The following is a 57671-nucleotide window of genomic DNA, read 5'->3' as shown; positions in this document are numbered from 1 at the left end:
GGGGGGCCGTGGCGGTTAGGCTCCCCGGCGGCCCACCCGTCCGCTGCACTCCCGCGGGCTCCGCCCGGACGCAGGACCGCACCGCCCGAGAGGACCTCCGATGACCACGCCCTCCGTGCTCGGCGAGCGCTACGAGATCGGCGGGGTGCTCGGCCGTGGCGGCATGGCCGAGGTGCACCGTGGTCGCGACCTGCGCCTGGGCCGCGAGGTCGCCGTCAAGGTGCTGCGCAGCGACCTCGCCCGGGACCCCTCCTTCCAGGTCCGCTTCCGCCGTGAGGCGCAGGCCGCGGCCTCGCTCAACCACCCGGCGATCGTGGCGGTGTACGACACCGGCGAGGACCGCACGTCCAGCGGCGCCACCCCGTACATCGTCATGGAGTACGTGGAGGGCGAGACGCTGCGCGACGTGCTCCGCCGGGAGGGCGTGCTCCCCCCGGACCGGGCCATGACGCTGGCCGCCGACATCTGCGCCGCCCTGGACTTCAGCCACCGCAACGGCATCGTGCACCGCGACGTGAAGCCCGGGAACGTGATGATCACGCCCCAGGGCACCGTCAAGGTGATGGACTTCGGCATCGCCCGCGCGGTGTCCGACTCGGCCGCCACGATGACCTCCACGGCCGCGGTGATAGGGACCGCCCAGTACCTGTCCCCCGAGCAGGCCCGCGGCGAGAGCGTCGACGCCCGCTCGGACGTCTACTCCCTCGGCTGCCTGCTCTACGAGCTGGTCACCGGGGCGCCGCCGTTCACCGGTGACTCCCCCGTCTCGGTGGCCTACCAGCACGTGCGCGAGGACCCGAGGCTGCCGTCGTCGGTCAACCCGGCGATCCCGGCCGACCTCGACGCCATCGTGCTCAAGGCGCTGAGCAAGAACCCGGCCAACCGCTACCAGTCGGCCGCCGAGATGCGCAACGACCTGCTCCGGTCGCTGGCCGGGCAGCGGGTCGAGGCGACGCCGGTGATGGGCGACGCCGAGAAGACCGCGATCATCGGCGCGCCCCCCGGCGGGTACGGCGACGCCGACTGGGACGACGAGGAGGCCGACCGCAAGCGCCGGCGCAACCGCATCATCGCCGCGGTCGTCGCCGGGCTGCTGCTCATCGGCGCCGTCGTCGGGGTGGCCCTGCTGGTCAACTCCGGCGACGAGGCGCCGACCGAGCCGGCGGTCGCCCAGGTCACCGTGCCCGCGCTCACCGGTGAGCAGCAGGCGGCGGCCGAGGCGCTGATCACCGAGGCCGGCCTGGTGGTCGGCGAGGTGACCACCCAGGTCACGAACGACGAGACCCAGCAGGGCGCCGTCCTGGAGAGCACCCCGGCCAGCGGGGCCCAGGTGGACGAGGGCACGGCGGTCGACCTCGTCGTCGGCGTCGGTCCGGACACCATCGAGGTGCCGGCGGTCATCGGCCTGGACGCCGACCGCGCCGAGACGACGCTGGAGAACGCCGGCTTCACCGACGTGCGGACCGAGGAGGTCGACTCCCTGGCGCCCGAGAACCAGGTCACCGGCGTCGAGCCCGGCGAGGGCGAGTCCGCCGACCCGGCCGACACCATCACGCTGCAGGTCTCCAGCGGCAGCGCCGAGGTGCCCGACGTGGTCGGCGACGAGCAGTCCGCGGCCACCGCGACGCTGCGCGACGCGGGCTTCACCAACGTCGTCCCCGAGGAGGTCGAATCCGACCAGCCGGAGGGCACCGTCATCGCGACCGACCCCGCCGCCGGCCAGCTGGCCTCCGCCGACGACCCGGTCACCCTGCAGGTCTCCAGCGGACCGGCCGAGCCGGAGACCGTCGCCGTCCCCAGGGTCGCCGGTCAGTCCGCGAATGCCGCGCTGGACGCTCTCGAGGCCGCCGGCTTCGTCGACGTCCGGGTCGTGGACGCCACCACCGGAGCGGAGGTCGACCCGGCGCAGGCCACCGCCGTGAGCACCAACCCGCCGGCCGGGTCCCAGGTCACCCCGGACACCCGGGTGACGCTGGCGGTCCAGGGCCCCACGCCCACCGAGGAGACGACCGGCGAGTGAGCCGCTGAGGCAGGCGCAGGGCCCCTCCCCCACTCGGGGAGGGGCCCTGCGTCGTCCTGGGGGCCGCCGGGGCCCCGCGTCAAGCGGTCGTGGCGACCGTGGTGAGCCGGGACGCCGCCGCGCTGGCCGCCTCGAGGGCGGCCGGGTCGGGGGCGAGGCCGCACGCCTCCAGCCAGGTGGCGAGCATCCGGTGGCCGCCCTCGGTGAGCACCGACTCCGGGTGGAACTGCACGCCCTCGATCGGCAGCTCGCGGTGGCGCAGCGCCATGACGATGCCCGAGGGCGTGGTCCCGGTGATCTCCAGCTCGGCGGGGACGGTGTCCCGGTCCACGGCGAGCGAGTGGTACCGGGTGGCCGTGAACGGGGAGGGCAGCCCGGCCAGCACGCCGGCGCCCTCGTGCACCACCTGGCTGGTCTTGCCGTGCAGCAGCTCCGGGGCCCGCACCACCTCGGCCCCGAAGGCCTCCCCGATCGCCTGGTGGCCGAGGCACACGCCCAGCACCGGCGTGCCGGCCTCCGCGGCGGCCCGCACCATCGGCACGGTCACGCCGGCGTCCGCCGGCGTCCCCGGCCCGGGGGACAGCAGCACCCCGGCCACGTCGAGGTCGGGCAGCTCGTCCACGGCCACGGCGTCGTTGCGCCGGACGACGCACTCCACACCCAGCTGGCCCAGGTACTGGACCAGGTTGTAGACGAAGCTGTCGAAGTTGTCGACGACGAGGACGGGACGGCTCACGGTCCCTGTGTACCAGGAGGACCCCGTGCCCCCCACTGCTCGAAGGCTGGCCTCGCCCGGAGGCTCAGCCCGAGCGTGCGAGGGCTGAGAGGGGCGAGGTCCTTCTACTCCCCGGGGCCTCAGCTGTCAGCGGCCGTGGCGTACTCCATGGCCGGCTGACCGTCGTAGCCCGGCAGGGTGAGCTCCTCGCGCTCCCGGACGGCGAAGCCCAGACCGTAGTCCTCGACCGCCTGCCGGAAGACCTGCACCTGCGGCGAGGCGGCCAGCTGGGCACGGATCGCCTCGGCGTCGCCGACGGCGGTGACCACGAACGGCGGGGAGTAGGTGCGGCCCTGCAGGAGCAGCACGTTGCCCACGCAGCGGACGGCGCTGGTCGCGATCAGCCGCTGGTCCATGATGGCCACGGCGTCGGCACCGGCGGCCCACACGGCGTTGACGACGCCCTGCACGTCGGACTGGTGGATCACCAGGTCGTCGGGCCGCGCACCGATCGGCAGCGAGCCGTCCGCCCGCCGCGGGGCGTCGTCCAGGGTGATCTCCACCCCCGGACCGGTGAGGGCCACCAGCCCGGCCGAGAGCGCCCCCGTGTCGGCCGCGTCGCGCGCGGCCGCGACGTCACCGTTGCGGGACGCCGCATGGTCGGTCAGCGCCTGCACCTGGGCCTCCAGGGCCGCGAGCTGCTCCTCCTGCGCGGCGACGACGTCCTGCCGGGCGGGGATGAGCGCGGAGAGCTCGGTGGCCTCGCCGCCGCGCAGGTCGGTGCCCTGCGCGGTCTGGCTGGAGGTGGCGAACAGCAACCCCGCCGCCAGCGCGACCACCGGCACCAGCGCGGCCCACGCCATGCCCCCGTGGGGCACGCGCGAGCTCAGGGTGCGGACTGCGGCCACCGGCTCAGCTTAGGCTGGGGAACGGTCTCGGCCGGTCGCGACGGACCGGCCCCGGAGGGAGTCGCACGGTGCCCAAGTCCAAGGTGCGCAAGAAGTCGGTCTACACGCCGCCGCAGGGCACCCTGCAGTCCGGGACGGCGGGCGCCCGGATCGCCCCGCCCAGCCCGCGCTGGTACGCGCCGCTGATGGTCGCCCTCATGCTGCTGGGCCTGCTGTGGATCGTCGTGTTCTACGTGGCCGGCGAGCAGATCCCGTTCATGTCCTCGCTCAACGCGTGGAACTTCGCCATCGGCTTCGGCCTCATGGTGGCCGGCCTGGTCATGTCGATGCGCTGGCGCTGAGGGAGGACCACCCTCCTCCGTTCCAGTACGTCACCAGGCTCGCGGCGGCACCTGCAGGAGGGCTGCCGGCAGCCGCTGAGGCCCTCGTCCCCACCGGGGACGGGGGCCTTCCGTTTGTCACCGTCCGAGTACGCACAGTGTTGTCCACAGCCGCCGCTGTGCACAGCCGGATCGTGCTGTCCACAGCTCGACAAGGCGCTGAACCCCCAGGGTTGTCCACCACGTGTGGAGAACGCCTGTTCGACGGCGAGCCCCTGACCTGCGGTTCCATGACGGGTGGGGCAGGTGTGACGTGGAGGGCACCCGAGTAACTACACCCGTGGAAGTCCGTCCCCAGCTGTGCACACAGCTGTGGACGAGTCGACATGGCGTCAGCCTCCACAGGGAGGGCCGTTCGTCGTCCTACCCGCCCTGTGGTAGCGCGACACGCGTCCTGACCACGGCAGACGCCCGGCGTCCGCACCGCCGTCCCCGGGACGACGACGGCCCCCGGTCCACTGGGGACCGGGGGCCGTCGGGGCAGGGCTGTGGATCAGTCGGCGACGAGTTCGAGCACCGTCGCGTTCGCCGTCCCGCCGCCCTCGCACATCGTCTGCAGGCCGTAGCGCGTGCCGGTGGCGAGCATGGTGTGGACCAGCGTGGTCATGATGCGAGCGCCCGACCCGCCCAGCGGGTGGCCCAGCGCGATGGCGCCGCCGCGGGGGTTGAGCCGGCCGGCGTCGGCCCCGGTCTCCACCTGCCAGGCCAGCGGCACCGGCGCGAACGCCTCGTTGACCTCGAAGACGCCGATGTCGTCGACGGACAGCCCCGAGCGCTGCAGCACCTTGTGGGTGGCCGGGATGGGCGCGGTCAGCATGATGACCGGGTCGTCGCCGGCCATGACCGTGGTGTGGATGCGCACCAGCGGGCGCAGGCCGAGCTCGCGGGCCTTCTCCGAGGTGGTGACCAGCAGCGCGGCCGACCCGTCGGAGATCTGGCTGGCGTTGCCGGCGCTGATGACGCCGTCGGGCTTGAACGGGGTCTTCAGCGAGCCGAGCTTCTCCAGCGTCCCACCGGCGCGGATGCCCTCGTCGGCCCGCACGACGGTGCCGTCGGGGGTGGTCACCGGGGCGATCTCCTCCTCGAAGGCGCCGTCGGCCTGGGCCTTGGCCGCCTTCTCGTGGGAGGCGAGGGAGTACTCGTCGAGCTGGGTGCGGGAGAAGCCCCAGCGCTCGGCGATCATCTCCGCGCCCACGCCCTGGTTGGGGAAGACGCCGTCGTACCGCTCCAGGAACCGCGGACCCAGCGGGGCGCCGGCGCCGACCGCCTCGTTGTACGTGGACCCCATCGGCACCCGGCTCATGACCTCGACGCCGCCCGCGACGACGACGTCGGCCTGGCCGCTGAGCACCGTGGCCGCGGCGAAGGCCACCGCCTGCTGCGAGGAGCCGCACTGCCGGTCGATCGTCGTCCCCGGCACCGACTCCGGCCAGCCCGCCGCCAGGACGGCGTTGCGGCCGATGTTGAAGGTCTGCTCCCCGACCTGGCTCACGCAGCCCCAGAAGACGTCGTCGACCACGACCGGGTCGATGCCGGTCCGCTCCACCAGGGCGTCGAGCACGTGGGCGGAGAGGTCGACGGCGTGCACGCCGGACAGCCCTCCACCGCGCTTGCCCACCGGGGTGCGCACCGCGGCGCAGATGACGGCATCTCGCATGACCACTCCTCGTCGACGTGGGCCGCGGTCGGCCCGCCCCGCCCAGATGGTAGGACGTCCACACATCCGCCCCCGGCCCCGTCCAGGGCGCGAACGGCCCCCTTGCAGGGTCCCGCCACGAGCCTGCGAGTGGCGGGGGCGAGCGGGTCCTTCCACTGGGAGGCTGGCCGGGTGGAGTGGTCACCGCGCGGCGGGGGGACGGCGGCCCTGGCGGCGCTGGGCGTCGTCCTCGGCGGGGCGGCCGTGCTGCTGGACCCGCTGGGCCGGGTGTTGGTCGGTGCGGCCGCCGTCCTGCTGCTCGCCCTGGCCGCCCGGGACCGCCTGCTGCGCCCGCGGCTGGCGGCCGGCCCGGCGGGGGTCGCCGTCCGCCGGCTGACCGGCACCACCGAGCTGCCCTGGGCGCGGCTGCAGGTGCGGGTGCGCGACACCCGCCGCCTCGGTGTGCGGTCGCGGCTGCTGGAGCTGGACACCGCGGCCGGGACGGACGACGGCGGCCGGCCCCGTCCAGAGGCTCGCCGCGAGCCCCGGTGGCCCCGTCCAGAGGCTCGCCCCGAGCTTGCGAGGGGTGAGAGGGACGGGGTCCTTCCAGAGGAGGACGGGGTCCTCGTACTGCTCGGCCGCCGGGACCTGGGCGCCGACCCGGATGAGGTGGCCCGGGCGCTGCGCGCCCTGCGTCCCTGGTGACGGACTGGAACGGCCACCCTCCAGGGCCCCTCCGCCTGAGCCTGCGAGGCGTGGGGGGTGGTCCTTACCCGAGGACCACGAGCGTCGACACGGTGAGGGCGACGACCACGAGCGTGGCGGTCAGCAGCATCAGGCCCAGCACCTGCAGCTCGGTGCGCCGCCGGGCCAGCACGACCACGCCGGTGGCGACGAAGCCGGCCACCAGCCCGCCCAGGTGCCCGAGCAGCGAGACGCCGGGGAGGAAGCTGACGAACACGTTGATCGCCAGCAGGGTGAGCAGGCCGCGGAGGTCCTCGCGGCGGGAGAGCATGACGACGGCCAGACCGCCGAGCAGGCCGTAGATGGCCGCGCTCGCGCCGGCGACCGGCCGGCCGGGCTCGCCGAACAGCTGGATCGCGACCGCGCCGCCGAGCAGCGAGACCAGGTAGACGGCCAGGTAGCGCCACCGGCCCAGCTGGCGCTCCAGCTCCGAGCCGAAGACCAGCAGGGCGAGCATGTTGAGCACCAGGTGCAGCGGTCCGATGTGCAGGAACGCCGCGGTGACCAGCCGCCAGTCCTCCCCGAGCTGGACCAGCACGGGGATCTGCGCGAGCTGGGCGAACAGCGGCGAGAAGGTGTTGTCCAGGGGGTTCGCGCCGGCCAGGCCCGCGGAGACCGCGGTGGCCACGAACACGGCCACGTTGAGCACGATGAGGCCGACCGTCACCACGCCGTAGCGGCGGCCGGCCCGCTTCAGCAGCGGCGTCTGCCGGACCCGCCGCACGCTCGCGTTGCCCTCGCGGACGTCGTCGGGGCACTGGAAGCCCACCGAGGCGGGCGTCATGCACTCCGGGCAGATCGGCCGCCCGCACCGCGTGCAGGAGATGCGGGTGGGCCGGTCCGGGTGCCGGTAGCACGTCGTCGTCGGGGGCGCCGGCTGCGGCTGGCCGGGGCCGGCGCCCCCGTCGTCCGGGGTGGTGGTCAGCTGCGCTGCACCTCGACCGACTGCAGGACGACGTCCTCCACCGGGCGGTCGCCACGGCCGGTCCGCACCTTGCCGATCCGGTCGACGACGTCCCGGCTGGCCTGGTCGGCCACCTCGCCGAAGATCGTGTGCTTGCCGGTCAGCCAGGTGGTCGACGCGACGGTGATGAAGAACTGGGAGCCGTTGGTGCCGGGTCCGGCGTTGGCCATGGCCAGCAGGTAGGGCTTGGTGAAGGCCAGGTCGGGGTGGATCTCGTCGCCGAACTGGTAGCCCGGGCCGCCGATCCCCTGACCCAGCGGGTCACCGCCCTGGATCATGAACCCGTCGATGATCCGGTGGAAGACGGTGCCGTCGTAGAGGCGGTCGGTGGTCTTCGCGCGGGTCTGCGGGTGGGTCCACTCCCGGCGGCCCTCGGCGAGGTCGGCGAAGTTCGCGACCGTCTTGGGGGCGTGGTCGGGGAACAGGTCGACGGTGATGTCGCCGTGGTTGGTGTGCAGGACAGCGCGGCGCGCAGGAGTCGCTTCGGTCACGACGTCCACTCTCCCACTGGTCCGCCCCCCGCGAGCACGGGGAGCGGACCACGGCCCCCGTGCACGGTCCCGCCGCCGGCCCCGTCCGGGCAGGCCCCGTCCGGAGGCTCGCCGCCGGCCCTCCTGCAGGGCCCCGCCATGAGCCTGCGACTGGAGGGGAGCAGGAGGGCCCTTCTCCGGCAAGGGGGACGGGGCCTTCCCCGAGGGGGGGAGGACGGGGTCCTTCCACGGCGGGGGCGAGGGGTCCGTCTACATGCGCAGCACGCGGACGACGTCGAGGTTGCGGAAGGAGGCCTCCCCCTCGGTGACCTCCTGCATCTGCTTGGCGAAGTCGGTGGTCACCGGGTGGTCGGAATTGCGCATCGCCGAGTCGTGGTCGGGGAAGGCGACGATCTCCACGTAGGTGCCGGACCGGTCGCGGTCGGCGGCGACCACGCCCCAGCGGGCGGTCGCCTCGCGGCCCATCCGCTCGCGCCAGTCCTCCACGATGCGGCCGAACCCGTCGAGGTCGCGGGCGTGGAACTCGATCAGCTGGAGGAAGGACCCGGGCTCGGCCAGCAGGCCCTCCTCGTCCCGCAGGCCGGCGCGCAGCCCCTCGCGCAGTTCCCGGCTGTCGGTGTGCCCGTGGGCGGCGACGGCGTGGGCGACGGCGAGCTCGAGGACCTCGTCCTCCTCGCCGGCGATCTGGACGGTGCAGTTGCGCTCGCTGGGCATCGTCCGGCAGTCCAGGCTCTTGCGGGCCATGGCTCCTCCTCGGTCGGGAGGCCCCGGCCCACCCGGCCGGTGGGCCAGTGGTCGGGTGCGACCGTGGCGCGATCGGGGAAGCGACGTCCAGGGCCGGAGGTCCTGGACGGAGAGCAGGGACGAGGGGTCGCGTGCTGCGACTGCCTCAGCCCTCGGTGCAGGCGGCCGAGAGCTCCCCGTGGTGGGCCAGGACGAGCGGGGCGCCGCTGCACACGGTGCTGCGGCCGGGCTCGAGCGCCGACGCGCGGGTGCCGTCCACGGGCGAGTTCGCGGCGAGGAAGGACTCGAGGAAGCCGGGCCCGACGATGCGGTCGACGCGGGTGTCGTCGGGGTCGGCGCCGTTCATCTCCGCGGCGTACCGGTAGGCCTCCTCGCGGCCCAGGACCCGGTCGACGAGGCCGCGGTCGACGGCGGTGTAGCCGTCGAAGACGAAGGCCCCCAGCTCGTCGACGATCGTCTGCGCCGGGATGCCCCGCGCCTGGGACACCCACGAGACGAACTCCCCGTACTCCCGGTCCAGGCCGGCGCCGAGGACCGCCCGCTCCTCCTCGGTGATGTCGCGGTAGGGGTTGCCGAAGTCCTTGCCGCGGCCCCGGGTGAAGTACTCCTCGGTGATGCCGCCCTCGGTGGTCACGCCCGGCTCCAGCACCGAGCCCGGGATGCCGGTGACGTCACGGAAGCGCTGGAACGGACCCATGACCACCCCGATGCTGCCGACGAGGCTGCCGTGGTCGGCCACGATCTGGTCGGCACCGGCCATGGCGTACACCCCACCGGAGGCGGACATGCCCTGCACGTGGGCCATCACCTGGTTGCCGGTCCGCTTCTGGTAGCGCTCCACGGCGTCGGCGATGGCGCGCGAGCCGTAGATGGTGCCGCCCGGGGTGTTGAGTTCCAGCACCAGGCCGTCGGCGTCCTCGGTCGTCAGCGAGTCGATGGTGTCGGCGACGTCGTAGCCGTAGGTGGCGCCGCCGAAGGTGGCGCCGTCGCTCGCCCCGCCGAGGATGACGCCGGTGACCGGGACGGCGATCAGCCGCGCCCCTGCCGTCGGCTCCCCCCAGACGGTCTCCGTCACCGGCCCGCTGGTCTCGCTCTCGCCGCCGCCCGAGGCCAGCCCGACCAGGGCCAGCACCATCACCACGACCAGCCCCAGGCCGACCGCGCCCAGCGCCAGGCCGGCGCCCAGGCTCGCGCCCAGACCGAGGCCCAAGCCGCGCCGGAAGGGACTCTGCTCCCGCGGCAGCGGTGCCGGCAGCGGGCGCCAGGTGGGCGGCGGCGGCGCGTCGGGTGCCGGCTGCTGGGTGCTCACGTCGGGTCCTCCAGTGTCTCGGGACAGCGAGGCGCGACAGTACCCATACGCATCTGCGCGGAGCCGTCACCGCGCCGCGCCGTCCCGGCACCGTGACCGAGCTGCGCCCGGGGCACCGATGGCAGTGCGGTGCGGACCGGGTGTCGAGGAGTGGAGACGAGGGGAATCGAACCCCTAACCCCCGCCTTGCAAAGGCGGTGCTCTGCCAATTGAGCTACGTCCCCGGGGTGGGAGGCGGGCCTCCCGGCGGGTCAGCGGGTGGTGGGCCGGCTGACCGCCTGTGGACCGCGGGTGGCCTCGGCCCACAGGTCGGCCTCGGCCTTGCCGGTCGACCGCTTGCGGACGGCGGCGAGGGCGCCGGCGGCGGCTGCCGCGAAGACCAGCTTCCTGAGCACGCGGGGTTCCTCCTCGAGGGGAGTCCCCCTCCTCGGGAGGGGGCCGGGGCCAGCCCCCGGACGGGGTGGCCGGTGGCGCCGGGACACACGGGTGGGCCTGGGAGGACTTGAACCTCCGGCCTCATCCTTATCAGGGATGCGCTCTAACCGCCTGAGCTACAGGCCCGTGGACCTCGATCAGCGTACCTGGCCCGACCGACCCGCCCGCAGGGGGGTGGTGCGGGGTCGACCTCCGCGCGTGGGCAGCGCAGCCGGGGCCGGAGCCGGGCACACGCCGCCGGGTGCGGGGAGGGCGCCCGGCTGGTGTGGACCGGCCACGGCGCCGTCCCTGGTCCCAGCGCGAGCCTGGTGACGTACTGGAACGGCCACCCTTCAGGGGCCCTCCGCCTGCGCGTGCGAGGCATGGGGGGAAGGGTGGCCCGCCCTCAGTCCCGTTCGGAGAGGGTGACCTCGAGGCCCCCGACCAGGTCGGAGCACATGTTGTAGATGAACGCCGCCACGGTGCACAGCGCGGTCATCAGCACGATGTTGATGGCCCCGATGACCGCGGCGCCGCCGAAGACGATGCCGGGGGTGATGACCTCGCTGCCGCCGTCGGCACCCGAGGCGGTGCCGAGCTGGCCGAACAGGTCGTTGAGGGTGTCGAAGACGCCGAGGCCGGAGAGCGCGCCGTAGAGGATCCCGACGGCGACCATCCAGATGAAGAACATCGCGATGGACAGGACCAGCGAGATCTTCAGCGCGGAGAACGTGTCGATGTGCCGCAGCTGCAGCCGCGCACGGCGGGGGCCCCGGGCGGCCTTGCCCGAAGAGGCCTTCGCCGGGCCGGTGGCCGCAGCGCTGCCCGTCGCCGCCGCGGCCCCGGTCGCCGCCTGGGCACCGGTGGCCGGCGGGACGACGGCCTGGGTCCCGGAGGCGGGCATCCCCGGGACCGGGGCCGTGGCCTCGGCCGGGACCGCACCGTCGGCGGCGGCCTGGGTCCGTGCGGTGTGCGCGCCGGGGATGGACTGGGTGGACCCCACGGACGGGGTGCCGTCGGCCGCGGGCTGCTGGCCGGTCGCCGTCCCCTGTGCCGGGGCGGTCTCCCCGGCCCGGGACCCGGTGCGCACCGAACCCTGTGTCCGGTCGCTCATGCGAGTCTCCCGTTCCCCAGCGGCCCTCGCCGCTGCCTCGCACCCGGGGTCCCCGCCGTGCGGCCGGGGGCACCCGGGCGCCGGTCAGATCCCTGGTGGCTGGGACGGAGGAGGCGGGGCGCCGGCACCGGGGGTGTGGGCCACGCCTCCTCCGTCATCACCCACAGACTAGGCGGCGGGCTCGTCGTTGTCCGTCGTACGGGCGATCGCCACGATCGACACGTCTTCCGGCAAGTTCATGAGCTTGACACCCATGGTGGCGCGGTCCTTGTTGTGCCGGACGCCGTTGACCGGGGTCCGGATCACCCCGCCGCCGGAGGTGATCGCGTACAGCTCGTCACCGAGCCGCACCGCCAGCGCCCCGACCAGGTTGCCCTTGCGCGCCTTGGGGTCCGCGGTGAGCACGCCCTTGCCGCCGCGGCCCTGCGCCGGGTAGTTCTCGATCCCGGTCCGCTTGGCGAAGCCGCGCTCGGTGGCCACCAGGACGTCGACGCCCTCCTCGACCACCATCATCGACAGCAGCGAGTCGTCGTCGGACAGCGAGATGCCGCGGACGCCCTCGGTGGCCCGGCCCATCGGCCGCAGCGTGGCGTCGTCGGCCTTGAACCGGATCGACATCGCCTTGCGGGTGACCAGCAGCAGGTCCTGCTCCGGGTCGATGAGCGCGGCGCCGACCAGCTCGTCGCCGTCCCGCAGGTTGATGGCGATGACGCCGCCGCTGCGCGGGGAGTCGAAGTCGGTCAGCCGGGTCTTCTTCACCTGGCCGTTCGCGGTGGCCAGGACCAGGTACGGGGCGACCCCGTAGTCCTTGATCTGCATGACCTGGGCGATCTTCTCGTCCGGCTGGAAGGCCAGGATGTTGGCCACGTGCGCGCCGCGGGCGGTGCGGTTGGCCTCGGGCAGCTCGTAGGCCTTGGCCCGGTAGACCCGGCCCTTGTTGGTGAAGAAGAGGATCCAGTCGTGGGTGGAGCCCACGAAGAAGTGGTCGACGATGTCGTCCTGCTTCAGCGCCGCACCCATCACGCCCTTGCCGCCGCGGCGCTGCGACCGGTAGAGGTCGCTCTTGGTGCGCTTGGCGTACCCGGTGCGGGTGATGGTGACGACGACCTCCTCCTCGGCGATGAGGTCCTCCATGGAGACGTCGCCGTCGTTGGCCACGAACTTCGTGCGCCGGTCGTCGCCGTACTTCTCCACGATCTCGGCGAGCTCGTCGTGGATGATCTGCCGCTGCCGCTGCGGGGAGTCGAGGATCGCCTGCAGGTCGGCGATGCGGGCCTCCAGCTCGCCGAGCTCGTCGAGGATGCGCTGCCGCTCCAGGGCGGCCAGCCGGCGCAGCTGCATGTCCAGGATCGCGGTCGCCTGGATCTCGTCGATGTCCAGCAGCTCCATCAGGCCGCTGCGCGCCGCGTCGGCGGACTCGCTGGACCGGATGAGGGCGATGACCGCGTCGAGCTGGTCGAGCGCCTTGGCCAGACCGCGCAGGATGTGCGCGCGCTCCTCTGCCTTGCGCAGCCGGTAGCGGGTCCGCCGCTGGATGACCTCGATCTGGTGCAGGACGAAGTAGCGGATCAGCTCGTCGAGGCGCAGCGTCCGCGGGACGCCGTCGACGATCGAGAGCATGTTGCAGCCGAACGTCGTCTGCAGCTGGGTGTGCTTGTAGAGGTTGTTCAGCACGACCTTGGCCACGGCGTCGCGGCGCAGCGTGATGACCAGCCGGCGGCCGACCCGGTCGCTGGACTCGTCGGCGATCTCGCTGATGCCCTGCAGCCGGCCGTCCTTGACCCCCTCGGCGATCGCCTCGGCCAGGTTGTCCGGGTTGACCTGGTAGGGCAGCTCGGTGACGACCAGCTGCACCCGGCCCCGGGCGTCCTCCTCGACGGTGACGACCGCCCGCATGCGCACCGAGCCGCGGCCGGTGCGGTAGGCGTCCTCGATGCCCTCGCGGCCGACGATGAGGCCCGCGGTCGGGAAGTCGGGGCCCTTCACCCGCTCCATGCAGGCGGTCAGCGCCTCCTCGGGCTCGGCGTCGGGGTGCTCGAGCACCCAGAAGACGGCGGCCGAGACCTCGCGCAGGTTGTGCGGGGGCATGTTGGTGGCCATGCCGACGGCGATGCCGGCCGAGCCGTTGACCAGCAGGTTCGGGATCCGCCCGGGCAGGACCAGGGGCTCCTGGTTCTTGCCGTCGTAGTTGGGCTGGAAGTCGACGGTGTCCTCGTCGATGTTGGCCAGCATCTCCATGGCCAGCGGGGTCAGCCGGGCCTCGGTGTAGCGCATGGCCGCCGCCGGGTCGTTGCCCGGGGAGCCGAAGTTGCCCTGGCCGTCGATGAGGGGGTAGCGCATCGCCCACGGCTGGGCCAGCCGCACGAGGGCGTCGTAGATCGCCGAGTCGCCGTGCGGGTGGTAGTTGCCCATGACCTCGCCGACGACGCGGGCGCACTTGACGTAGCTCCGGTCGGGGCGGAAGCCCTGGTCGTACATCGCGTACAGCACGCGCCGGTGCACCGGCTTGAGGCCGTCGCGGACCTCGGGGAGTGCGCGGCCGACGATGACCGACATCGCGTAGTCGATGTAGCTGCGCTGCATCTCCTGCTGGAGGTCGACCGGCTCGATGCGGTCGCGGGCGGGTGTCTCGGTCACGGTTCAGGTCCTCAAGATCGGTTCACGGGTGCTGCTTCAGAGGCCGGCCCCATCCGGAGGCTCACCGCGAGCGGTGAGCGGGATGGGGTCCTCCTCCTGCGAGGGGTGGGGAGGACGGGGGTCCTCCGACTCACACGTCGAGGAAGCGGACGTCCTTGGCGTTGCGGGTGATGAAGCTGCGGCGGGCGTCGACGTCCTCGCCCATGAGCACGCTGAACAGCTCGTCGGCGGTCGCGGCGTCCTCGAGGGTGACCTGGAGGAGGATCCGCGTCTCCGGGTTCATCGTGGTCTCCCACAGCTCGGTCGCGTTCATCTCGCCGAGACCCTTGAAGCGCTGGATCGCGTCGTCCTTCGGCAGCTTGCGCCCGTCGGCGGCCGCGGCCTTGAGGACGGCCTCCTTCTCCCTGTCGGTGTACACGTACTCGTCACCGACCTTGCCGCCCCACTTGATCTTGTACAGCGGCGGCTGGGCCAGGTACACGTGCCCGGCCTCGACCAGCGGCCGCATGAACCGGAACAGCAGCGTCAGCAGCAGCGTGCGGATGTGCTGGCCGTCGACGTCGGCGTCGGCCATCAGCACGATCTTGTGGTAGCGGAGCTTCGACAGGTCGAACTCGTCGTGGATGCCGGTGCCGAAGGCCGTGATCATCGACTGGACCTCGGTGTTCTTCAGCACCCGGTCGATGCGCGCCTTCTCGACGTTGATGATCTTGCCGCGGATCGGCAGGATCGCCTGGAACATCGAGTCGCGGCCGGACTTGGCCGAGCCGCCGGCCGAGTCGCCCTCGACGATGTAGACCTCGGAGTTGCGCGGGTCGGTCGAGCGGCAGTCGGCCAGCTTGCCGGGCAGGCCGGTCGAGTTCAGCGGGTTCTTCCGGGCCAGCTGGCGGGCCTGCTGCGCGGCCCGGCGGGCGCGCGCCGCCGAGCTCGCCTTGGTGATGATCTGCTTGGCCTCGGCCGGGTTGGCCTCGAACCAGTGCCCGATCTGCTCGTTGCAGACGCGCTGCACGAAGCCCTTGACCTCGGTGTTGCCCAGCTTGGTCTTGGTCTGCCCCTCGAACTGCGGGTCGCCGAGCTTGACCGAGACGATCGCGGCCAGGCCCTCGCGGATGTCCTCGCCGGTGAGCTTCTCGTCCTTGCTCTTGAAGAGCTTCTTGTCCTCCGCGTAGCGGTTGACGATCGAGGTCAGCGCCGCGCGGAAGCCCTCCTCGTGGGTGCCGCCCTCGTGGGTGTTGATGGTGTTGGCGAAGGTGTGCACCGACTCGGAGTAGGCCTCCGACCACTGCATGGCGATGTCGACGGACATGGCCATGTCGTTCTTGCCGGTGCCCTCGGCCGAGAAGCCGACGACCGAGCGGTGGATGGCGGTCTTGGTCCGGTTGATGTGAGCGACGAAGTCCCGCAGGCCGTCCTCGTAGAGGTAGGTGATCTCGGTCGGCTCGAAGGCCGGCGCCTCGGCGGTCGGGGCCGGGGCCTCCTCCGCCAGCGAGATCTCCTCGGCCATGCCCGTCTCGGCCTTGCCCTGGCCGGGGCGCTCGTCGCGCAGGACGATCCGCAGGCCCTGGTTGAGGAAGGCCATCTCCTGCAGCCGGCGGCTGATCGTGTCGAACGAGTAGGTCGTCGTCTCGAAGATGTCCGGGTCGGCCCAGAAGGTGATCTGGGTGCCGCGCTTGGTCGTCGGGCCGATCTTCTCCAGCGGGCCGGGCTCGCTGGCGGTGTAGTGCTGGTGCCACTCGGTGCCGTCGCGCCAGATGCGGACGTCGAGCTGCGTGGACAGCGCGTTGACGACGGTGACGCCGACGCCGTGCAGGCCGCCGGAGACCGCGTAGCTCTTGCCGTCGAACTTGCCGCCCGCGTGCAGGATGGTCATGACGACCTCGACGGTCGGCCGCTTCTCCACCGGGTGCATGTCGACCGGGATGCCGCGGCCGTTGTCCTCCACCCGGACACCGCCGTCGGGGAGCAGGGTGACCCGGACGGTGTCGCAGTGCCCGGCGAGGGCCTCGTCGACGGAGTTGTCGACGACCTCCCACACCATGTGGTGCAGGCCCCGCTCACCGGTGGAGCCGATGTACATGCCGGGGCGCTTGCGGACGGCCTCGAGACCCTCGAGGACGGTGATGGAGCTGCCGGAGTAGGCGTCAGCCTGGGCGTCGGTCTTCGGTCGAGCGACCACGTGGGGCCCTTCTGTCGCGCACCCGGCGACGCGCGCCCCGGACACGGACAGGGGCGCAGAACGGCTCTCAGCCGGATGCTGGCGGTTTCTGCTCTCCACGATACCGGGTGGTACGACAGGAATGCCGTCGTCCCGGCCCTCACGTCGTGTCTGCGCCACTCGCAGCACGCCTGCCACCACCTGTGTTGCCCCCGGGGCCGACACGCCGTCCGCGGGGCGCCTGGCGTCCCGGCCCCCCGGCCCCCGGTGAGGTGCTGGAACAGCTGCCCTCCGGGGACCCGCCGCGAGTTCCGGCGGCCCCTTGCAGGGTCCCGCTGCGAGCCTGCGAGTGGCGGGGGGCAAGGGGGTCCTTCGAGGGGGGAAGGGTGGTCCTCGTTCAGTTGTGCGGCCCCGTCGGGCCCTCCCCGGTCAGGTGGGCCGGGTCGAAGCGGGGTGTGGCGGCGCCGGTGCGCCTGTTGACGAGGACCGTCACACCCCAGAGGACGACGCCGATCGCCAGGAGGACCCCGGCGATCCGGTACTGCTCCGCCGGCCGGCCCGCCCAGGGCGTGGCGAGGTACGCGCACGCCAGCGCCCCGACGACGGGGAGCACCGTCGGCGTGCGGAAGTGGTCGGCGTCGACCCGGTCGGGACGCAGCACGAGGACGGCGACGTTGACGACGGTGAACACCATGAGCAGCAGCAGTGCCGTGGTGCCGCCGAGGGCCGGCACCGCCCCGACGAAGGTGATGAGGCCGAAGGCCAGCGCGGTGGTGAACAGGATGGCCGTCGTCGGCGTCCGGCGGCGGGGGTGCACCCGGCCGAGCAGCGGCGGCAGCACCCGCTCGCGGCTCAGCCCGTAGACCAGCCGGCTGGCCATCAGCATGTTGATCAGCGCGGAGTTGGCGACGGCGAACATCGTGATGACGCCGAACAGGCCCAGCGGGAAGCCCGGGGCGCCCGCCTCGACCACCTGCAGCAGCGGGGTGTCCCCCTCGCTGAGCCGGTCGGCCGGCACCAGGGCGATCGCCGAGATCGACACCAGCACGTAGATCAGGCCGGTGAGGCACAGCCCGGCCAGCAGCACCTTCGGGAAGATGCGCCGCGGCTCCTTGCACTCCTCGGCCATGTTCACCGAGTCCTCGAAGCCGACCATGGCGAAGAACGCCAGGCCGGTCGCGGCGATGACGCCGCCGACCACCGAGCGCTCCCCGGTCTCGAACTCGACCACGCGGGAGAAGTCGCCCCCACCGCCGCCGAGGGCCCAGACGCCGACCCCGATGACGATGAGCAGGCCGGTCAGCTCCACGCAGGTGAGCACGACGTTGGCCTTGACGCTCTCGCCGACCCCGCGGAGGTTGACCAGCGCGACCAGCGTCATGAAGCCCAGCCCGATGAGCGTGATGCCGATGCCCTCGCCCAGGCTGAGGTCGAAGACGCTGGCGAAGTTGGCGCTGAACGCCCGGGCGGCGGTGGACGCCGAGGTGATGCCCGAGCTCATCACCGCGAAGGCGACCAGGAACGTGACGAAGTGGATGCCGAAGGCCTTGTGCGTGTACAGCGCGGCGCCGGCGGCCTGCGGGTACTTGGTGACCAGCTCCAGGTAGCTGAACGCGGTGACCAGGGCGACGAGGAAGGCGACCAGGAACGGCAGCCACACGACACCGCCCACCTGTGCCGCCACCTGGCCGGTCAGCGCGTAGATCCCCGTGCCCAGGACGTCGCCGACGATGAACAGCAGCAGCAGGCCCGGTCCCATCACCCGCTTCAGGGCCGGCTGGCCGTCGGACGTGCGGTCGGGTGCAGCGGTGGTGTCGGCCACGAGGGACCCCCTGCTCGACTGGTGCCGGTGGACGCGACCGCCGTTGGTCGAGGGACCCTCCCGATGGTGGCGGGTGGAGCGACTCCACGCGACCCGTGCGCGCGCGGCGACCACGCCGGACACTCGGGACATGGCCGAGACCCACGGCACCACCCCCGCCCCGTCCCCGCGGACCTGCCTCGTCACCGGGGCGACCGGCTACATCGGCGGGCGGCTCGTCCCCGAGCTCCTCGCCGCCGGGCACAGGGTGCGGGTCATGACCCGCACGCCCGAGCGGCTGCGGGACCACCCGTGGGCCGGAGAGGTCGAGATCGCCCGGGCCGACGCCGGCGACGCCGAGGCGGTCGCCGCCGCCTGCGAGGGCGTCGACGTCGTCTACTACCTGATCCACGCGCTGAGCACCGGCGAGGAGTTCGAGCAGACCGACCGGCGGACGGCGCGGGTGATGGCCCATGCCGCGCGGGAGGCCGGGGTCGGCCGGCTGGTCTACCTCGGCGGGCTCGAGCCCGACGGCGAGGAGCTGTCCCCGCACCTGCGCTCGCGGGCGGAGGTCGCCGAGATCCTGCTGCACTCCGGCGTCCCGACCGCCGTCCTGCGGGCCGCGGTGGTGCTGGGCTCGGGGTCGGCGTCCTTCGAGATGCTGCGCTACCTGACCGAGCGGCTGCCGGTGATGGTCACGCCGCGCTGGGTGCACAGCCGGATCCAGCCGATCGCCATCCGCGACGTGCTGCGCTACCTGGTCGGCTGCGCGACGCTGCCGCGCGAGGTGCACCGCTGCTTCGACATCGGCGGGCCGGACGTCATGACCTACCTGGAGATGATGCAGCGCTTCGCCGCGGTGGCCGGGCTGTCGAGGCGGCGGATCCTGCCGGTCCCGGTGCTCAGCCCCGGGCTCTCCAGCCACTGGGTCGGCGTGGTCACCCCGGTGCCGGCGTCCATCGCCCGCCCGCTGGTGGAGTCGCTGCGCAACACCGTCGTGTGCTCCGAGCACGACATCGCGCGGTACGTCCCGGACCCGCCGGAGGGACTGCTGCCCTTCGACGAGTCGGTGCGGCTGGCGATCCAGCGGGTCAAGGACGCGACCGTGGCCACCCGGTGGTCCTCGGCGTCGGTCCCCGGGGCGCCGTCCGACCCGCTGCCGACCGACCCGGACTGGGCCGGCGGCACGCTGCACCTCGACGAGCGCACGCGGGAGACCGACGCGACGCCCGAGCAGCTGTGGCGGGTGGTGGAGGGGATCGGCGGGGACACCGGCTGGTACTCCTTCCCGCTGGCCTGGGAGGTGCGCGGCTGGCTCGACCGTGCGGTCGGCGGGGTGGGCCTGCGGCGCGGACGGCGGTCACCGTCGGACCTCTACGTGGGCGAGGCCCTGGACTTCTGGCGGGTCGAGACGCTCGACGAGCGCCGGCTGCTTCGGCTGCGCGCCGAGATGCGGCTCCCGGGCCTCGCCTGGCTGGAGTTCCACGTGGAACAGGAGCACGGGCGCACCCGGCTGCGGCAGAAGGCGACGTTCAAGCCGACCGGGCTGTTCGGCAACCTCTACTGGTGGGTGCTGCAGCCCTTCCACGGCCCCATCTTCGGCGGCATGGTGCGCAACATCTGCCGCGCGGCCGAGCAGGGGACGGCGGCCGCGGTCGGGGAGCGACGCGCCCACGCGGCCTAGACGCCGTCCCCTCGGTGATCAGCTGAGCTCACCGTCCCCGGTCCTGGCTCACCACCGGTGGTGACCCAGGAGCCGGTGGGATCAGCTCAGCTGATCACCGGGCGTCACACCAGCAGCTGGGCGGCGGCCAGCTCGCGGTAGAGGGGGCTGGTCTCCACCAGCTCCTCGTGGGTGCCGGCGGCGACGACCCGGCCGCCGTCGAGCACCACGATCCGGTCGCTGTCCAGCACCGTGGACAGCCGGTGGGCCACCACCAGCAGCGCCCGGTGCGCGGCCGCGGCCGCCAGGGTGTCGCGCAGCAGCGCCTCGTTGCGGGCGTCCAGGCTGGCGGTGGGCTCGTCGAGCAGCAGCAGTGCCGGGCGCGCCAGCAGCGACCGGGCGATGGCCAGCCGCTGCCGCTCGCCGCCGGACAGCAGCACGCCGTCGTCCCCCACCGGGACGTCGAGGCCGCGGGGTGAGCGCTGCACGACGTCGGTCAGCCCGACGTCGGCCAGCACCGCCCACAGCTCGGGGTCGGTGGCGCGCGGCGCGGCCAGCAGCAGGTTGTCGCGCACGGAGCCCGCGAGCACCGGCGCCTCCTGCTCGACGTAGCCCAGCCGGGCGCGCAGCCCGGCCCGCGGCAGGTCGCGGACGTCGGTGCCGGCCCACCGCACCGCCCCGCCGGTCAGCGGGTAGAAGCCCTCGACCAGCGCCAGCACCGTCGACTTGCCCGCCCCCGACGGCCCGACCAGGGCCACCCGGTGGCCGGCCGGCACGGCGAGGGAGACCCCGCGCAGCACCTCGGTGCCGTCCGGGTAGGCGAACGAGACGTCGTCCAGCTCCAGCAGCGGCACCTCCCGGGACGGCGAGGACGCGGGGACGGCGACGACCGCCCCACCCCGCTCCGGGCGGGCGTCGTCCTCCGGCTCGAGCGCGAGCACCTCCTGCACCCGGGCCAGCGCGCCGAGCCCGCTCTGCAGCTGGGTCCACGCGCCGATCGCCTGACCCAGCGGCATGACCAGCAGGAACAGGTAGAGGATGAACGCGACCAGGTCGGCGACGGCGATCGAGCCGGTGGCCACCCGGTAGCCGCCCAGGCCCAGGACGGCGAGGAACGCGCCCTGCACGGCGATCGACCCCGCCGGGCTGACCAGCGCCTCCAGGCGCGCCACCCGCACCCCGGCCTCGTACGCCCTCCCGGCGCTGGCCGCGACGACGTCCACCTCGCGGGCGGTCGCACCGCTGGCCCGGATGGTGCGCACCGCCGACAGCGCCCGCTCCACCGCCGCGGTCATCGCGCCGACCTCCTCCTGGGCCTGCCGGGAGAGCCGCTGCACGCCGCGGGAGACCGAGACGACGACGGCGAGGCCCGCGGCGACCGCGCCGACGGTGACCAGCAGCAGCCACCCGTCGACCAGGGCCATCGCCACGAGCGCGCCCACGGCCACGACCGCCGAGCCCGCGACCTCGACGACCCCGGAGGTCACCGTCGCGCGCAGCAGCGTGGTGTCCGCGCCGACCCGCGACATCAGGTCACCGGTCCGCCGCCGGTCGTACTCGGCCACCGGCAGCCGCAGCAGCCGGTCGGCCAGCGTCCGCCGGGTGGAGAGCACCACGCCCTCGGCCGTGCGCTGCAGCAGGTACTCCTGCACCGCCCCCAGCGCGGACGACGCCACCAGGACGGCGACCAGCAGGCCGACGGCGGGCAGCAGCTCGCCGCCGGCACCGACGACCTCGATGACCCGGGCGACCAGGGCCGGCTGGGCCAGCGCGCCGGCCGCCGCGACCAGCGAGAGGACGGCGGCCGCGGCCAGCGGACGCCGGTGCGGCCGGACCAGGGGCAGCAGCTGCCGCAGGGTCGCGGGAGGCGCGGCCTCCGCGGGGGTGCTCACCTCGGTCCCGGTCGACGCCGGGCTCAGAGGGCGGGGGCGAGCGCGCTGACGATCGCGGTGAGCAGCCGGGCGTGGTGCTCGATCAGCTGCGGCCGGTGCCCGTCGGGACGGATGGCCGCCAGGTAGCCACCCGCCAACCCGCCCCCGTCGGCCCCCGCCGCCGTCCAGAACTCGTCGCCGTCGTCGGTGCCCAGCAGCAGCCCGCGCACCGCGGCGTCGCCGACCAGCGCCCGGGCGGCCGGACCGTCCTCGGCGGCGAGCAGCACCCAGCGGGCGTCGAAGGCCGGGTCGTCGCTGGGCACCTGCACCAGCCCGCCGGTGCGGTGCTTCCAGAAGCGGGCCGGCGACAGCCGCAGCGGCGGCAGGGCGCCCAGCACCGGGGCGGCGGTGACCGCGTACTCCGGCACCGCGTAGCGCCCGGAGGCGTAGAGGACGTCGAAGGCGACCAGGTCCAGCGTGCCGTAGCGGCCGCGCATCACCCCGGCCGGCCGGTGGTCCCTGGTCGCGCGGACCGGCGCGGTGCGCACGAGCTCGGCGAGGACGGCGTCCTCCGGGGCGGTGCCGTCGGAGATCGCCCAGCCCTGCTGGACCGCCCAGCCCTGCGCGCCGACGGGGTCGCCCTGGTAGGCGAACACCTGCTCGAAGTCGGTGGGCCTGCGGGGACGCCCGCCGCCGAAGAGGCCGCCGGGCGCGGGCTGCTCCGCCGCGGTCTGCGGCCCCGCGGCCGGCTGCTCGGCCGGGCGGTCGGGCGAGGCAGGCGGGAGGTCCCAGCCCGGCGGCTGCCAGGCACTGCTGCCACCGGCGCCGCCGGCGCTCTCGCCCGGGCGGTCGGCGGGCGGCTGCTCGGCGGGCGGCTGCTCGGCCGGTGGCTGCTCCGCGGGCGGCTGCGCCCCGCCGGACCGGTCGCCGTCACCGCCGAGGTGGCCGGGCTCGCGCCAGCCGCTGCCCTCGTCGGGCCGGTCGCCGAAGCCGTCTCGGTCGCGCGGGCTGCTCATGGCTGCATCGTCCTCCCGGAGCGCCCGCACCCGGCGGGCGCTCCTATCCGTACGTGTCCCGGGGTCCGCGGCCGCGGACCGAGCGGGGGCCCTTCTTCCAGCTCGGGGCCGTCGGTCCGACAACGCGCAGCCGGGTCACGACGTCCCCGCCGACCGAGGCGTGCAGCTTGGCGAGGATCGTCGGGGCCAGCAGCCGCAGCTGGGTGGCCCACGCGGTGGACTCCGCGACGACCAGCAGCTCGCCCTCCGTGAGGGTCTGCGGGGCGCAGTGCGCGGCGATCTCGGGTCCGACGAGCGCCGACCAGCGGCCGAAGACGGCGCCGACCTTGGTGTGCTCGGTCCAGTCCTGGGTCTTCACCAGGGAGTCGACCAGCCGGGCCAGTGGCTGCGGGTCGTCGTCCCCGGGGCGCGGCCCGCTCCACGTGCGCTTCGGGCCGGCGATCCGCCGCCGGGTGGGACGGGGCCGGGACGCCGAGGCCGCGCGGGCGGCCTCGAGTGCCGCGCGGGCGATGTCGCTCGGCCGCGCCGGTCTCTCCTCGGTCACGTCACCTCCTCGCGCACGGTCCCATCCTCGGCGGTCGCCGGGTCGAGCGGTACCGCCTGCCCGCCGGCGACCTGCACGACCGTGCCGCGCAGCTCGGCCGGCACGTCGTCGAGCACCGCGGCGGTCACCAGCGCCTGCTCGGCCGAGCGGGCCACGGCGGCCAGCGCCGCGCGGCGCTCGGCGTCCAGGGTGGCGAAGACGTCGTCGAGCACCAGGATCGGCTCGTCGCCGTCCGCCCGCAGCAGCGCGAAGCAACCGAGCTTCAGGGCCAGCGCCAGCGACCAGGACTCCCCGTGGCTGGCGAACCCCTTCGCCGGCATGGACCCCAGCGAGATCACCAGGTCGTCGCGGTGCGGGCCGACCAGCGTCATGCCCCGGTCGACCTCGTCGCCGCGGCGCTCGGCCACCCGCTCGCGCAGCGCCGCCGACAGCTCGCCGGCACCCGGCAGCGCCGTCCCCTCGCCGATCGGCGTGCCGTCCCCGGCCAGCGGCACGGTGCTGGCGTAGCCCAGCGCCGCGACGGCGGCGTCGCTGCCGGCGACCCCGGCGTAGGCACCGGCGACGTGCGGGGCGAGGTCGGCGACCAGCCGCAGCCGCGCGGCCAGCAGCTGCCCGCCGAGGTCGACCAGGTGGCCGTCCCAGACGTCGAGGGTGGCCAGCGCGTCGCCGCGGGCCATCCGGGCGGTCTTGAGCAGGGCGTTGCGCTGCTTGAGCACCCGGTCGTAGTCGCTGCGGACCCCGGCCAGCCGCGGCGTTCGGCTGACCAGCAGGTCGTCGAGGAAGCGCCGTCGCTCCCCGGGGTCGCCGCGGACCAGCACCAGGTCCTCGGGCGCGAACAGCACGGACTTCACCAGCCCGAGCAGCTCGCGGGGCCGCTGCAGCGGCGCCCGGTTCACCCGGACGCGGTTGGCCCGCCCCGGGTTGATCTCGACCTCGACCAGGAGCTCGCGGTCCTCACGGCGCAGCGCCGCGCGGACGACCGCCTGGGCCGCGCCCTGCCGGACCAGCGGGGCGTCGGCGGAGACGCGGTGGCTGCCCATCGTGGCCAGGTAGCCGACCGCCTCGACCAGGTTGGTCTTGCCCTCGCCGTTGCGGCCGACGAACACCGTCGGACCCGGGCCCAGAGCCAGGTCCACCCGGTCCCAGTTGCGGAAGGAGCCCAGCTGCAGGTGGCGCAGGTACACCTCAGCGTCCCCGCGGTGCGGTACCGGACCGGCCCCCCGGCGGTGAGGTGCTGGAACGGCCGCCCTTCAGGGTCCCGCCGCCAGCCTCGGTCGGCCTTCCTGCAGGGGCCCGCCGCGAGCCCGCGAGCGGTGGGGGGCAGGGAGGTCCTTCCCGGGGGGAAGGGTGGTCCTTCGTCATGCGGGGCGCTCGACCTCCTGCTCGCGGACGGCCTGCACCGCGTGCCCGCCGAACTGGTTGCGCAGCGCCGCGACCGCCTTCATCGTCGGCGAGTCCTCCTGGCGGGAGGAGAAGCGGGCGAACAGCGACGCGGCGATCGTCGGCATGGGGACGGCGTTCTCGATGGCCTGCTCGACGGTCCAGCGGCCCTCGCCGGAGTCCTCCGCGTACCCGCGGATGCGGTCGAGCTCCGGGTCCTCGTCCAGGGCGCGGACCAGCAGGTCCAGCAGCCAGGAGCGGATCACGGTGCCCTGCGTCCAGGACTTCACCACACCGGGGACGTCCTCGATCAGGTCGACGGCGGCCAGCAGCTCGTAGCCCTCGCCGTAGGCCTGCATCATCGCGTACTCGATGCCGTTGTGGACCATCTTGCTGAAGTGCCCGGCGCCCACCGGTCCCGCGTGCACGAAGCCCGCGCCCGGCAGCTCCTGACCCGACTCGTCCTTCGGCGACGGCGGCTTGAGCGCGTCGAACACCGGCTGCACCTTGGCGACGTCCTCCTTGGTGCCGCCGACCATCAGCGCGTAGCCGTTCTCCAGCCCCCACACGCCGCCCGAGACGCCGGCGTCGATGTAGCCGATGCCCTTCTCGCGGCACAGCACGTCGTGGATCTGGTCGTCGGTGTACTTGGAGTTGCCGCCCTCGACGATCACGTCACCGGCGCTGAGCAGCTCGGCGAGGTCCTCGACCGTGGCACGCGTCGGCTCACCCGCCGGCACCATCACCCACACGACCCGCGGTGCGCTCAGCGCGTCGACCAGCTCCTCGAGGCTCTCGACGTCCCGCTTCCCGGGGCTGTGGTCGTACCCGACGACCTCGTGGCCCGCGCGGCGCAGCCGCTCGGCCATGTTGCCGCCCATCTTGCCCAGCCCGATCAGCCCCAGCTGCACGACGCCGTCCTCTCCTCGCACGTGTCCGGCCGGACCCCGTCGGGGGCCGGCTCGTCTCCGCCGCCCATCGTGCTCGGTCCGGCCCGGCGCTGCCGCACGGGCCCGCGCGGCGAGCCTCTGCAACGGCCACCGTCCAGGGTCCCGCCGGCCCCGTCCCGATCGTGCGAGGGACGGGGCGATGTGGTCCTCCGATCAGCCCGGCAGTCGCACCGGCATGATCAGGTACCGGTAGCTGCCCGGGCGCTCGGCCGGGCGGGACGCCCCGTCGTCGTCGGCCGCCGGCTCCGGCACCCCGGAGAGGACGGCGGGCTTGAGCGGGCTGGTGAAGTCCATCCGGGCCCGCGGGGTGTGGACGGCGGCCAGCCCGTCCAGCAGGAACGTCGGGTTGAAGCCGATGGTGAGCGGATCGCCCTCGAACTCGACGTCGCAGCGCTCCTCGGCCTGGCCCTCGTCGTCGGTGCCACCGGCGCGCAGGGTGACCTGACCGGGGGTGAACTCGCAGCGCAGCGGCGTGCCCCGCTCGGCGACCAGGGCGACGCGCTTGGCCGCGTCGGTGAACAGCCCGACCGGGAGCGTGGCGTTGCCGGCCGACTCGGTGGGCATGATCGCGCGGTACTTGACGAACTCGGCGTCCAGCAGCCGGGTGGTGGTCTGCCGGTCCTTGCCGGACAGGCCCAGGATGCCCTCGCCGGAGCCGCCCGAGGACAGCGACAGGGTGATCTCCGGGCCGCTGGTCAGCGTCTTCGCGGCGTCGGCGAGCGTGCGGGCGGGCACCAGCACCGCCGCGGTCAGGCCCGGGGTGTCCGGGCGCCAGGCGAACTCGCGGACGGCGAGGCGGTAGCGGTCGGTCGCCGCCAGGGTGACCAGGTCGTCCTCGATCTCCAGCCGGACGCCGGTCAGCATCGGCAGGGTGTCGTCGCGCCCGGCGGCCACCGCCACCTGGCCGACGGCCTCGGCGAAGACGTCGCTGTCGACCACACCGGCCGAGGACGGCATGGCCGGCAGGGACGGGTAGTCCTCCACCGGCAGCGTCGGCAGGCTGAACCGCGCGTTGCCGCACGAGATGGCCAGGCGCGGGCCCTCGGCGGTGAGGTCCACCGGGTGCGGGGGCAGCGCGCGGGTGATCTCGGCGAGCAGCCGGCCGGGCACCAGGACGCGGCCGCTCTCGGTCGCCTGGACGTCGACCTCGGCGCGGGCGGAGACCTCGTAGTCGAAGCCGGACACCGACAGCTGGCTGCCGTCGACCTCGAGCAGGATCCCGGCCAGCACCGGCACCGACGGCCGGGGCGGCAGGCTGCGCGCCGTCCACGCGACGGCATCGGCGAGCACCTCACGTGCCACCCGGAACTTCATGACCTGATCCACCCCAGCTGTCGTCGGTGTCCCTCTGTTGCGGTGCTCATCGTGCCTCCTACCGGGGACATCGGGGTAACCGCTGTGCTCGATCGGCCCCACGCAGCGCAGCTTCCCCACCCTGAATGTGGTTCGAGAAATCCCGGTCTACATCCCTCATCCTCGTCATCACTGGTGTGGAAGCTGGGGATCGGGGCCGTTTGCGCAGCTCAGCGCAGGAGTCGACATGTTGGTCGACTGTGGGTGGACAGGGGCGCTCCTGTGTCGACACGTGGACAGATCGACGGTTACGCACACCGGCCGCCGTCCCTCCACCCCCTGTCCCCCGGTTCCCCCAGCGTCCGTCCCCAGTCCGTACCCAGGGTCGGGCCGGGTCGCTGCAGGTGGGCAGCGTGCGGCGGCGATGCCGCCGGGAAAAGCCCAGGTCAGGGCGGCGTCGCCGGCAATCCCCAGGGCTGTGCCCAGCTGTGGTCTCACCGGGCGCGCCATGACGGCGGGTGAGGGACCGGCGAGAGATCTCCCCAGCCTGTGCACATCACTGGGGACAACTCGTCCACGAGTCGACAGCGTTCACCGGTACGGGTGACCTGCACAGCGCGCCCGGAGCGGGGAGGACGCCCACACCCGGACCCACAGGGACTGTGGACAGGACGGCGCCCTGCTCCACGTGGAACACCGACGACACCGTCGTCCTCCCGACGACACCGCGGCCGGGTGCCGTCCTCCTGGGACGCGGAGCCGCTGCCCGTGTCCCGGTCGGGAGACCTCCGGCCCACGACCAGGCGACGCAGGCTCGTGTGCCGTTCCCTCGTCTGGATGGCCCCTCACCACATCGGGCGCAGACAGCAGCGTGCTGGGACGCACCGCGACCAGGGCAGCGGCGGGAAGCCCCTCGTCGCCGGTGGCTCGACGACGGTCGGGAACGGCACGTGGAGTCGGCGTCGTCCGGTGGGACGACAGAACTACTGCCGCGCGCGGCTCTTGATCCTCGCGGTGAGCTCGGTGACCTGGGTGTACGTGGCCCGCCGCTCGCTCATCAGGTTGGTGATCTTCTTGACGGCGTGCATGACCGTGGTGTGGTCCTTGCCGCCGAAGGAGGCCCCGATCCGCGGCAGGGACAGCTCGGTGAGCTCCCGGCACAGGTACATCGCGATCTGGCGGGCGTTGACCAGCGTGCGGCTGCGGTTGGCGCCCTGCAGCTCCTCCATCGTCACGGAGAAGTACTCGGCGGTGGCGGCCATGATGATCGCCGCGGTGATCTGCGGGCCCTGCTCGTCGCTGATCAGGTCCTTGAGCACCAGCTCGGCCAGCGGCAGGTCGACCTGCTGCTTGTTCAGCGACGCGAACGCGGTCACCCGGATGAGCGCGCCCTCCAGCTCGCGGATGTTGGTCTGGACCTTGCTGGCGATGAACTCCAGCACCGGGTCGGGCACCTGCAGCCGCTCCCCGTAGGCCTTCTTGCGCAGGATCGCGATGCGGGTCTCCAGGTCCGGCGCCTGGACGTCGGTGATGAGGCCCCACTCGAAGCGGGTGCGCAGCCGGTCCTCGAGCGTCGTGAGCTTCTTCGGCGCCCGGTCGGAGGTGATGACGATCTGCTTGCTGGCGTTGTGCAGCGTGTTGAAGGTGTGGAAGAACTCCTCCTGCGTCCGCTCGGCGCGCTCCAGGAACTGGATGTCGTCGATGAGCAGGAAGTCGATGTCGCGGTAGCGGCGGCGGAAGTCCTCGGCCCGGCCGGAGTGCACCAGGTTGATGAACTCGTTGGTGAACTCCTCGGTGCTCACGTAGCGCACCCGCACGTTGGGGAACATCCGCGCCGCGTAGTGCCCGATCGCGTGCAGCAGGTGGGTCTTCCCCAGCCCGGAGTCGCCGTAGATGAACAGCGGGTTGTACGCGCGGGCCGGCGCCTCGGCGACCGCGACCGCCGCGGCGTGGGCGAACCGGTTGCTGTTGCCGATGACGAAACTGTCGAAGACGTACTTGGGGTTCAGGCCCGGGTCCTGCGCTCCCGACGGCGCCCGCCGGTCGCCGCCGAACAGCGGGACGGCGTCCCCGCCGCGCGAGCCGCCCCGGCGACCGCGGGACGCCGGCGCGGGCCGTTCGGGGGCACCGTCGTCGTCGCCGGTGCCCAGGTCGAACGGGAGCACGGCGACGCCGTCCTCGTCGAGGTCGGTGCCGCCCCAGTCGCGCTCGGCGGCGCGGGTGCCGCGGCCGCTCCGCCGGGCCGGTGGGCTCCAGTCGGTCGGGGACCACTCCTCGGTGTCCCGCTCCGCCGGACGCGACTCGGGCGCGCCGGCGTCGGCGTCCTCCCAGGCCGGCCGGACGTCGGCGCGCACGCCGAACGCGCTGCGCCCGTCGTCGGCGCGGTCCCGGGTCTCGCGGTCCTCCTCGGCGCGCTGCGCCTCGACGGCCGACCACGGACGGCGGGTCGGTGCCGCGGGGGCGGGTGCGGCGGGCGGCGCGGCCGGGGTGTCCTCGACCTGGACGGCGACGCGGATGTCGCGGCCGAGGTGCTCGGACAGCGCCTCGGCCAGCACCCGGCGCATCCGGGACTCCAGCACGGTCTGGGTGAACTCGTTGGGGGCGGACAGCACCGCGGTGTCCTCGAACACCCCGACCGGGCGGGTGAGGTTGAGCATCGCGTTCTGCTGCGGGGACAGGCTCGTGGCCAGCCGCTCGCGGATCTGGTCCCAGACCGTCGCCAGGTCCACCGTGGCATCGGCCATGGCCCTCGTCCTCCCAGATCCCCGTGTGTGGTCGGCCCTCGCCGCGGCCGCTCGCCGCCGGGTCCGTCGTCCCCCGGCCGGTCCCTCGCTGTGGACATCCGGCCACACGGTGTCCACACCGGTGTCCACAGGCTGTGCACGGTCGGCGACAGGATCGCACCCGACCCGGACGTACGGGCCAGGCGGGAGCGTCGCCGCAGGTCAGAGGCGAGTCGTCGCGGTTCTCCGGGGGGCGTGGTGGTCGGTCGACACCAGCGGGGCGGCCCCGCGCCGGACGTCGGTGTCCGGAGTGGGGCGACGGCGACGCTAACAGCCCCGTCCACAGCCCGGCAACGAGACCGGGGACGTCGGACGGCGCGTCCCGCGGGCGTGTCGCCGGTCGGGGCCGGCGCGCCGGTCGCGGCCCCTCCCGCGGTCGCGGGACCATGGGCAGTCGGCGTCCAGCCGGGCACCCGGTCCCCGCGCTCCCTCGGCTATGCTGGGCGGAGTTCCTGCGGACGGGGAGCCGGCGCCCGCCGTGTACCCGTCCCTGTCGCGTGCGCCCGCTGGCCGGTGGGCGCGCCACCGTCGATGTCGTGTAGTGGGAGTACCTCGTGAGCAAGCGCACGTTCCAGCCGAACAACCGCCGCCGGTCCAAGACCCACGGCTTCCGGCTGCGGATGCGCACCCGCGCGGGTCGGGCGATCATCGCCGGCCGTCGGCGCAAGGGTCGCGAGAAGCTCTCCGCCTGAGGTGCTGCCCGCGCAGGCACGCCTGCGCCGGCGTCCGGAGTTCACCGCGGTCGTCCGGTCCGGCAGGCGTGCCGGACGGCCGACCATGGTGCTCCACTACCTCCCCGAACGGCCCGTGACCCCGACCCCCGGTGATCCCGGGACGGTGGGTGGTCCACGGGCCGGCTTCGTGGTGGGCAAGGCCGTGGGCAACTCCGTCGTCCGCCACCGCGTCACCCGACGGCTGCGGGCCGTGGTCCTCGACCAGCTGGACCGCCTCCCGGTGACCGCGGACCTGGTGGTCCGCGCCCGGCCGGAGGCGGGGACGGCGACCTCGGCCGACCTGCGGCGTGACCTCACCGCCGGGCTGGACCGCCTCCTGCGGGTGCGCACCCCGTGAGCGGCGACCCGGGCACCACCGAGCCGGCCGTCCCGTCGAGGGGTCGGCGTCCGGTGGCGCGTGCGCTGCTGGGCGCCGTCGGCTTCTACCAGCGGGCGGTCAGCCCGCTGTTCCCCCCGCGGTGCCGCTTCCAGCCCACCTGCAGCGCGTACGCCGCCGAGGCGATCGCCGTGCACGGGGCCGCCCGGGGCAGCGGGCTGGCGCTGTGGCGGCTGCTGAAGTGCGCCCCCTGGCACCCTGGGGGACTCGACCTGGTGCCACCGGCCCGCACGTCCTCGCCCGGAACCGACCGACCCGTCCCGTCGGCACCCCGCCGGGCCCCGCAGGAGGAGTCCTCCCTTGCTTGACTGGCTGTACACCGGCATCTCCCTGGTGCTCGGATGGTGGCACTCGGTGTGGGACCGGGTCTTCGACGACCCCGCCGCCGGCACCGGGCTGTCGGGGCTGGCCTGGGCGCTGTCGATCGTCTTCCTGGTGGTCACCGTCCGGATCATCCTGTTCCCGCTGTTCGTCAAGCAGGTCAAGTCGCAGCGGGCGATGCAGGAGCTGCAGCCGGAGCTCGCCAAGCTGCGCAAGCAGTACGGCAGCGACCGGCAGGGCCTCGCCCTGGCGATGCAGAAGCTGCAGAAGGAGCGCAACGTCAGCCCGCTCGCGGGCTGCCTGCCGATCCTCCCGCAGATCCCGATCTTCCTGTCGCTCTTCCACGTGCTGCGGCGGCTGGCGCCTGATGCCCAGGGCCTGTACAGCTGGGACGACGCGCTGACCGACGAGGCCGCGCGGGCGCCGTTCTTCGGCGCGCCGATCTCGTCGTCGTTCTTCATGAGCGGGCCCAAGGCCGTCGCGATCGAGGCGATCGCCAGCACCACCCAGATCCGGGTCGTCGCGTTCCTGCTCATCCTGATCATGAGCCTGACGACCTACTTCACGCAGAAGCAGATCATGCGGCGCTCCGGCCCGGTCGAGGGCCAGGCCGCGATGGTGCAGAAGATGCTGCTCTACGTGATGCCGATCGGCCTGTTCGTCTCCGGCTTCCTCTTCCCGATCGGCGTCCTCCTCTACTGGTTCACCAACAACCTGTGGACGCTCGGGCAGCAGTTCTTCATCCTGCGCAAGATGCCGCCGCCCGGCTCCCCCGCCGCGGTGGCCAGGGCATCGAAGGACGGGGCCGACGCCGACAAGCCGGCCGTGGACCCCAAGACGCTGGCCCCCCGCCCCGGCGCCAAGCCGGTCCGCCCGAAGAGCGGTCGCACCGTCGCCCCTTCGTCCACCGTCGACCCCGCCGACCCGACCGGCGACAGCACCGCCGAGGCGAGCACCGCCGGGACCAGCCCCACCGGGGCGACGGCGGCCGGCGGTCAGACGGCCGCGGCCCGCGCCGCGAACGGGCAGCCGCGCGGCGGCGCCGGGCGCGGCAGCCAGGGCCCGGCCAACCGCGGCAAGCGCAAGCGCCGCTGACCCGGCGCGCCGGCGTCCCCAGGACGCTCGCGCCGGACACCGACCACCGGGGGCGACCCCGGACGCCCGCACGACTGGGAGGACCCCATGAGCGCCCCGCAGCACCCCACCGAGCCGGCCGGCCCCACCAGTGAGGCCACCTCCGGCGCGGTCCTGAGCCCGGTCCCGGACGACGCCGGCGAGCCGGCCCAGCCGGACCTCCCCGACCCCGACGCCGACGGCGCGGTTGCCGCCCTGGAGCCGGCCGACGAGGACGGCGACGCGGGCACCGACGACCTGCTGGTCCGCGAGGGCGACGTCGCCGGCGACTACCTCGAGCGGCTGCTCGACATCCTCGACGTGGACGGCGACATCGACCTCGACGTCGAGGGTGACCGCGCCTCGGTGGCCATCGTCGGCGGTGACCTGTCCGACCTGGTGGGCCCCGACGGGGCGGTGCTGGAGGCGCTGCAGGAGCTCACCCGGCTCGCCGTCGCCCAGTCCACCGGCGTCCGCAGCCGGCTGATGCTCGACATCAGCGGGTTTCGCGCGCGGCGCCGGGCCGACCTCACCTCGCTCGCCGGCGAGGCCGCCCGCCGGGTGGCCGCGAGCCGGCAGCCCGAGCGGCTGACGGCCATGAACCCCTTCGAGCGCAAGGTCGTGCACGACGTCATCGCCGGGGTCGAGGGTGTGCGCAGCGAGTCCGAGGGCGAGGAGCCCAACCGCCGCGTCGTGGTGCTGCCGGAGAGGTGAGCGAGCTGGCGGGCTCACCCGAGGGCACAGCAGCGCCGCGGACCCGGACGACGGGCGCCGGCGAGGCACCCGGCGTGAGCGACGCGGTCACGCCCGACCCGGGCGCCCCATCCGTCCCACCCGCCCCGGAGGCGGCCCGGTCGGTGTTCGGGGCGGGCCTCGCCGACGCCGAGCGCTACGTCGCCCGGCTGGCCACCGACGGCGTCACCCGCGGGCTGATCGGCCCGCGGGAGGTCCCCCGGCTGTGGGAGCGGCACGTCCTCAACAGCGCGGCCGTCGCCGACGCCGTCCCCCGGGACGCCCGGGTGGTGGACGTCGGGAGCGGCGCGGGCCTGCCGGGCATCCCGCTGGCGCTGGCCCGCCCGGATCTCCGCCTCACCCTCGTCGAGCCGATGGCCCGCCGGGTGGAGTTCCTCGAGGAGGTCGTCGCCGAGCTGGGCGCGCCGTGGCGGGTGGTCCGCGGCCGCGCCGAGGAGCGCTCGGTGCAGTCGGCGGTCGGGCCGGTGGACGTCGTCACGGCGCGTGCCGTCGCGGCGCTCCCCCGGCTGGTGTCCTGGTGCCGCGGCCTGCTGCGCCCGGGAGCCCAGCTGGTGGCCCTCGTCGGCTCGCGCGCGGTCGCGGAGCTGCCGTCGCTGGTCCCCGAGCTCGAGGCGGCCGGGATGCGCGACGTGCACGCCCGGGCTGTCGGCGCGGAGCTGGGGGACGCTGCCACTACCGTTGTCGTCATGACGCGTGGACCGCGATGACGCGCGTTCCACGTGGAACGCGGCCGTGTTCCACGTGGAACGGGCCGCTAGGGAGGACCTGAGATGACCGACCCGGGCCAGCGGCTGCGCAGCAGCCTCGCGGCCGACCAGTCGGCCGGCACCGCCTCGGTCACCGGCATGGCCGAGTTCGACAGCCCCATCGCCATGGAGGCCCTGCGGGCCACCAAGGTGCTGCACGCGGCCGACCAGGAGCCGTTCCCGGCGCCGGGCCGGATCCGGGTCATCACGATCGCCAACCAGAAGGGCGGCGTCGGCAAGACCACCTCCTCGGTGAACCTGGGCGTCGCCCTGGCGCTGTACGGGTTGCGGACGCTGGTCATCGACCTCGATCCGCAGGGGAACACCAGCACCGCCCTCGGCGTGGAGCACACGGTGGGGACTCCGTCGGTCTACGACGCCCTCGTCGGCGACAGCTCGCTCGCCGACGTCGTCCACCCGACCACGGCCTCCCCGCTGCTGACCTGCGTGCCGGCGACGATCGACCTGGCCGGTGCGGAGATCGAACTCGTCTCCGTCGTGGCCCGCGAGTACCGGCTGCGCCGCGCGATCGAGACCCACCTGCAGTCGCTCCCGCCGGAGCAGCGCCCGCAGTACGTGCTCATCGACTGCCCGCCGTCCCTGGGCCTGCTCACGCTCAACGCCCTGGTGGCCGGGGACGAGGTGCTCATCCCCATCCAGTGCGAGTACTACGCGCTCGAGGGCCTGGGGCAGTTGCTCAACAACATCGACCTGGTCCGCCGGCACCTCAACCCGGGGATCGCCGTCCGGACCATCCTGCTGACGATGTACGACGGCCGGACCAAGCTGGCCGACCAGGTGGCCGACGAGGTGCGCAACCACTTCGGCAGCCTGGTGCTGGACGCGGTGATCCCACGGAACGTGCGAGTCTCGGAAGCCCCGGGCTACGGCCAGTCGGTGGTCACCTACGACCCGGGCTCCCGTGGCTCCACCAGCTACGTCGAGGCCGCCCGCGAGCTGGCCCACCGCGGCGCCGCCCTGCCGCCGCTGCCCGCGCGCCCCTCCCCCGGCGCGCCCGTCGCCGCCCCCGTGGGTGCGGCGTTCCCCGACACCGACGCGGCGACCGTCCCCGTCCCCCCGGCCTCCGAGGAGAACAAGGCATGAGCAAGCGTGGCGGTCTGGGCCGGGGCCTGGCGGCGCTGATCCCCACGAGCGCGCCGGTGGACGAGCAACCCGTCCAGCCCGACGTTGAGGGCGGACCCGCAGCCCAGGGCGTCGAAGCGGACGCCTCGCCGCCCGCTCCCCCGGTCCACCTGCTCCCACCGGCCGCCCAGGCCGCGGCGACGGTCGCCGCGCAGGCCGAGGCGGCCGTCGGCGTCCCCGGCGCGCAGCTGCGCGAGGTCGCGGTGGTCGACGTCGTGCCCAACCCCAGGCAGCCCCGCCAGGTCTTCGACGACGAGGCGCTGGAGGAGCTCACCCACTCGGTGCGCGAGTTCGGCCTGCTGCAGCCGATCGTCGTGCGCGAGCGCACGGAAGGCGGCTACGAGCTCATCATGGGCGAGCGCCGGCTGCGCGCCGCCCGCTCCGCCGACCTCAAGTACGTCCCGGCGATCATCCGGGACACCACGGACGACGCCCTGCTGCGTGACGCCCTGCTGGAGAACATCCACCGCGTCCAGCTCAACCCGCTGGAGGAGGCGGCGGCCTACCAGCAGCTGCTGGAGGAGTTCGGCGCCACCCACGAGGAGCTGGCGTTCCGGATCGGGCGCAGCCGCTCGCAGGTCACCAACACCATCCGGCTGCTCAAGCTGCCGGTGAAGGTGCAGACCCGCGTGGCCGCCGGGGTCATCTCCGCCGGTCACGCTCGGGCGTTGCTCGGCCTGCCCGACGCCGAGAAGCAGGAGGTCCTCGCCGCGCGCATCGTCGCCGAGGGCATGTCGGTGCGGGCCACCGAGGAGGCGGTCGCGCTCGCGGTGGCCGAGGAGCCGACGGCCAAGCGCCGGCCGCGGCGGTTCACCGCCCCGGGGGTCGAGGACCTCGCCGGCCGGCTGTCGGACGCCTTCGAGACCAAGGTGAAGATCCAGATCGGCCGGGCGAAGGGCCGCATCGTCGTCGAGTTCGGCTCGGTCGACGACCTGCAGCGCATCATCGGCCAGATGGCCCCGGACGTCACCGGACGCCGTCCCGAGGAGTGATCAGACACCGGGGCCGGTTCCGTCACAGGACGAAACCGGCCCCGGTGTCTCCGTCATCGGTCGGCGGAGGCCCGCCGGGTCAGCAGCCGGGCGAGGACGTCGCCCAGCGAGGAGCCGGCCGCCTCGACCGCCATGGGGAACATCGACGTCTGGGTCAGCCCCGGCGAGACGTTCACCTCGAGGAAGTGCACCTCGCCGTCCGGGGTGACGATCGCGTCGGTGCGGGACAGGTCGGCCAGGCCGAGCGCGCGGTGCACGAGGACCGCCAGCTCCGCCGCGCGTGCCGCCACCTCGCCCGACACCCGGGCCGGGACGTGGTACTCGGTCAGTCCGGGGGTGTAGCGGGCGGTGTAGTCGAAGACGCCGGACTCGGGGGCGATCTCGACCGCGGGCAGCGCCTCGGGCCCGTCCCCGAGGTCGACCACCGAGAGCGCCAGCTCCACGCCGTCTACGTAGCGCTCCACCATCACCGTGTCGCCGTAGGCGAAGCAGCTGACCATCGCGGCGGGCAGGTCCTCCACCCGGCTGACCTTCTGCACGCCCAGCGCGGAGCCGCCCGAGGCCGGCTTGACCATGAGCGGCAGCCCGAGCCGGGCGACGATGAGGTCGAGCACCGCACCGGCGCCCAGCTCGCGGAAGGTGCTGTGCGGCAGCGCCACCCAGTCCGGCGTGGTCGCCCCGGCCGAGCGGACGACGGACTTCGCGGCCGGCTTGTCCCAGGCCAGCCGGCAGGCCGCGGCCGGGGAGCCGACGTAGGGGACGCCGGCCAGGTCCAGCACCGCCCGCAGCGCGCCGTCCTCACCGGTGGCGCCGTGCAGGGCGATGAACACCGCGTCGGCGGGAGCGGCCGCGAGGCCCGGCAGCAGCTCGGCGTCGGCGTCCCGCAGCTCGGCCTCCACGCCGGCGCGGGCCAGCTCCTCGGCCACCTGGGTGCCGGAGGAGAGGCTGACCTCCCGCTCGACGTTCAGCCCGCCGGCGAGGACGACGGTGCGCAGGTGGGCCGGTGCCCCGGCCTCGGCGGCGGCTGCGGGGGCGGGGTCGCTCATGCCCGGTCCTCGTATCGGTCGCTGTTGGCCGGGCCGACGATGCCCGGCTGGGTGCCGGACACGGCGCGGAAGGTGCCGGTGTCCACGCCGTCGAAGGTGGAGTGCAGGTCCAGCTCGGCCTCGATGACGCGGGCCAGCCGGCGCACCCCCTCGCGGATCTGGTCCGGTTCCGGGTAGCAGTAGGACAGCCGCATGAACTCCCGGCCCGACCCGTCGGCGTAGAAGCCGATGCCCGGCACGTAGGCCACGTGCGCGTTGACCGCGCGGGGCTGCATGAGCTTGGCGTCCAGGCCGTGCGGCAGCTTCAGCCACACGTAGAAGCCGCCGTCCGGCCGGGTCCAGGTGGTGCCCGGGGGCATGAGGGCCTCGAGCGACTCCAGGGTGGCGTCGCGCCGCTCGCGGTACAGCTCGACGAAGTGCTTGACCTGCTCGCGCCAGGGCTGGGTGTCCAGGTACCGGGCGACGGCGTACTGGGTCAGCGACGGCGGGCAGAGCACCTGCGCCTCGGTGGCCAGCACCAGCTTCTCCCGGACGGCGAGCGGCGCGAGCACCCAGCCCACCCGCAGGCCGGGCGAGAACGTCTTGGAGAACGAGCCCAGGTAGATGACCCGGCGGTCGTCGCGGGCACGCAGCGCGCGCATCGGCTCGCGGTCGAAGCCGAGCAGGCCGTAGGGGTTGTCCTCGATGACCAGCAGGTCGTAGCGCTCGGCGATCTCCACGACCGCCTGGCGCCGCGGCTCGGACAGCGTCACGCCGGCCGGGTTGTGGTAGTTCGGCACGGTGTAGAGGAACTTCACCCGGTCGCCGGCGGCCCGGCACTCGATGAGGGCCTGCTCCAGCGCCTCCGGGATCAGCCCGTCGTCGTCCATCGGGACGTGCTTCACGCGCGCCTCGGCGGCCTGGAAGACCCCGAGCGCGCCGACGTAGGAGGGGCCCTCGGCGAGGACGACGTCCCCCGGGTCGACGAAGACCCGGGTGACCAGGTCCAGGCCCTGCTGGGAGCCGACGGTGACGACGACCTCGCTGGGCGAGGCGTCGGTGATGCCCTCCAGCGCCATGACGTCGCAGATGCGCTCGCGCAGCCGGGGGTCACCCTGGCCGGAGCCGTACTGCAGCGTCTGGGCGCCCATCCCGGACACCAGCTCGCCGATCATCGAGCCGACCGCGTCCAGCGGCAGCGCCGTGACCGCCGGCATGCCGCCGGCCAGCGAGACGACCTCGGGCCGGCTGACGACGGAGAACAGCGCGCGGATCTCCGAGGTCTTCATCCCGTGCGTGCGTGCTGCGTACCGGTCCGCCAGCGGGTCCAGCCGCGGGTGGCGCGGCGCAGGGTGGTGCACACCGGGTCCCGGGGGCGTCCCGGGCGGGAGATCGGCCACGTCACGAGTGTAGGTACCGGCCGTCACCGGCCTGTCGCGGACACGGCCACTGTGACGGAAGGGTCCGGCGGGGACACGAGGCACGCCGATCGGCGTCGGTGCAGGGGCCCTCCGCCTGAGCGTGCGAGGCGTGGGGGGCACCGAGGTCCTTCCGGGCACCTGGCCGCGGTGTCGGCCGGTAGGCCGACGGTGTCACCGCTTCGCGGGCAGCACGAAGGTGCCGGTGGGCGGGTCGGCCTCGGCCGGGAGGAACAGCCGCTGGACGGCGGCCAGGACGGCGCTGGCGACGGTGCTGCGCAGCCGGGCGTCGAGCAGCAGCAGCCGGTCCACCGGGTGGGACAGGTAGCCGACGTCCATGCGGACGGCGGGCATCCGGGACATCCGCAGCAGGTCCCAGGTCTTCGGGTGCGAGCCCAGGTCGAGCAGGCCGGTGCGGACGACGACCTCGCGGCGGACCAGGTTCGCGAACTGCTCGCCGACGGTGGAGGAGGCGCCCGAGCCGGTGCCGTAGTAGTAGCTGGCCACCCCGCGGGCGTGCTCGGAGCTGTGCGCGTCGGTGTGCAGGGAGAGGAAGAGGTCGGCCCGGGCGTCGTTGGCGAACGCCGTCCGCTCCGCCGGGGTGGGGTCCTGGTCGCGGCCGCGGGTGAGGTAGACGGTGGCGCCGGCGGCGGCCAGCCGGCCCTCGATGCGCGAGGCGAGGTCGAGCACCAGGTCGGCCTCGGTGGTCTCGCCGGCGGCGAAGCCGGTGTCGGGGCCGCCGTGGCCGGGGTCGACGACGATCCGCCGGCCGATCAGGTGCGGGCCGCTCTCCACGAAGCTGGCGCTCTGCCGCAGCAGCTGCGGCCGCCCGCCGGTGACCTTGCGGCCCAGCTGGCGCAGCGCCCGCAGGGTGGCCGGCCCGCAGGTGCCGTCGGAGGTCAGGCCGTAGTCGCGCTGGAACGCCCGCAGGCCGCTCTCGGTCTCGGGACCGAAGACGCCGTCGACCGGGCCGGCGTCGTAGCCGAGCTCGTGCAGCCGGTCCTGCAGGTTGGTGACGTCGTCCCCGCGCATGGGGCGGACCGGGTCGTGGTGCAGCAGCCGGTCCCCCAACGACCAGCGGGCCTCCGACAGCGCGCGGTAGGTCTCCTCACCGACGCGGCCGTCGACGGTCAGCCCGCGCACCTGCTGGAAGTGGCGGACGGCGAGCTCGGTGGCCGGGTCGTACACCGCCTGGTCCAGCGACGCCTCCTCGGCGGCGCCCGCTGACGGCAGCAGCGTGAGGGCGCGCAGGGCGGCGTGCACGTCGGCCACGGCGGGGCCACGGTCCCCCCGGCCCAGGGGCTGCATGTGGCTGTCGGTTCCCATCGGCACCGATTGTGGTCCCCGGGCGCCGTCCCGGCCCGGCGAGGGGCCGCAGACGCGCGAGGGCCTCCCCCGCAGTGGCGGGGGAGGCCCCGGGCGACGTGCTGGAACGGCCACCCTCCAGGGGCCCGCGCCGAGCCTGCGAGGCGTGGGGAGGAGGGTGGTCCTTCTCCTTAGAGGTAGTCGGCGAGGTCCGAGAGGATCGCGCCCTTCGGCTTGGCGCCGATGATGCTCTTCACCGGCTTGCCGCCCTGGAACACCGTCATGGTCGGGATCGACATGACCTGGTAGTCGCGGGCGATCTGCGGGTTCTCGTCGATGTTGAGCTTGGCGATCGTCAGCTTGTCGGCGTGCTCGGAGGCGATCTCCTCGAGGACCGGGGCGACCATCTTGCACGGTCCGCACCACTCGGCCCAGAAGTCGACGAGCACGGGCTTGTCGCTGCCCAGCACGTCGTCGGCGAAGGTCGCGTCGGTGACCGTCACGGTGTTGCCTGCCATGGTCGTTCTCCTCGTGGTCCGTGGACGGTCGGAGCGCAGCGGCTCCGGCCGGGTGGGTCTGTCAGGGGACAACCCGCCGGGTGGGCGGTGTATGCCCGTCGGGGGCGGGATGCCCGCCCCGGGCCGCCGGCGAACGCCGGCTCAGCGCTCGCCGAAGGCCTCGGCCAGCCAGCGCTCGGCGTCGATGGCCGCCGCGGCGCCGGTGCCGGCCGAGGTGATGGCCTGGCGGTAGATGTGGTCGACGACGTCGCCGCAGGCGAACACGCCGTCGATGTTGGTCCGGGTGGTCGGGTGCTCCACCTGGACGTAGCCCTCGTCGTCGAGCTTGAGCTGCCCGGCGAAGAGCTCGCTGCGGGGGTCGTGGCCGATGGCCACGAACACGCCGCTCACCGGGAGCTCCTCGGTGGCGCCGGTGCCGACGTCGGTCAGCTGGACGCCGGAGACCGTGCTGTCGCCGAGGACGTCGGTGACCTGCTTGCCGAGGGCCCAGCGGATCTTCTCGTTGTCCTGCGCGCGCTTCTGCATGATCTTCGACGCGCGCAGCTCCTCCCGCCGGTGGACCACGGTCACCGTCTTGGCGAACCGGGTGAGGAAGGTGGCCTCCTCCATCGCGGAGTCGCCACCGCCGACGACCACGATGTCCTGGTCGCGGAAGAAGAAGCCGTCGCAGGTGGCGCAGGCCGAGACGCCGCGGCCGAGCAGCCGGGCCTCGTTGTCCAGGCCGAGGTACCGGTACTTCGAGCCGGTGGCGACGATGACGGCGTGCGCGCGGTGCACCTCGTCGCCGACCTTGACGGTCTTCGGCTCGGCGGTCAGGTCGACCTCGGTGACGTCGCGGGCGACCAGCTCGGCGCCGAAGCGCTCGGCCTGGGTGCGCATGTCGTCCATCAGCTGCGGGCCCTGGACGCCCTCGGGGAAGCCGGGGAAGTTCTCGACCTCGGTGGTCGTCATCAGCGCGCCGCCGAACTGCGAGCCCTCGAACACCAGTGGGTGGAGGTTCGCGCGGGCGGCGTAGACGGCCGCGGTGTACCCGGCCGGTCCGGACCCGATGATGATCAGGTCACGGACGCCGTCGTGCTCGGCGGGCGGGATCGCGGGCTCCGCGTGCTCCGCCGTCACCGCGGGGCCGGGGGTCGGGTGGTCTGTCGTCACAGGCGGCACAACGAGGATCGTAGGTCCTGGATTCCCCCGCGCTAGCCCGCCGGAGTGAGGCTGACCTCGGTGATCTCGGCGGAGAACCCGCCGTCGGAGGGCACCAGCCCGGTGACCCACAGCAGCACGTACCGCGTGGTCACCGGCTCGTCGAAGGTCAGCTCTCCCGATCCCACCGCGCCGCTCGCCACGACGGCATAGGACTCGAGGTCGCCGTCGGGCTGGTCGCCGGCGCGCACCTCGACGGTCGCCCCCGCGGAGCCGGTGACGCCGAGCCCGGCCAGGGCCTGCTCCGAGCCGAGGTCGTACAGGACGCCGACGCCGTCCTTGAGGTTCCCGAACGCCGGGGACCCGCGGTAGGTCACCGTGGACCAGCCGGTGGCCGGGTCGCCGTCGAAGGACAGCGGCACGTCGTCGGGGTTCTCCGGCTCGCCGTCGCCCTGGGGGTTGTAGACCGACGCGCCGGCGATCGCGAGCGCGGCGCTCTCGTCGGGTGGGGCGTCCTCCGCGGCCGGTGCGCTGCTCGACGGCGCGGTCGGTGCGGGGGCCTGGTCTCCGGCGACGTCGTCGGGGGAGATCACGTTGCCGAGCCAGACGGCCAGCGCGATCACCACCGCCAGCGCGAGCAGCGGTAGGCCGACGACGACCAGCCGGCGCCGGCGGGCGTGCGCCGCGTCGTCGTCCGGCCCGCGGTCCTCGTCCCGCCCACCGATGCCGGCCGACATCGGGAGCAGGTCGTCGTCCTCGTCGTCGTCGTACCGGCGGCCGGGCACCGGGGGCAGGCCGCGCGCGTCCAGCGGCGGGTGGGGGGTCGACGACGCGTCGCGGGTCGGCGCCGGGTCGACCGCGACGTCCGGGGCGCCGGCGCGGTCCTCCTCCCGGCGCTCGCGCAGCCGGCGCAGCCACCCGCTGTCGGACTCGTCGGGGGCGCGCAGCGGCTCGGAGGTGTGCCCGGTGCGCGGGCGCTCGGCGAGCAGGGCGGCCATGGCGGCGACGCTGGAGAGCCCGGCGCCGGGCTGGGTGGAGCGGGCGCGGCGGACCAGCGCGGCCAGGTCCGGCGGCATCCCGGCCGTCGCCCCGCCGGCCGTCCCGTCCGGCCGGCGGCCGGTGAGGCAGAACTCGAGCAGCCCGCCGAGCGCGGCGACGTCCCCCTGCACGGTGCCGCTGGCGGCGGGCACCGAGCGCAGCCCGACCAGGCCGTTGGGCCGCAGGACGACGGTCTCCGGGGTGAGGCCGCCGACGGCCAGGCCGACCCGGTGGGCCGCGGCGACGCCCTCGGCGAGCCGGCGCAGCACGGTGCGCGCCTCCCGCTCGGGCATCGGGCCCTCGGCCAGCCGCTCGGCGAGGGTGCGGCCCTCGATCCACTCGTTGACGACGTAGGCGGCACCGCCGGGGGTCTGCGGATCGCCGCTGCCCTCGGCGGCGTCGTAGACCATCGCCAGCGCGGGCGTGGCCAGCCCGCCGGCGGTGAGCGCCCGGGTGATCCACTCGCGGGCGGCCGGCCCGCCGGGGGTGTGCACGCGGATGGCGACGTCGCGGTTGAGGATCCGGTCCTTGGCTCGCCAGCAGTGGATGACCCCGGTCGCGGTGGTCTCGGTCGGGCCGACCTCGTCCAGCGGGCGGTAGCGGTCGGGGAGACCGGTGGTCGTGGACGTCATCGGTGCGCCCGGCCCCCTGTCCCGTCCGTGCCGGCGGCTCGGTCGCCCCGGCGGCGGCGCCGCGCTGCTCACCCGCGCCCCAGCCTGGTCCGCACGGCCGCGAGGGGCCCCTGCAGCTCGGGGACGCGGGCGAACACGAGCCCTCCGAGGGTCGCGACGCCGATGACCACGGTACCGAGCAGCACGGTGCCGAGCGACCCTGCCACCGACGGCCCCAGGGCGTCGTCGGCCAGGGACACCGCCAGCCGGCCCAGCAGCCCGGCGGCCACCGCGACGACGGCCACGCGGAGCACCGGGAGCAGCGTGGTCCGGCCCTCCAGCGACCCGAGACGGCGGCGCAGCAGGACGTTGCCGAGGGCCCAGCCGGCCAGGTAGGTGAGGCTGGTGGCCAGCATCAGGCCGGCCACCACCCACCGCGGTTCCACGACCACCGGCACGAGCAGCAGCAGCGGCACCCGCACGCCGACCATGCCGAGCTGCAGCAGCGTCGGGGTGCGGGCGTCCTTCATCGCGTAGAACACCCGCAGCTGCAGCAGGGTGACCGCCATCGGCAGCAGCCCGAAGGCGCCCACGGCCAGCGCGACCCCGATCGTGCGGGCCTCCTCGACGCCGGTGTTCCCGCGGGCGAAGGCCAGCACCGCGATCGCCGGGCCGAGCACGGTCAGCGCCGCGCTGACCGGCAGCAGGCCGAGGGCCGACAGCCGGGTGCCCAGGGAGAGGTCGCGCACCACACCGGGGACGTCGGAGCGCGCCGCGGCGCGGCTCATCCGCGGCACCAGCGCCGTCAGCAGGGCGACGCCGATGATCCCGTAGGGCATCTGGAACAGCAGGCTGGCGTTGGCGAAGCCGAGCGACCCGAGCCCGCCGTCCCGCCCGGCGTCGTTGGCGATCCGGGTGGCCACCACGACGCCCACCTGGCTGATCGCCACGTAGCCGATCACCCACAGCCCCAGCCCGCCCGCCTCGCGCAGCCCGGTGTCCCGCAGCCCCCAGCGGGGCCGCAGCGGGACGCCCGCGCGGCGCAGCAGCGGCAGCAGCACCAGCGCCTGGACGGCGATGCCCAGCGTGGTGCCGCCGCCGAGCAGCCACACCTGCCCCGGGGTGATCGTGGCCGGCGCCAGGTCGCCGGGGCCGCTCGCCGCGACGAAGAGCAGCCCCGTGGCGATCACGACCACGTTGTTGAGCACCGGCGCCCAGGCCGGCGGGCCGAACACCCCGCGGGAGTTGAGGATCGCCTGCGCCAGCGCCCCGATCCCGTAGAAGACGATCTCCAGCAGCAGGATCCGCGCCAGCCAGGTGGCCAGCCGGTACTGCTCGGGGTCCTCGCCCAGGCCGTAGAGCCGGGTGAGCGCCGGCGCGGCCAGCACCGCCAGGGCGGTGACGACGACCAGCCCGGCGCTGGCCACGGTGGCCAGCCGCTGCGCGTAGGAGGCACCGCCGTCGTCGTCCCGCTCCTGCGCGCGCACCAGCAGCGGCACCACCACCGAGGTCAGCACCCCGCCGAGCAGCAGCTCGTAGACGATGTTGGGCAGCGTGTTCGAGGTGTTGTAGGCGTCACCGACCAGGCCCACGCCCAGCGCCGCGGTGAGCACCATCGTGCGCAGCAGCCCGGTGATGCGGGAGACCAGCGTGGCCACCGCCATCGTGCCGGCGGCGCGCAGGATGCCGCGGCTGGCGCCGGGGCGGCCCTCGCGGGCCTCGGCGTCCTCCTCGGTCTCGTCGACCGGGCGCGGCACCGCGGGCAGCACCGGGATGAGCTGGGTGTCGTCGGGCCCGGGGACCCAGCGCGAGGCCCGCCGCGGCGGCGGCACCGGCGGCAGGTCCCGGACCCGCGGCGCCGGTGGCGGGACCGGTGGCAGCGGCCGGCCGCCGGGCGGGGCCTGCGGATAGGGGGGCGGCGGCAGGGGTGGCGGGGTCGCCGGCCCGGCGACCGGTGGCGGACCGTCCACCGGCGGCGCGGCCTCCCGCCGCGCGCGCTCGGCCGGCGGGGGACCACCGGCGGCCCGGCGGACCGCGGCGGACGACGGAGGCACCGGGGGCAGGGGACGGCGCTGCTCCTCCCCCACCGGGCGCTCCTCCACCGGGCGTTCGCTCATGCGGCGTCCCGGCTCACACCGGGCTCCGCGTCGGCGGCAGCGGGACCGCCGCACCGTCGGGCGCGGGGCCTCCCGGGAGGTCGCCGTCCCCGTCGGCACCGCCGCGGCGACGGCGCAGCACGAACCGCACCAGGCGGCGGAGGAAGAGCAGCGCCAGCAACCCGGCCGCGCAGAGGGTGATGACCACCGAGATCGTGCCGTAGGCGGTGCTCTGCACCTGCAGCTGCACCGGGTCGCCCAGCGGGGCGCCGTCCGGGGTGGTGAGCGTGGCGACGACGCCGAAGCGGCCGGGCTGGCGCACCTCGGTCGGGACCTGCAGCGTCGTCCGCTGTTCCGGCTCGAGCACCTGGTCGCCGAGGTCGCCCACCACCAGCGCGTTGCCGCGGGTCTCCAGCCGCAGCTGCACCCGCAGGGCGAAGGGGAGGTCGTTGCGGACGGTCAGCACGAGCGGAGCGTCGCTGGAGGCCAGGCTGTAGGTGCCGTCGGCCGGCGAGAGCAGGGTGACCCGCTCCAGCAGCCGGCCCATCGCCGCCCGCAGGTCGCCCGCGGCCTCGACGAACGCGGTCGGCTCGTCGCGCCAGGCCGACGACGTGGTGCGGGCGATCGCCGCGTCCCACGGGGCCAGGGCCGACGCGGCATCGCCGACCACGGCACCGGCCAGCTGGTCGCGGACCGCGACCGCGGCGGCGACGTCGGCCAGCCCGGCGGGCGCCAGGCCGCCCGGCCCGGGCGGGGGGACCAGCTCGCCGGTGACCGCGACCGGGCCGTCGCCGAGCTCGGCCACGGTGGCCGGCCGGAGCCCGGGCAGCTGGGCGGACAGCGCCATCGCCGCGGTGACCGCGGCGGGGTCGGGGTCGACCTCCCGCGGCGGGGCCACCAGCACGCTCTGGCCCGCCGCGGCGCCGCCCGGCTGGAGGGCGAGCAGCGCCAGCTCCGCGAGGTGCCGCTGCTCGACGGCCCGGGGGCCGCCGGGCACCCCCGTGACGTCGCTGAGCACGGGGTCGGCGACCAGGGCCTCGACCGCGCCGTCCGCGGTGGGCACCGTCGTCCGGGCCGCGGCCGGGCCGCTCAGGCCCAGGCCCGCCGACCCGTCGGTGAGGCCGGCGGGGGACAGCACGACCTCCTCGACGCCGCCGTCGGCCAGCACGCCGAGGGTCTCCGCGCGCAACGAGCCGCCGACCGCCCAGGCCAGGTCGGTGCGCGGCTCGACGCCGAGGACCTCGCGGAGCACGGCCACGCCGGCCAGGCCGGTCGCGGGGCCGGTGGGTGCGCCGGCGCCGTCCTGCGTCGTCCCCCCGGGGGTGCCGGGCAGGCTGCGGGCGAGGACCTCCGGCAAGCCGGTCGCGGTGAGCGCGTCGGCGTCGACGTCGCCGTAGGGCAGCGCGACGACGGGGTGGAGGGCGGCGACGGCGCGCAGCCGGTCCAGGAAGGCGGCGGCCTCCTCGGTGCCCGACCCGGCCTCGCCCGCGACGGCGTAGGGGCCGTCGGCCATGACCGCGAGCCCCTCGACCAGCGCGGGGTCGACGGCCAGGGTCACCGGGACGACGGGCACCGGCTCGCCGCCTCCCGCGGGAGCGGTCCGGGGCAGCTGCTCGAGGCTGGCCAGGACCCGGTCCAGCCGGCCGCCGGCCGCGACCTCCCGCGCCAGCCCGTCGTCGAGGAACGCGCCGGAGGGATCGCGGTGGGTGCGCTCGACCAGCGGCCACAGCCAGGCGACGCCGGTCGGCACGGCGGGCAGCAGGGGCGGCTGGACCAGCTGGGTGGCCAGCTCGCCGACCCGGCGGCGCTCCCCGTCCGGCCCGACGCCGTTGAGGTTGAGCAGCACCGGGTAGACGCCGTCCCCGGTGACGGCCAGCGCGTCGGTGGTCGTGGTCAGCGTGAAGGGCGCCGAGTCGCCCGGTCGCAGCTCGGCGGCGGCGTCCTGGAACGGGGTGGCCGCGGCGGTCATCGGATCGGGGTCGCCGTCCCCCGCCTGCAGCTCGCCGCGGGTGGTGACCGGCGCGCCGCGCTGCAGCCGCAGGTCCAGGTCGGTCAGCGTCTCGGTGCCGGTGTTGGTCAGCGTGCCGGCCACGGTGACGGTGGCCCCGGGGGAGAGCGTGCGGGGGTCCAGCCGGGTCAGCTCGACGTCCACGGGCTGCTCGTCGGCGGCCGGCGCCGGCTCCTCGGTCGCGGCGGCCGCCGGCGGCGCCAGGGCCACGGTGGGGACGACGAGCAGCCCGGCCAGGGTGGCGGCGGCCGCCGTCCGCCGGGGAGGACGGCCGGATCCCGGCACCGCGGGCCGGCCGCCGGCGCCCCCGGCAGCCGACCGGCGCCTCACGCGCTGTCGGCGAGGAGCGCGGGTGCCCGCTCGACCAGCGCCCGCTCGTCGGCGTAGGCGAGCCGCGCGCCGAGCTCGTCGAGGGGCACCCAGGCGACCTCGGTCACCTCGATGTCGGCGTCGGACAGGGCTCCTCCGATGGCGCGCAGCAGGAAGTGGTGCACCGTCTTGTGCACGCGCCGGCCGTCGGCGACGAACCAGAAGTCGATGATGCCCAGCGGGGCGACGACCTCGCCGATGATGCCGGTCTCCTCGGCGACCTCCCGGACGGCGGTGTCCTCCGGGGTCTCGCCCTCCTCGATGTGGCCCTTGGGCAGCGACCAGAGCAACCGGCCGCGGCGGTCGGTGCGGCCGATGAGGGCGGCACGCGGCCCCGTGATGGGGTCGTCGGCCACCACCAGGCCCCCGGCGGAGGTCTCGTCGACCCGGCGCAGCCGGCGGCCGGGGCGCCCTCGTCCGCCCGTCCCAGCCATGCGAGGAGGGTAGCGCGCGTCGGGCGACAGCTCCGGGAACGTCGCAGCGACCGAGCAGCGATGGTGGCCGCGCTGCAGGGGTCCCGCCGCGAGCGTGCGGGTGGTGGGGCCAGCGGGGTCCTCCGACGGGGCGCGGAGCCGGACCGGGGTCGATCCGCCACGCCACTACCCTCGACCGTCGTGTCCGGTCAGCCCTCGAGTCCTGGTGACGATGCCGTTCCCCCCGCCGTCCAGGAGACGGTGCGCGCGCTCGTCGACGTCTCCCCCGTCCTGACCCGGCTGGGCAGGCGGTTCACCGACGCCGGGTTCGAGGTCCACCTGGTGGGCGGGTCGGTCCGCGACGCGCTGCTGGCCGCGGGGTCCGGGGAGCCGCGCGTGGCCGGCGACCTGGACCTCACCACCGACGCCCGGCCCGACGACGTGCTGCGGCTCCTCCGCGGCGTCGCCAGTTCCACGTGGAACACCGGCATCGCCTTCGGCACGGTCGGCGCCGAGGTCGACGGCGTCCGGCTGGAGATCACCACCTTCCGCGCCGACCGCTACGACCGGGAGTCGCGCAACCCCGAGGTGGCCTGGGGCGACTCGCTCGTCGACGACCTGGCCCGCCGCGACTTCACCGTCAACGCGATGGCCGTCTCGCTCGGTCCGGACCGCACCGTCACCGACCCCTACGGCGGGCTGGGCGACCTGCTGGCCCGGCGGCTGCGGACGCCGGGGACCGCGGTGGACTCCTTCGCCGACGACCCGCTGCGGATGCTGCGCGCGGTCCGGTTCGTCGCCCAGCTCGGCCTGACCCCGGTCGAGGAGGTGGTCGAGGCGATGACCTCGCTCGCCGCCGCGCTGGGCCGGATCACCCCCGAGCGGGTGCAGCTGGAGCTGTCGAAGACGCTCCTGCAGGACTCCCCGCGGGCGGCGCTGGAGCTGTTCGTGGACACCGGGCTGGCCGACGTCGTCCTGCCCGAGCTCTCCGCGCTGCGGATGGAGATCGACGAGCACCACCAGCACAAGGACGTCTACAGCCACTCGCTGACCGTGCTCGACCAGGCGATCGCGCTCGAGGAGGCCGATCCGGACGCGGAGTCGCCGGACCTGGTGCTGCGGCTGGCCGCGCTGCTGCACGACGTCGGCAAGCCGGCCACCCGTCGGCACGAGCCGCGCGGCCGGGTGTCCTTCCACCACCACGAGGTGGTCGGGGCGAAGCTGGTGCGCAGGCGGCTGCAGGCGCTGCGCTACCCCAAGGACGTCACCGAGGCGGTGGCCCGGCTGACCTTCCTGCACCTGCGCTTCCACGGCTACGGCCGCGGCGAGTGGACCGACTCGGCGGTGCGCCGCTACGTCACCGACGCCGGCGACCTGCTGCCGCGGCTGCACAAGCTGGTGCGGTCGGACTGCACGACGCGCAACAAGCGGCGGGCCGCCGCGCTGTCGGCGACCTACGACTCGCTGGAGCAGCGGATCGCCGAGCTGTCGGCCGCCGAGGACCTCGCGCGGGTGCGGCCCGACCTCGACGGCAACGCGATCATGGCGATCCTCGGCATCCAGCCCGGCCGGGAGGTCGGCGAGGCCTGGAAGCACCTCAAGGACCTGCGGCTCGAGCGCGGCCCCCTGGACCCCGACGAGGCCGAGGCCGAGCTGCGCGCGTGGTGGGCCGCCCGGAACGAGACCTGACCCGACTCGACCCGGAGCACCCGGCTGCCGACAGGAGAGACGTGCACGGACACGGACCCGGCGATCCGGACCCGCGCCTGCCCACGTCCCCGAGCGGGCGCACGCCCCGGTGGGTGCTCGACGAGGCGGCCGGGCTGCCGGTGGCGGCCGACCCGTGGCGCGCCCCCGGACCGCCGCCCCGCCGGCGCCGCGGCGCGGGCCTGCGCGGGCTGCTCGCCGTGGTCCTGGTCGTGGCCGGTTCGCTCGGCGCCGCGTTCCTGACCGGGGCGGTGCCGTGGCCGTGGGACCGCCCGGTGGTCGTCGAGCCGCCGTCCGCGCTCGCCCCCGACCGCAGCGCGACCACCCCCGCGGCCGCGCCGACCGACCGCCCGACGCCCGGGGCCGGCGCGAGCGCGTTCCCCCGCGGGTCGGTCCCGGCGGCGCCCGCCGGCGGCGGTGCGCACGCGTTCTCGCTGTTCCAGGCCGACGGGGTCACGCCGGTGGCCTACGACCCGTGCCGCGTCGTCCACTACGCCGTCCGGCCCGACGGGGCACCCGAGGGCGGGGAGGAGCTGGTGCACGCGGCCTTCGCCCGCATCGCCGAGGTGACTGGCCTGGTCGTGGTGCACGACGGCCCGACGGACGAGGTGCCGGCCACCGACCGGGAGGCCTTCCAGCCCGAGCGCTACGGGGACCGCTGGGCCCCGGTGCTGGTCGCCTGGCAGACCGAGGCCGATGAGCCCGATCTGGCCGGCGACATCGTGGGCCGGGGCGGCAGCGTGGCGGTGTCCCTGGGCGAGGGGCCGCGGGTCTACGTCACCGGCACGGTGTCCCTGGACGCCGAGCAGTTCCCCGGGATCCTGGACTCGCGGGACGGGGAGGCCACGGCCGCGGGCATCGTGCTGCACGAGGTCGCCCACCTGGTGGGCCTGGACCACGTCGACGACGAGTCGCAGCTGCTCTACCCCGAGACCGTGCCGGGCGTCACCGACTTCGCCGCCGGCGACCTCACCGGCCTGGCGCGGCTGGGTCAGGGGCCCTGCGTCCCCGAGCTGTGACCCGCGCCCTCAGCGGGGCAGCGCGGACCGGGCGGCGTACACGGCCGCGAGCGCGTAGGCGGCGCCGACCGCCACCACGGCGGGCGGCGAGACGCCGTCCGCGGGGAGCAGGTGCGCCGCCGCCAGCAGGGCTGCGACGTAGCTGACGTTGACCAGCATGTCGTAGACGGAGAACACCCGGCCGCGGACGTCGTCGTCGACCACCTGCTGCAGGGTCGCGTCCACGCAGATCTTCACGCCCTGCCCGAGGAACCCGACCACCAGTCCGGCCAGCGCGATCGTCCCGGGCCGGAAGGGCAGGCCCAGGGCCACCACCAGCGGGCCGCCGGCGGCCAGCAGCAGGGCCACCCAGCGCGCGGTGCCCAGGCGGCGCACCGCGGCCGGCGTGGCCGCCGCCGCGAGCAGCGTGCCGACGGCTCCCGCGGCGACCGTGGCCCCGACCCCCGCCAGGCCCGCTCCTGCCGGGGCGGCTCGGGAGAACAGCAGCGTCAGCAGCGTCAGCAGGCCGAAGCAGAGCCGGTGCACCGTGGTGACGGCCAGCGCGGCCACCGCCGGGGGGCGGGCCCGCAGGTGCCGGACGCCGGCCAGCATCCCCGCCACCACGGCGCGTGCGGACGGCCGCGCGGCGCCCTCGTCCGGCCCGAGCCCGTACCGCGGGAACCCGGCGGCCAGCGCCGCGGCCAGCAGGTACGGCCCGGCGGCGCCGAGGGTCACCAGCGCGTAGCCGGCGTCCCCCGCGATCCCGGCGGCCTGCTGCACCGCGACCGCGGCCGCCCCGCCGGCCACGGTCGCCACCGCGCCGGCCGTCGTCGACAGGGCGTTGGCCGGCACCAGGTCCGCGGTCGTGTGCGGCAGGGACGCCGACAGCGCCGACAGCACGAACCGGGCCACGGAGAACAGCACCAGCCCGGCGAGCAGGAACGGCAGCCCCGCCGAGCCGCCGGCCACGAGCAGGGCCAGGACGGCGACCAGCCCGGCGCGCAGCAGGTCGGCGTGCACGAGCACCCGGCGGCGGCTCCAGCGGTCCAGCCAGACACCGGCGAACGGGCCGACGAGGGAGTACGGCAGCAGCAGGACGGCGAACCCCGCGGCGACGGCGACCGGGTCGGCCGAGCGCTGCGGGTTGAACAGCACCGTGCCGGCGAGGGCGGCCTGCAGCACGCCGTCCCCGAACTGGGCCGACAGTCGGGTCGCGAGCAGCCGGCGGAAGCCGGGGCGGGCCAGCAGGGAGCGCACGGTGGTCCCTGCCTGCGGCACCCGGTCACCCTATGGTGGCCACCCCTCGGCACAGGGTCGACGACGGGCCGCACGGCTCCCCGGTGCGCGCGTCACCTGCACCGCCGGGTCGCCCGGAGGTGGGGCACACTGGGAGCGATGACTCCCCCGTCCTCGCCCGATCCCGAGTCGGGGCCGCCGGCCCGGCCCGCGACGGGCCGCCGTCGTCCGGACGCGGTCCCCGGGCTCTCGACGGGCGGCCTGGACGACGTCCGCCCGGGGTCCCTGCTCGTGGCGATGCCGAGTCTCACCGACCCGACGTTCGCCGGCACCGTCGTCTTCGTGCTGGACCACAACGACAGCGGCACGCTGGGCGTGGTGCTGGGCCGGCCGAGCCAGGTGGAGATCCGCGACGTGCTGCCCGGCTGGTGCGACCTCGCCGTCGACCCCGGGGTGTTCCACGTGGGCGGCCCGTGCGAGACCGACACCGCGCTGTGCCTCGCCGTCTGCGATGCAGCCGGCCGCGGCACGCCGGCGGGCGACTGCGGGCTGCGGCCGGTCGCCGGCGACGTCCACCTGGTCGACCTCGACGCCGACCCCGACGAGCTGGCCGCCCGGGTCCGGGGGCTGCGGGTGTTCGCCGGCTACGCGGGCTGGTCGCCGGGCCAGCTGGCCGTCGAGGTCGCCGAGGGCGCGTGGGCGTGCGTGGCCGGCGGCCCGGAGGACGTGCTGAGCGAGCTGGCCGGCCCCGAGCTGTGGCGGCGGGTGATGGGCCGCCAGACCGGGCGCCTGGCCGTGCTGTCGACGGCGCCGGCCGACCCGTCGGCCAACTGACCGCGCGTCGGCAGGTGCGCGCGGGCGCCCCGTCTGGTAGGAACAGCGTGGGAGGGGGCGGTCTGGGGAAGAGGCCGCCCCCTCCCGCATGTCCCGGCCCGGGTGAGGTGCTGGAACGGCCGCCCTCCAGGGGCTCTCCCCCTGAGCGTGGGGGGAAGGGTGGTCCTTCCCCCCTACAGCCCGACGGTCGCCGCCACCTGCGGGTGCGCCGCCCCGTCCACGGACTCCCCGTCCGCCGGCACGGTGATCGTGCGCGGGCCGTGGTCCGACAGCGTCACGGTGACCTCGAACCCCTGGCCCGGCAGCGGCGTGCGGTACTGCACCAGCCGGTCGGTGGAGCGGTCGACCGCGACCGACCAGCCGGCCGTCGAGGCGTAGCGCGCGGCCAGCTCGCCGTTGATCGAGCCGTCGCCCTCCCACGTGTAGCCCGCACCCTGGAAGGCGCCGGCGGCGTCCGCCTCCTCGGCGGCCAGGTTGAGCACCACCTGCGTGAGGACGTCGACCAGCGGGGCCTGCTCCCCCAGCGCCACGGGGCGGCGCACGTAGGCGGCCTCGGGCAGCCCCGCGGCGCCGAGCGCGGCCGGCAGGCCGGGGACCTCGCCGAACCACAGCTGGTCGGCGGTGAAGAACAGCGTGCGGGTGTCGTCGGGCCGGCCGTCGCCGTACGAGGTGACCGCCTGGGCGCGGCCGACGCCGTCGGCCAGGTCGACCTCGCCGGTCAGGGTGAGCACGGTGTCCGGGCCGTAGGGGGCGGTGACCACGACGTCGGCGCCGCCCCGCTCGTGGTTGTCGGCCAGCAGCTGGGCCAGCAGCCGCGCCTCCTCCTCGGTGACCGGCGCGCCCTCCGCCCGCTCCTCCCCGCCGCCGCACCCGGCCAGCAGGGCCACCGTCAGCCCCAGGACGGGCAGCAGCGGACGTCGGCGGGCGGGCACGCGGCCAGCGTAGAGAAGGGGCCACCCGGCACGACGCCACTCGCACGCTCGCGGCGGGTCCCTGCAGGGCGGCCGCTCGGGGTCACCCGGCACGACGCGGCAGGGCCCGCCTCCGGGGAGGAGCGGGCCCTGCCGTCGTCCTGGCTCAGCGCTCGACGTCGCCCCGGATGAACGCCTCCACGGCGTCGCGGGCCTCGCTGTCGCTGTACTGCACCGGCGGGCTCTTCATGAAGTAGGAGGACGCCGACAGGATCGGGCCGCCGATGCCGCGGTCCTTGGCGATCTTCGCGGCACGGACGGCGTCGATGATGATGCCGGCGGAGTTCGGGGAGTCCCAGACCTCGAGCTTGTACTCCAGGTTCAGCGGGACGTCACCGAACGCGCGGCCCTCCAGGCGCACGTAGGCCCACTTGCGGTCCGACAGCCACGGCACGTGGTCCGACGGGCCGATGTGCACGTTGTCCTTGCCCATGTCCCGGTCGACCTGGCTGGTGACCGCCTGGGTCTTGGAGATCTTCTTGGACTCCAGGCGCTCGCGCTCGAGCATGTTCTTGAAGTCCATGTTGCCGCCGACGTTGAGCTGCATGGTGCGGTCGAGCTGGACGCCGCGGTCCTCGAACAGCTTGGCCAGCACCCGGTGGGTGATGGTCGCGCCGACCTGCGACTTGATGTCGTCGCCGACGATCGGCACACCGGCGGCGGTGAACTTCTCGGCCCACTCCGGCGTGCCGGCGATGAAGACCGGCAGCGCGTTGACGAAGGCGACCCCGGCGTCCAGGGCGCACTGGGCGTAGAACTCGGCGGCCTGCTGCGAGCCGACCGGGAGGTAGCAGACCAGGACGTCGGCCTGCGCCTCGCGGAGTGCCGCGACGACGTCCACCGGCTCCTCGTCGGACTCCTCGATCGTCTCGCGGTAGTACTTCCCGAGCCCGTCGAGGGTGGTGCCCCGCTGCACGGTGACGCCCAGCGGCGGGACGTCGCAGATCGTGATGGTGTTGTTCTCGCTGGCGACGATGGCCTCGGAGAGGTCCCGGCCGACCTTCTTGGCGTCCACGTCGAACGCGGCGACGAACTGCACGTCACCGACGTGGTACTCGCCGAAGCGGACGTGCATCAGGCCCGGCACCGACGCGGTCTCGTCCGCCTCGCGGTAGTAGTGGACACCCTGCACCAGCGAGGCGGCGCAGTTGCCGACGCCGACGATGGCGACCTTGACGGATCCCATGGAGCTCTCCTTCTTCGCAGACCGCGTGCGGTCGGTGGGCGCGGACCGCGGACGGTCTCGCTCGGGGGTGACCGGCGCGGAGCTGTGCCGCCCGGTCGTCGGTGGGGAACTGGTCAGGGCCGCGGGGACGTCTCCGGCGGATCCCCGGGCTCGGCGCCGTCGGCTCGACGCTGGTGGCTGTCGGTCAGCTCGCGGTCGATGAGCTCGGCCAGCCAGCGGACCTCGCGGTCGACCGACTCCAGGCCGTGCCGCTGCAGCTCGAGGGTGTAGCGGTCCAGCCGCTCGCGGGTGCGGGAGAGGGAGGCCCGCAGGCCCTCGCGCTGCAGTTCGACGGTGCGCCGCCGGCCCTCGAGGACGCGCAGCCGGACGTCGGCCGCGGTGTGCCGGAAGAAGGCCAGGCGGACGCCGAACAGGCCGCCGTCGTCGTAGGCCTCCGGGCCGGACTGGCCGACCAGCTCGTGGAAGCGCTCCTTGCCCTCGGCGGTGATCGTGTAGACCACCTTCCCCCGCCGGCCGGTCAGCGGTGGTGCGTCCGCCGGCAGCGGTGCGCGCGGGTCCGGCTCGTCGGTGGTGACGTACCCAGCGGCGTGCAGCCGCTTGAGCGCGGGGTACAGCGAGCCGTAGGAGATGCTGCGCAGCCCGCCGAGCACCTGGGCGAGCTGCTTGCGCAGCTCGTAGCCGTGCATCGGCGACTGGTGCAGCAGGCCGAGGATGGCGAACTCGAGCACGTCCACGCTCCTCGTCGTCGTACGCTCCGATGTATCGGGACGATACATCGACGGCAGCGTCCGCGACCACGCAGAGGGGTCCGGGACGGCGTCCGGACGTCGCCGGACGCCTTCCGCTGTCCGCCGCGTTGCGTACATTGGCGCCGTGCCCGGACGTCGATCCGTCGTGGACTACTCGCTGCAGCGGCGAGCCGTCCTCGCCGACGTGTACGCCGGCCGCACGGGGGTCTTCGAGGTCTGCGACGCCAGTCCGTACCTCACCCGGGCGGCCAGGTACCACGGCGAGGCGACCGACGTCGCCTGTCCGGTGTGCCGCAAGGAGCGGCTCACGCTGGTGAGCTACGTGTACGGGGAGAACCTGGGCCCCACGGCCGGCCAGGCGAAGACGCCGGCCGAGCTCGCCCGGATGGACGGGATGCAGGAGGAGTTCTCCGTGTACACCGTCCAGGTGTGCCGCGGGTGCGGCTGGAACCACCTGGACTGCTCGTACGTCCTGGGGGCCGACCCGGACCCGGGCCGTCAGCCGCGGCGCACGCGGCGGCGGGCGGCCACGGAGTAGGACGCGTCACACGCGGAACACCAGGTACCCCGCGTGGTCGTTGGGACACCTGGGCGCTGCTGCGCCGCGGGTCCTCCCCGCCCGCACAGCTGAACACGCCACCCTGGGTGCCGGACGAGTCCGTCCAGTGTGCCCGCCCGAGACAGCCGAACCAGAGAGGGGCCCTGCGTGCCTCCCCACGACGAGACCTCACCGGTCGGGCCGCGCAGCGGCTCGGTCCGCCGTCCGCCGTCCGGCCGCACCGCCGCCGGGGGCGGCGGAGGTGGCCGTCCCCCGGCAGGCAGGGGCCGGCCGCCGGCGGGCCGCGGGGGACGGACGACGGCCTCGCGCAGCGGGGGCGCGCCCGGGACGTCGCGCACCGGGCCCGCCCGGGGCACCCGCCCCGCGGGCAAGGCCGTGCGGACGAAGAAGCAGCGCCGCCGTCGCCGGCTCAAGGCGCTCCTCGGCCTGGTCGCCGGGATGTTCGTGCTGCTCGGCGTCTTCGTGGGCGTCGTCTACGCGACCACCGAGGTGCCCGACCCGAGCTCGGTGCAGAACGCGCAGACGACCGTCGTCTACTACGCCGACGGCACCACCGAGATGGCCCGGCTGGGCGCGGAGAACCGCACCAACGTCCCGCTCGCCGAGGTCTCCGAGCCCGCGCGCGAGGCGATCCTGGCCGCGGAGAACCGGAACTTCTACACCGACCCCGGCATCTCGGCCACGGGCATCGTCCGCGCCGCCTGGAACAACCTGACCGGCGGCTCGACGCAGGGTGGCTCGACGATCACCCAGCAGTACGTGAAGAACGCGTTCCTGACGTCGGACCAGACGTTCAGCCGCAAGTTCCAGGAGCTCTTCCTCGCCGTCAAGCTGGACAACCAGTACGAGAAGGACGAGATCCTCGAGAACTACCTGAACACCATCTACTTCGGCCGCGGCGCCTACGGCATCGAGGCGGCGGCCAACACCTACTTCGGTGTGCCGGCCAGCCAGCTGACCGCCCAGCAGGGCGCGGTGCTCGCCGTCCTGGTGCGCAGCCCGTCGAACTACGACCCGGAGTCCAACCCGGAGGGCTCGCAGGACCGCTGGGCCCTGGTGCTCGACGCGATGGTCGAGGAGGGCTGGCTGACCCAGGAGGAGCGGGACGCCTCGACCTTCCCGCCCGTGCAGCCGCGGATGGACTCCACTCTCGGCATCCCCAGCGGGCCGGAGGGCTTGGTCGTCCAGCGCGCCATCGCGGAGCTCGAGGCCAAGGGCTACGACGAGCAGCAGATCCGGGCCGGCGGCCTGCGGATCACCACCACCGTGGACAAGCGGTACCACGACGCCGCCATCGCCTCCGTCGCCGAGGTGATGGACGGCCAGCCGGAGAACCTGCGCGAGGCGCTCGTGGCCATCGACCCGCGGACCGGTGCCGTGCGCGCCTACTACGGCGGGCCGATCGGCGCCGGTGACGGCGCCGTCGACTACGCCCAGGCGCGCCGCCAGCCGGGCTCGTCGGTCAAGCCGTACGTGCTGGCCACCGCGCTGGAGGACGGCATCGGCGTCAACGCCCGGCGGGACGGCTCCTCGCCGCAGGAGTTCCCCGACCGCCCGGGCCTGCCGGTCAGCAACTCCGGCGGCGCCTCGTGCGGCGCCTGCACGCTGCGGGAGGCGATGACCCGCTCGCTGAACACCACCTACTACGGGCTGGCCTACGAGGTCGGCGCCGAGCGGGTGCGGCAGAACATCCTCGAGGCCACCGGCCTGCCGGAGGTCTGGCCGGAGACCGGCAGCATGCTCGACGGCGAGACCACGCTGGCCGACCCGGAGACCGGGG

49 protein-coding genes and 2 tRNA genes (1 of these 51 running past the window's edge) are annotated in these 57671 nt (G+C 74.7%); 17 read left to right on the top strand and 34 right to left on the bottom strand.

The genetic code is table 11. The features are described 5' to 3' along the window. The first annotated feature begins 100 nt into the window (after positions 1-100). The gene (pknB, locus tag BLR12_RS12040) at positions 101-2020 is read left to right on the top strand and encodes a Stk1 family PASTA domain-containing Ser/Thr kinase (protein ID WP_091378006.1); all 1920 of its coding nucleotides are present in this window, start codon (positions 101-103) and stop codon (positions 2018-2020) included. Positions 2021-2099: 79 nt separating this feature from the next. Here pknB and BLR12_RS12035 read toward each other — a convergent pair whose 3' ends face one another. Next, on the bottom strand, positions 2100-2756 hold the full coding sequence (locus BLR12_RS12035; RefSeq protein ID WP_091378004.1) for an aminodeoxychorismate/anthranilate synthase component II: 657 nt from the start codon (positions 2754-2756) through the stop codon (positions 2100-2102). A gap of 119 nt (positions 2757-2875) precedes the next feature. Continuing rightward, positions 2876-3643 (bottom strand): DUF881 domain-containing protein, encoded by a 768-nt coding sequence (locus tag BLR12_RS12030; protein WP_255363444.1) that lies wholly within the window; start codon positions 3641-3643, stop codon positions 2876-2878. Positions 3644-3711: 68 nt separating this feature from the next. Between BLR12_RS12030 and crgA the strand changes: the two genes are divergently transcribed. Then, positions 3712-3984, top strand: a complete 273-nt coding sequence (gene crgA, locus BLR12_RS12025) for a cell division protein CrgA (RefSeq protein WP_091378000.1) — start codon at positions 3712-3714, stop codon at positions 3982-3984. Positions 3985-4516: 532 nt separating this feature from the next. Here crgA and BLR12_RS12020 read toward each other — a convergent pair. Continuing rightward, positions 4517-5680 (bottom strand): thiolase family protein, encoded by a 1164-nt coding sequence (locus BLR12_RS12020; protein ID WP_091377994.1) that lies wholly within the window; start codon positions 5678-5680, stop codon positions 4517-4519. Between the two features lie 171 nt (positions 5681-5851). On the opposite strand from BLR12_RS12020, the gene BLR12_RS12015 reads away from it, so the two are divergent. Next, on the top strand, positions 5852-6364 hold the full coding sequence (locus BLR12_RS12015; RefSeq protein WP_143018759.1) for a PH domain-containing protein: 513 nt from the start codon (positions 5852-5854) through the stop codon (positions 6362-6364). 64 nt (positions 6365-6428) lie between these two features. On the opposite strand, the gene BLR12_RS12010 is transcribed toward BLR12_RS12015, so the two are convergent. From BLR12_RS12010 to BLR12_RS11965, 11 genes are all read right to left on the bottom strand, one after another. After that, complete coding sequence (locus BLR12_RS12010) at positions 6429-7187, bottom strand: rhomboid family intramembrane serine protease (protein WP_091377987.1); 759 nt, start codon at positions 7185-7187, stop codon at positions 6429-6431. 137 nt (positions 7188-7324) lie between these two features. Further along, positions 7325-7858, bottom strand: a complete 534-nt coding sequence (locus BLR12_RS12005) for a peptidylprolyl isomerase (RefSeq protein WP_091378539.1) — start codon at positions 7856-7858, stop codon at positions 7325-7327. A 249-nt stretch (positions 7859-8107) separates the two neighbouring features. Further along, positions 8108-8602: a DUF1059 domain-containing protein gene (locus tag BLR12_RS12000; protein ID WP_091377984.1), complete on the bottom strand. Its 495-nt coding sequence runs from the start codon at positions 8600-8602 to the stop codon at positions 8108-8110. Between the two features lie 145 nt (positions 8603-8747). After that, on the bottom strand, positions 8748-9911 hold the full coding sequence (locus BLR12_RS11995) for a S49 family peptidase (protein ID WP_091377981.1): 1164 nt from the start codon (positions 9909-9911) through the stop codon (positions 8748-8750). Positions 9912-10062: 151 nt separating this feature from the next. Continuing rightward, positions 10063-10135 (bottom strand) — tRNA-Ala (locus tag BLR12_RS11990). Between the two features lie 27 nt (positions 10136-10162). After that, positions 10163-10306 (bottom strand): DLW-39 family protein, encoded by a 144-nt coding sequence (locus tag BLR12_RS24505; RefSeq protein WP_176832471.1) that lies wholly within the window; start codon positions 10304-10306, stop codon positions 10163-10165. A 92-nt stretch (positions 10307-10398) separates the two neighbouring features. Beyond that, a tRNA-Ile gene (locus BLR12_RS11985) sits at positions 10399-10472 on the bottom strand. Between the two features lie 259 nt (positions 10473-10731). Next, on the bottom strand, positions 10732-11439 hold the full coding sequence (locus BLR12_RS11980) for a DUF3566 domain-containing protein (protein WP_091377979.1): 708 nt from the start codon (positions 11437-11439) through the stop codon (positions 10732-10734). A gap of 168 nt (positions 11440-11607) precedes the next feature. Continuing rightward, entirely contained in the window at positions 11608-14076 is a 2469-nt protein-coding gene (gene gyrA, locus BLR12_RS11975; RefSeq protein WP_091377977.1) for a DNA gyrase subunit A, read from the bottom strand. A 130-nt stretch (positions 14077-14206) separates the two neighbouring features. Beyond that, positions 14207-16252: a DNA topoisomerase (ATP-hydrolyzing) subunit B gene (gene gyrB / locus BLR12_RS11970; RefSeq protein ID WP_091377974.1), complete on the bottom strand. Its 2046-nt coding sequence runs from the start codon at positions 16250-16252 to the stop codon at positions 14207-14209. 376 nt (positions 16253-16628) lie between these two features. Beyond that, positions 16629-18053 (bottom strand): APC family permease, encoded by a 1425-nt coding sequence (locus tag BLR12_RS11965; protein ID WP_091377971.1) that lies wholly within the window; start codon positions 18051-18053, stop codon positions 16629-16631. Between the two features lie 130 nt (positions 18054-18183). Between BLR12_RS11965 and BLR12_RS11960 the strand changes: the two genes are divergently transcribed. Next, positions 18184-19716: an SDR family oxidoreductase gene (locus BLR12_RS11960; protein WP_091377968.1), complete on the top strand. Its 1533-nt coding sequence runs from the start codon at positions 18184-18186 to the stop codon at positions 19714-19716. Positions 19717-19820: 104 nt separating this feature from the next. Here BLR12_RS11960 and BLR12_RS11955 read toward each other — a convergent pair whose 3' ends face one another. From BLR12_RS11955 to dnaA, 7 genes are all read right to left on the bottom strand, one after another. After that, positions 19821-21587, bottom strand: a complete 1767-nt coding sequence (locus BLR12_RS11955) for an ABC transporter ATP-binding protein (protein ID WP_091377966.1) — start codon at positions 21585-21587, stop codon at positions 19821-19823. 23 nt (positions 21588-21610) lie between these two features. Then, positions 21611-22582 (bottom strand): hypothetical protein, encoded by a 972-nt coding sequence (locus BLR12_RS11950; RefSeq protein ID WP_091377963.1) that lies wholly within the window; start codon positions 22580-22582, stop codon positions 21611-21613. 43 nt (positions 22583-22625) lie between these two features. Next, a complete protein-coding gene (locus tag BLR12_RS11945) occupies positions 22626-23126 on the bottom strand; it encodes a DciA family protein (protein ID WP_091377961.1) in 501 nt (166 codons plus the stop codon). Next, complete coding sequence (gene recF / locus BLR12_RS11940; RefSeq protein WP_091377958.1) at positions 23123-24310, bottom strand: DNA replication/repair protein RecF; 1188 nt, start codon at positions 24308-24310, stop codon at positions 23123-23125. The genes BLR12_RS11945 and recF overlap by 4 nt, the downstream gene beginning before the upstream one ends. 174 nt (positions 24311-24484) lie before the next feature. Continuing rightward, positions 24485-25417, bottom strand: coding sequence for a phosphogluconate dehydrogenase (NAD(+)-dependent, decarboxylating) (gene gnd / locus BLR12_RS11935; protein ID WP_091377955.1), 933 nt, complete (start codon positions 25415-25417; stop codon positions 24485-24487). Positions 25418-25609: 192 nt separating this feature from the next. Beyond that, positions 25610-26770, bottom strand: a complete 1161-nt coding sequence (gene dnaN / locus BLR12_RS11930; protein WP_091378537.1) for a DNA polymerase III subunit beta — start codon at positions 26768-26770, stop codon at positions 25610-25612. Positions 26771-27732: 962 nt separating this feature from the next. Next, positions 27733-29493 carry a chromosomal replication initiator protein DnaA gene (dnaA, locus tag BLR12_RS11925; protein ID WP_091377952.1) on the bottom strand — a complete coding sequence of 587 codons (1761 nt, stop codon included), beginning with the start codon at positions 29491-29493 and terminating at the stop codon, positions 27733-27735. A 593-nt stretch (positions 29494-30086) separates the two neighbouring features. Here dnaA and rpmH point away from each other — a divergent pair. From rpmH to BLR12_RS11885, 8 genes are all read left to right on the top strand, one after another. Beyond that, positions 30087-30224, top strand: coding sequence for a 50S ribosomal protein L34 (rpmH, locus tag BLR12_RS11920; protein WP_089305879.1), 138 nt, complete (start codon positions 30087-30089; stop codon positions 30222-30224). Between the two features lies 1 nt (position 30225). Then, positions 30226-30603 (top strand): ribonuclease P protein component, encoded by a 378-nt coding sequence (rnpA, locus tag BLR12_RS11915; RefSeq protein ID WP_091377951.1) that lies wholly within the window; start codon positions 30226-30228, stop codon positions 30601-30603. After that, the gene (gene yidD, locus BLR12_RS11910; RefSeq protein WP_091377948.1) at positions 30600-30950 is read left to right on the top strand and encodes a membrane protein insertion efficiency factor YidD; all 351 of its coding nucleotides are present in this window, start codon (positions 30600-30602) and stop codon (positions 30948-30950) included. Before rnpA ends, yidD begins: the two co-directional genes overlap by 4 nt. Next, complete coding sequence (gene yidC / locus BLR12_RS11905) at positions 30943-32058, top strand: membrane protein insertase YidC (protein WP_091377945.1); 1116 nt, start codon at positions 30943-30945, stop codon at positions 32056-32058. Before yidD ends, yidC begins: the two co-directional genes overlap by 8 nt. Positions 32059-32145: 87 nt before the next feature. Next, a complete protein-coding gene (locus BLR12_RS11900; RefSeq protein ID WP_091377942.1) occupies positions 32146-32790 on the top strand; it encodes a Jag family protein in 645 nt (214 codons plus the stop codon). Positions 32791-32864: 74 nt separating this feature from the next. Then, positions 32865-33536, top strand: a complete 672-nt coding sequence (gene rsmG / locus BLR12_RS11895; protein ID WP_091378534.1) for a 16S rRNA (guanine(527)-N(7))-methyltransferase RsmG — start codon at positions 32865-32867, stop codon at positions 33534-33536. 63 nt (positions 33537-33599) lie between these two features. Next, positions 33600-34679 (top strand): ParA family protein, encoded by a 1080-nt coding sequence (locus BLR12_RS11890; RefSeq protein ID WP_091377939.1) that lies wholly within the window; start codon positions 33600-33602, stop codon positions 34677-34679. Further along, positions 34676-35710, top strand: a complete 1035-nt coding sequence (locus BLR12_RS11885; protein WP_091377937.1) for a ParB/RepB/Spo0J family partition protein — start codon at positions 34676-34678, stop codon at positions 35708-35710. The genes BLR12_RS11890 and BLR12_RS11885 overlap by 4 nt, the downstream gene beginning before the upstream one ends. A 53-nt stretch (positions 35711-35763) precedes the next feature. Here BLR12_RS11885 and BLR12_RS11880 read toward each other — a convergent pair whose 3' ends face one another. The 9 genes from BLR12_RS11880 to BLR12_RS11840 form a co-directional block, all read right to left on the bottom strand. Further along, positions 35764-36756: a D-alanine--D-alanine ligase family protein gene (locus BLR12_RS11880; RefSeq protein WP_091377933.1), complete on the bottom strand. Its 993-nt coding sequence runs from the start codon at positions 36754-36756 to the stop codon at positions 35764-35766. Further along, complete coding sequence (locus BLR12_RS11875; RefSeq protein WP_255363443.1) at positions 36753-38135, bottom strand: aminotransferase-like domain-containing protein; 1383 nt, start codon at positions 38133-38135, stop codon at positions 36753-36755. The genes BLR12_RS11880 and BLR12_RS11875 overlap by 4 nt, the downstream gene beginning before the upstream one ends. A gap of 192 nt (positions 38136-38327) precedes the next feature. Continuing rightward, entirely contained in the window at positions 38328-39479 is a 1152-nt protein-coding gene (locus BLR12_RS11870) for an N-acetylmuramoyl-L-alanine amidase (protein ID WP_218120633.1), read from the bottom strand. Between the two features lie 170 nt (positions 39480-39649). Further along, positions 39650-39976, bottom strand: a complete 327-nt coding sequence (gene trxA / locus BLR12_RS11865; RefSeq protein ID WP_091377924.1) for a thioredoxin — start codon at positions 39974-39976, stop codon at positions 39650-39652. A gap of 141 nt (positions 39977-40117) precedes the next feature. Further along, complete coding sequence (trxB, locus tag BLR12_RS11860) at positions 40118-41095, bottom strand: thioredoxin-disulfide reductase (RefSeq protein ID WP_091377922.1); 978 nt, start codon at positions 41093-41095, stop codon at positions 40118-40120. 74 nt (positions 41096-41169) lie between these two features. Next, positions 41170-42786 carry a protein kinase family protein gene (locus BLR12_RS11855; protein ID WP_091377918.1) on the bottom strand — a complete coding sequence of 539 codons (1617 nt, stop codon included), beginning with the start codon at positions 42784-42786 and terminating at the stop codon, positions 41170-41172. Between the two features lie 68 nt (positions 42787-42854). Beyond that, positions 42855-44882 (bottom strand): murein biosynthesis integral membrane protein MurJ, encoded by a 2028-nt coding sequence (gene murJ, locus BLR12_RS11850; RefSeq protein WP_255363441.1) that lies wholly within the window; start codon positions 44880-44882, stop codon positions 42855-42857. Positions 44883-44895: 13 nt separating this feature from the next. Beyond that, positions 44896-47199 (bottom strand): DUF6049 family protein, encoded by a 2304-nt coding sequence (locus tag BLR12_RS11845; RefSeq protein WP_091377915.1) that lies wholly within the window; start codon positions 47197-47199, stop codon positions 44896-44898. Beyond that, the gene (locus BLR12_RS11840; RefSeq protein ID WP_091220955.1) at positions 47196-47672 is read right to left on the bottom strand and encodes an NUDIX hydrolase; all 477 of its coding nucleotides are present in this window, start codon (positions 47670-47672) and stop codon (positions 47196-47198) included. Before BLR12_RS11840 ends, BLR12_RS11845 begins: the two co-directional genes overlap by 4 nt. Positions 47673-47912: 240 nt before the next feature. Here BLR12_RS11840 and BLR12_RS11835 point away from each other — a divergent pair, with 240 nt between their 5' ends. Next, positions 47913-49340 carry a CCA tRNA nucleotidyltransferase gene (locus BLR12_RS11835; protein ID WP_091377912.1) on the top strand — a complete coding sequence of 476 codons (1428 nt, stop codon included), beginning with the start codon at positions 47913-47915 and terminating at the stop codon, positions 49338-49340. Positions 49341-49453: 113 nt separating this feature from the next. After that, a complete protein-coding gene (locus tag BLR12_RS11830) occupies positions 49454-50377 on the top strand; it encodes a M10 family metallopeptidase domain-containing protein (RefSeq protein ID WP_255363440.1) in 924 nt (307 codons plus the stop codon). 9 nt (positions 50378-50386) lie between these two features. Here the strand turns inward: BLR12_RS11830 and BLR12_RS11825 are convergent, their stop codons facing one another. Next, positions 50387-51634, bottom strand: a complete 1248-nt coding sequence (locus BLR12_RS11825; protein WP_091377906.1) for an MFS transporter — start codon at positions 51632-51634, stop codon at positions 50387-50389. Positions 51635-51751: 117 nt separating this feature from the next. Between BLR12_RS11825 and BLR12_RS11820 the strand changes: the two genes are divergently transcribed. After that, the gene (locus BLR12_RS11820) at positions 51752-52426 is read left to right on the top strand and encodes a YqgE/AlgH family protein (protein ID WP_255363439.1); all 675 of its coding nucleotides are present in this window, start codon (positions 51752-51754) and stop codon (positions 52424-52426) included. 173 nt (positions 52427-52599) lie between these two features. On the opposite strand, the gene BLR12_RS11815 is transcribed toward BLR12_RS11820, so the two are convergent. The 3 genes from BLR12_RS11815 to BLR12_RS11805 all read right to left on the bottom strand — a co-directional run bounded on the left by BLR12_RS11815 (position 52600) and on the right by BLR12_RS11805 (position 55311). Then, positions 52600-53358 (bottom strand): hypothetical protein, encoded by a 759-nt coding sequence (locus tag BLR12_RS11815; protein WP_091377903.1) that lies wholly within the window; start codon positions 53356-53358, stop codon positions 52600-52602. 145 nt (positions 53359-53503) lie between these two features. After that, entirely contained in the window at positions 53504-54583 is a 1080-nt protein-coding gene (locus BLR12_RS11810; RefSeq protein WP_091377900.1) for an inositol-3-phosphate synthase, read from the bottom strand. Positions 54584-54696: 113 nt separating this feature from the next. After that, a complete protein-coding gene (locus tag BLR12_RS11805; protein ID WP_091378524.1) occupies positions 54697-55311 on the bottom strand; it encodes a PadR family transcriptional regulator in 615 nt (204 codons plus the stop codon). 145 nt (positions 55312-55456) lie between these two features. On the opposite strand from BLR12_RS11805, the gene BLR12_RS11800 reads away from it, so the two are divergent. Both BLR12_RS11800 and BLR12_RS11795 read left to right on the top strand, forming a co-directional pair. After that, positions 55457-55870, top strand: coding sequence for a DUF5318 domain-containing protein (locus BLR12_RS11800; RefSeq protein ID WP_091377898.1), 414 nt, complete (start codon positions 55457-55459; stop codon positions 55868-55870). A gap of 396 nt (positions 55871-56266) precedes the next feature. After that, positions 56267-57671, top strand: the 5' portion of a protein-coding gene (locus tag BLR12_RS11795; RefSeq protein WP_255363438.1) for a transglycosylase domain-containing protein. Its footprint extends 803 nt past the window's final position; the window shows 1405 of its 2208 coding nt (coding positions 1-1405); its start codon is at positions 56267-56269; its stop codon lies off the right edge, out of view.

Source organism: Geodermatophilus sp. DSM 45219 (assembly GCF_900104025.1).
Taxonomy (GTDB): Bacteria; Actinomycetota; Actinomycetes; order Mycobacteriales; family Geodermatophilaceae; genus Geodermatophilus.
Note: the sequence above shows the minus strand (reverse complement) of the source record. Positions and strands in the feature narration are given on the sequence as shown.

Excerpts from the sequence above, each read along its gene's own strand:
- pknB (WP_091378006.1), top strand. The coding sequence starts at position 101 with ATGACCACGCCCTCCGTGCTCGGCGAGCGCTACGAGATCGGCGGGGTG.
- BLR12_RS12020 (WP_091377994.1), bottom strand. The coding sequence starts at position 5,680 with ATGCGAGATGCCGTCATCTGCGCCGCGGTGCGCACCCCGGTGGGCAAG.
- BLR12_RS12010 (WP_091377987.1), bottom strand. The coding sequence starts at position 7,187 with ATGACGCCCGCCTCGGTGGGCTTCCAGTGCCCCGACGACGTCCGCGAG.
- BLR12_RS12000 (WP_091377984.1), bottom strand. The coding sequence starts at position 8,602 with ATGGCCCGCAAGAGCCTGGACTGCCGGACGATGCCCAGCGAGCGCAAC.
- BLR12_RS11980 (WP_091377979.1), bottom strand. The coding sequence starts at position 11,439 with ATGAGCGACCGGACACAGGGTTCGGTGCGCACCGGGTCCCGGGCCGGG.
- BLR12_RS11960 (WP_091377968.1), top strand. The coding sequence starts at position 18,184 with ATGGCCGAGACCCACGGCACCACCCCCGCCCCGTCCCCGCGGACCTGC.
- BLR12_RS11950 (WP_091377963.1), bottom strand. The coding sequence starts at position 22,582 with ATGAGCAGCCCGCGCGACCGAGACGGCTTCGGCGACCGGCCCGACGAG.
- dnaN (WP_091378537.1), bottom strand. The coding sequence starts at position 26,770 with ATGAAGTTCCGGGTGGCACGTGAGGTGCTCGCCGATGCCGTCGCGTGG.
- dnaA (WP_091377952.1), bottom strand. The coding sequence starts at position 29,493 with ATGGCCGATGCCACGGTGGACCTGGCGACGGTCTGGGACCAGATCCGC.
- BLR12_RS11900 (WP_091377942.1), top strand. The coding sequence starts at position 32,146 with ATGAGCGCCCCGCAGCACCCCACCGAGCCGGCCGGCCCCACCAGTGAG.
- BLR12_RS11890 (WP_091377939.1), top strand. The coding sequence starts at position 33,600 with ATGACCGACCCGGGCCAGCGGCTGCGCAGCAGCCTCGCGGCCGACCAG.
- BLR12_RS11885 (WP_091377937.1), top strand. The coding sequence starts at position 34,676 with ATGAGCAAGCGTGGCGGTCTGGGCCGGGGCCTGGCGGCGCTGATCCCC.
- BLR12_RS11880 (WP_091377933.1), bottom strand. The coding sequence starts at position 36,756 with ATGAGCGACCCCGCCCCCGCAGCCGCCGCCGAGGCCGGGGCACCGGCC.
- BLR12_RS11870 (WP_218120633.1), bottom strand. The coding sequence starts at position 39,479 with ATGGGAACCGACAGCCACATGCAGCCCCTGGGCCGGGGGGACCGTGGC.
- trxA (WP_091377924.1), bottom strand. The coding sequence starts at position 39,976 with ATGGCAGGCAACACCGTGACGGTCACCGACGCGACCTTCGCCGACGAC.
- BLR12_RS11855 (WP_091377918.1), bottom strand. The coding sequence starts at position 42,786 with ATGACGTCCACGACCACCGGTCTCCCCGACCGCTACCGCCCGCTGGAC.
- murJ (WP_255363441.1), bottom strand. The coding sequence starts at position 44,882 with ATGAGCGAACGCCCGGTGGAGGAGCGCCCGGTGGGGGAGGAGCAGCGC.
- BLR12_RS11840 (WP_091220955.1), bottom strand. The coding sequence starts at position 47,672 with ATGGCTGGGACGGGCGGACGAGGGCGCCCCGGCCGCCGGCTGCGCCGG.
- BLR12_RS11820 (WP_255363439.1), top strand. The coding sequence starts at position 51,752 with ATGACTCCCCCGTCCTCGCCCGATCCCGAGTCGGGGCCGCCGGCCCGG.
- BLR12_RS11810 (WP_091377900.1), bottom strand. The coding sequence starts at position 54,583 with ATGGGATCCGTCAAGGTCGCCATCGTCGGCGTCGGCAACTGCGCCGCC.